Below are 50,312 nucleotides of genomic sequence, written 5' to 3'. Positions count from 1 at the left end.
CAAGAGCATTTAGGGTACACGTTTTGACCGAGTGCGCAGTTGATGCGATTCAACTGTAGAGACAAATTATCGAACGCTGGTCAGGCTTTATGACCTCAATTTGGGTACAAGTTTTGGCCTATAACCCGCACCTGTGGGGCACGATCATGTCAAAAAGCATCAACTTATTTCTCATTTCGTGCGTTATTCCATGTTCGATACCGCCCCGCTATAATCGCGCCTATCGAACACCGAACGTGACGGACGGCGATGAGAAAGCTCGGTGAAAGACTATGGGTAAGAGAGCCTTGTGCACAGCCCTAGCCCTCGCCTTAACGGCGAGCATAGGATACCCCGCTTTTGGCGCAAACGCCCTTCCCGCTTCCGCAGAGGCAACCGAGGCGGTGGCCGAGGCTCCGGTGCCGCAAGAGGCGATTGCCGACCAAGATCTGGAAGGCGCCTCTCCATACAGGGAAGAAGCCGGTCTCGTCGTTTCACCGGCTATCCAGGCGTGCTCCAGCCAAAGCGCCCTGTTGGACCCTCCCGTCTCGGAGGGTTCGAAAACGCCCGATGCCGTTACTCCGGAGGTGACCGCTGCCGAAAACGCGGGGACGCGTTCGTCGATGGATTTTACCATCGTAGGTTACGAGGGCGTGTACGATGCGACAGGGCACGGCGTCACCATCATCGGCGTCGAGCATTTGGAAGTATACGACCAAATCAGATTTGAAGCCGCGAACGTCTATCCGGCAATCAGCCGTAGAGGAACCGTTGCAGCAATCGATGGCGGCGCCGTTACCGTCCAAGACGACGTTGACGGCGTCAAGCAGCCGTTGCAATCCTTCCTGGGCGCATTCGAGGACGTGCTCATGGATAATGGGCAGGTTTCTGCCTACAACATCAATGGAACCATCAGCAGGGCAGGCTCGACGTTTTCATTCATCGACATAAAGGTCAAGATCAACCCTGTCGAGGTTGCGATAACAACCGACAGCGCCAGCAAGGTCTACGATGCCGCTCCGCTTACCGCGGGCGGGACCGTCGAGGTGCTGAACGGCACCAAGGCCGGTACCAAGACGCCGATCGACCACTGGTCGAGCTCTTCGGGTACGAAGACTTCCGTCACCCTGGTGAACGGCGGTCAGGGAACCGGCTCCGTCGAAGTCGGCGATTTCTGGACAACCGGCACGGTGACCGATGTCGAGAACCCGGCAACCGTGAACGGCTGCCAATACGACCTCGCCACCAACCCGGTAGATCCGATCAAGCCGACGAACTACCATATCACCGAGGGGGCGTTGGGCAGCTTGCAGGTGACGCCGGCCAGGCTGGCCATCACCACGCAAGGGGCTATGAAAATCCGCGATGGCATCCCCCTTACTATGCCGGGAACGGTCGAAGTGGGCAGGGGAACCTCTACCGACATCATCGGTTTTTCCTATTCCGACAGCACTACGCCAACCGACTGGACGAGAGTGACGCTGGCAGGAGGCGACGCCGCCTATCTCCGCACGATCGGTGCGCAGACTTTGGCGGGATCGTCGACGAACGGATACCAGATCGAATGGGCCCCCGGCGTCGCTCAAAGCAACTACGCGTTCGACACCACGTCCTACGGCACCCTCCGGGTGGTGAAGGCCATATTGGCCATCAGCACGAACGGCGCCAACAAGGCGTACGACGCCACGCAGCTGAACGCGGGCGGATCGGTCAACGTGGACAAGGGAGCCGTGCCCGCAAGCGACATCCCGTTCTCCTTCACGGACGATTCCGATCCTTCAAGCTGGACGCCCGTCGCGCTTGCGGACGGCGAGACGGCCTATGTGCGCGCGACCGGCAGCCAGATCAACGCGGGCGCTTCGGAGAACGCCTACGAGATCGACTGGAACGACATCAATGCCCAGGACTATTGGATAGCTGAAGAAAGCCTTGGCGAGCTCGAGGTGACTCCGGCCCAGCTCTACGTCGTGACCGACTCGGCAACGAAGCGCTATGAAGGCACCCCGTTGACCGCGGGCGGCACCGTGTACCTCGGCCGGGCTGCTTTCGACGCGCGGGTTGGCGGCGTGCCCTTCGCCCACGATGGCGCCACCAGGCAGATCGCGCTTCCGAACGGCGAGACCATGGACATATGGACCGATGGCACCCTTACCGATCTCGGCAGCGCGACGAACACGTGGAGCTACGACTTCAACGGCAGCGCAGACGCGGGCAACTACGCGATCCCCGCGGCGGAGGAGCTGGGCACCTTGGTCGTGCATGCCGATTCGGCAAACGCCGCCGACCCCGTCGATCCTGCCGGCTCTGCCGGTTCTGCCGATCCTTCCGGTTCTGTCGAAAGGCTTGCCCGAACCGGAGACGGCCCCGTTCTTCCGCTCGCCGCGTCTTTGCTGGCTATCGGTATCTCGGGACTTGGGGCGAGTCTGATTCTGAGGCGGCGCAAGCGCGACAGCATGCGCTAGACCGCTTCGCCTCGCAGGGCCGCTTCGCGGCCGCGCCGCATGCGAGGAAGGCGCAGCTTGCTTCCGCATTCGGCGTAGGCGGCTCCGCCGATCACGAGGACGACGCCGGCGGCCTGCGCGCCGGAGAAGGGCTCGCCCAGCAGAAGCGCGGACAGCACCACGGCCGAAAGCGGCTCCAGATAGCCGCACACCGACACGGTCTGCGCGGGAAGGCCGCCCATGGCGGAGAAGTACAGGAAGCAGCCGAGGCCGGTGTTCACCAAGCCCAGCACGAGGACGGGGGCCCAGTCGGTCGGCGAGAGCTGCACCGACAGGCCGCCGGTCGCGCCCATGAACAGGGCCGTCACCACGAAGCTGAACACGAGCTGCAACGCCGAGCTCTCCAAGCCCTCCACCTGTCGGACCTTCTTGGTGAAAACGACCATGACCGCGTACATAACGGCCGACATGCCTCCGCAGAACAGGCCCCATCCCGACGCCCCCGCGCCGAGCGCCTGGCCGTTCACCAGCAGCACGCCGACGAGCACCAGGCCGAAGCCGACGAGCTTCGTCGCGGTGAGGCGCTCGCGGAACAGCCACGGAGACAGCGCCGCCACGATGATGGGCCCGCAGTAGTACACGAGCGAAGCGGCCCCCACGCCCACGTGGCGGTAGGCCTCGAACAGGAAGAGCCAGCTGGCTCCCAGGGCCGCACCGGACACGGCGAGGCAGGCGAAGTCGCGCAGATGGCGGTGGAACGTGATCCCGCGCCGCGAGGCGGCCAGCAGCGCAACCAAAAGCAGGCTGCCCAAAAGCGTGCGCAGAAGCACGATCTCGCAGCTGGCGAGCGCTATGCCGCTCGCCACGATGCCGTTGCTGCCGAACAGCAGCAAAGCCCCCACGTACTTCCCGTAATCCTTCGCCACCGTCGTCTCGCCCTTTCGCCTCGCTTGTTGCCGCGCGATAGTTTCTCATAGAAACAATCAGCACAAAAGCGAATGTTTATCATGCTTAGCATGATAAAATTGCATGGAACAAAACCAGTCGGCAAGCAGCCGGAAGATGCGCGGAAATTGCACCGCGGGCAGGGGGTTCGCGGTGTGATTGCATGCGCTGCAAGCGTGCGGACCGGGAGGAAAGGAAGGGGATCATGGACGCGGGCATCCAGAAATACCAGGCGTTCGTCGCCACGGTTGAGCTGGGGAGCTTCACCAAGGCGGCGGAGGCGCTGTCGTACTCCCAGTCGGGCGTGAGCCGCATGGTTGCCGACCTGGAGCGGGAGTGGAGGGTGGCGCTGCTGGAGCGCGGACGCGCCGGCGTGCGCCTCACGTCGGAGGGCACGAGGCTTCTGCCCCTCGTCCGCCGCGTGTGCGACGAGCATGCCCGGCTGCAGGCGCAGGTGGACGACCTGAACGGCCTGCAATCGGGCCTTATCCGCATAGGCACGTTCTCCAGCGTGGCCACGCATTGGCTGCCGAACGTCATCAGCGCGTTCCAGAAAGACTATCCGAACATCGACTACGAGCTTTTGCTGGGAGACTACGGCGAGATTGAGGAATGGGTGCGCGAGGGCCGCGTGGACTGCGGGTTCCTGCGCCTGCCGGCCCGCGCCGATTTGGAGGTGCTGCCGCTCGACCGCGACGAGCTGCTGGCGGTGCTCCCCGAGGGCCATCCCCTCGCCTCGCGCGCGAGCGTGTCGGCCGCCGAGCTGTGCGAGGAGCCGTTCATGTTGCTGGAAAAGGGGGACAGCACGGCGGTGTCCGAGGTGTTCGAGCGCGACGGGCTGGTTCCGCGCGCCCATTTCACCACGTGGGACGACTACGCCATCATGGCCATGGTGGAGAGCGGCTTGGGCGTGAGCGTCCTGCCCGAGCTCATCTTGCGGCGCGCGCCGTACCGTATTGTGGCCAGGCCGCTGGACGAGCCGGTCTTCCGTACCATCGGGCTGGTCCTGCGCACCCGCGAGGCGGCCTCGCTCGCCACCCAGCGCTTCCTGGAGTATCTGGACTGCCGATGAATCCGGCCGGCCTTCGTTTTGTGCGACTGCATCACGAAGGTGCAACGCCCAGGATACGGTTCCCACCTGCGGCCTTCGGGTGCGCCGCGCTTCCCTATGCTGGGCAGGTACCGTTTCCTCGGAAAGGAGCACTATTATGAGCATCATCGTGTGGATCGTCATCGGCGGGCTCGCCGGATGGGTGGCGGGCATGATCATGAAGTCGGAAGGCGGCTTGGTCAAGAACATCGTCACCGGCATCGTGGGAGCGCTTATTGGAGGCTTCATCATGAGCTTCTTCGGCGCGGAGGGATTCACCGGGTTCAACCTGTGGTCGTTCGTGGTGGCGTTGATAGGGTCGGTGGTGCTCATCGCCCTCATCAACCTCGTCACGAGGAGAACCGCCTCTTAAGGCGCTTGAAGCCGATCGACCCGCCGCAGGGACGGGTCGAGCCGAAAGCGGGCCGGACCCATCGGGGTCCGGCCCGCTTCGCGTAGGTCGACGCCCTGCTCCTGAAACACTTGGCGAAGAGTGCGCTTCGTCCGCCTCGAGCTGCCCTTCGCGCTATGCCAGAGGCAGCTCCGTGCCGCCGATCGTTATCGAGACAACGTCGTTCAGGTTCAGGAACTCGTCGAACATGATGCTCTTGTTACAGGAGGTGGAGTTGGTATTCTCGCGCGTCCCTCCGGCGCCCCGCAGCGCGTCGATCTCCACCGTCGTACCGTCCTTCATGTTCAGCGTGACGGAGGGGTCGAGGAAGCGGTCCATCTCGTCTTGGTTGTGATCCGACATGCGACCGGACTCCTGGTCCTCCCAGTTCAAAACCTCATGCACCGTATACTCCAGCGTAAGGGCGATGGGGGACACGGTTGCGGAGTCGAGCGTCGCGTCCATGCCGCTCACCTCGATGGCCCCTCCGGCGGGCAGGTCGACGGAGGTGTCCTCGTAATCGACGGCGAATTTCATGTTCCACTCGCCCTCGGCGACGACATGCGAAGTGCTGCCGTCGCCGCCGTACATCTTCAGGTCGCTCAAGTTAACGCGTGCCGTATGCCCGATGATGCTGCTGCCGATCGCGGTGACGGACATCCGCTCCACGTATTGGATGGCGTTGTCGGACGGGTCGGCGTCGTAGAAGCGCCCGTCGCCTCCGCCCGACATCGTGCCGTCTATGTGGACGCTGCTGCCGCTTTCGAACCCGAGGGGCAAAACGCCGTTCTCCAAGGGTTCGATACCCTCGAACGCGGTCCCGTCGTCCTTGGCGATGCTGAACACGACGGCGTAGTTCGTCCTATCGCCGATGATGGCCTCGGCCGTCACGGTCACGCCGTTCGACGTGGCGCTCGCTCCGATGGGCCGGCCGATCTTGTCGACCACCTCGGTCTGGGCCGGCGGGCCGTTGAAGAGGTCGTCGAAGACGTTGCCCATGCCCATAAGGTTCCCGGTGGCAGATGCAACGCCGCCCACGCCCGCTACCAGCACCACCGCTGCGGCGACCGCCGCCGCGTAGCGCCAGCGGCGCTTGCCGCCGCGCACCGCGTAGGCGTCCGGCTTCGGCCGCGCCGCCTGTTCCCGTTCCTGCGCTGCCGCCAGATTGGCCGTCATGCGCTTCTTCGCCTCGGGCGAGAACCGCAGGCCGTCCATCGCCTTGTTATATTCCCTGTTCACCATAAGCTCCTTCCAACATCGTGCGAAGCTTCCCGCGCCCGCGGCTCAAGTGCGCGCTCACGGCCGCCTCGCTCCGTCCGGTGAGGCTCGCGATCTCCCGAACGGAGTATCCTTCGTAATAGTGCAGGTAGATGGCCTCGCGGTACTTCTGCGGCAGCGCCATCACGGTGTCCATCACGTCGGAGTCGGGTTCGCCGGGCGCCTCCGTTTCGGGGGCTTCGTCCAGCGCGACCGTGCGCTTCCTGAAGCCGCTGCGCAGCGCGTCTTTGCAGGCGTTCGCCGTCGTGCGGACGATCCAGGCCTTCTCGTGCTCCGGCCCAACGAACCGCTGCTTGCCGTTCATAAGCTTGAGCAGCACCGTCTGGCAGATGTCCTCCGCGTCGTGCGTGGACTTCAGGTAGGTGTAGCTCAGCCGCAGTATGAGGTCCGCGTAGGTCTCGACCAGCCGCTCGGCCTCCGCCTCGCTTGGTTTTCTCGCTTCCATTCGCTTCCGATCCTTCTCTTGCCCGGCTGCCGCCGGAGGGGTTTCGAGCAACGTCGCTTCACCTGCAATACGATTCGGGAAGGGGTTTCCTGACAGCATAGCGCGTTTTTTTCCGAAACAACGTGCGTCGACCGCCGTTGAAAGCCCGCTCGAGGGTTGTCCCGGCCGCGGCGCTCCCGTATACTTGCCTCTGCTCGGGATGACCCGAGCCGGTGCGGCGTCGAGCCCTTCGGGGAAGCTCCGCCGCCACCTGTCTGGTCTGCCGGGACAACCCGGGAAATCCAAACGATCGCGCGCCCTTCCAGGGCGCTGCCAGGATCGTGCGCATCAAGTGGGGACACGCAGCGATGGAGGAGAAGAGGAACCAGCCGCAGCAAGCCGCTGCGGAAAACGGAGAGCTGCACCGGGAGCAGCAGATCGCGGCCGAGGTGCCCTTCGAGCACCGTCCGGCGCTCGACACGGGCGACTTGGAGGTTGCCGTGCCCGTGAAGCGCACGGACCAGCAACGCGCCGGCGACGCCAAGATCGACCGCATGGGCACGGCCAGCACGCTCAAACTGCTGCTGGAGTTCTCCATACCGGCCGTGTTCGGCGTGCTCGTGCAGACGCTCTACAACGTCATCGACGCCGTGTACGTGGGCGCCGCGGTGGGGGAGAACGGGCTGGCGGCCACGACGGTGGCGAACCCCGCCATGACGTTCATGGTGGCCGTGGCCATGCTCGTGGGCGTGGGCGGCAACGCGCTCGCGGCCATCAAGCTGGGCGAGCGCAAGAAGCGCGTGGCCGAGCGCGTGCTGGGCAACAGCCTGGTGCTGCTTCTGGGCGCGGGCGTCGTCGCCTGGATCGTCGGCTTCTTGGCGCTCGATCCCATCCTGCGCGCCTCCGGCGCCGACGACGCGGTGCTGCCGCACGCGCGCGCCTTCATGACGGTCATCGTGGCGGGCTGCCCGCTGCAGTTCGTGGCGTTCGGCATGAACAACTTCATCCGCACGGCGGGGCATCCCAACCGCGCGCTCGGCTCCATGCTCGTGGGCACGGGCGCGAACATCGTGCTGGGATACCTCTTCATCATCGTGTTGGACGGCGGCATGATGGGCGCGGGGCTGGCCACCGTGTGCTCGTGGGCGCTCTCGGCCGCCTTCGTCATGCAGTTCTTCCTGAAGAAGGGCTCGCCCATGCCGCTGCGGCGCGAGGCGCTGGGCATCAAGTGGCGCGTGGCGCTGCGCATCTGCGCGCTCGGCGTGGCCCCCTCGGTCATGGAGCTGGGCTTCGCCGTGTCGAACATGATCATGAACAACCTGCTGCTCTCCTACGGCGCCGCCGACCCGCTCGGCTCCGACGGGGCGCTGGCGGTCATGAGGGTGCTCTCGGCCGTGGGCATGTTCACCATCATGCCGTCCATGGGCATCGCCATGGGCGCGCAGCCCATCATCGGCTACAACTACGGCGCGCGGAAATTCGGCCGCATGAAGCGCACGCTGGGGCAGGGCATCTTGTTGGGGATCGCCATCACGGTGCCGCTCTGGTTCACCGTGCTGTTCCTGCCCGATATGTACGCGCACCTGTTCAGCCTGCCGGAGGCCTATCTGGACGCCACGGCGTGGGCGCTCATAGCCTATCTGGTATTCATACCCATCCTGCCGGTGGCGCTCATCGGTGCGAACTACTTCGACGCCACGGGCCAGGCGCTCAAGGCCACGCTGCTCACGCTCACGCGTCAGATACTGTTCTTCATCCCGCTTCTGCTGGCGAGCCCGCACGTGCTGCCGCTCGTCTTGCCCATGACGCCCCTGCAGAGCCTGTTCTTCGCGCCCTCGCTCTCCGACATCACGTCCACGCTGCTGGTGGTTTCGTTTCTGGCGGTGGAGTGGCGCCGGCTGCGCAAGCTGGAGGCGCGGGAGGGGCTCGCGGCCGCAGAACCTGCCTCGTAGCGTCTACCCGCTCGCCGCGCCCTTCTTGCCGCCCGCCGCGCGCCCCGCGGCGCTCCACGCCCGCACAGGCGGGGGTTGCCGCCGGTCGACGGCGCGACGGTGCGCGCGGCTCGCAAGAGCCTAGCATGGTACGCGTATCTTCGAATGGCCCGTATCCGCGCGATCGAGAAGGAGCATGCCGTGAAAATCGAAGCTGCCGTCACCCATGACAAAGGCGAGGCGTTCAAGATCGAGGAAGTGGAGCTGGCGAAGCCGCGCGACAGCGAGGTGCTGGTGAGGATAGCGGCGACGGGCGTCTGCCATACGGATGCCGTCGCACGGGACAACGGCATCGTTCCCTATCCGATCGTCCTCGGGCACGAGGGGGCCGGCGTTGTCGAGCAGGTGGGCGACGGCGTGAAGACCGTCGAGCCGGGAGACCACGTGGTGCTCTCGTACTCGTCGTGCGGCCATTGCGAGAACTGCCGATCCGCCCATCCCTCCACGTGCGAGGAGATGAACGCCTTGAACTTTGGCTCCGAGGGCATAGAGCGCCTGGAGCAGAACGGAACGAAGGTGGCCACGTTCTTCGGCCAGTCCTCGTTCGGCACCTACGCCGTCGCCGACGAGCGCAACGTGGTGAAGGTGAGGAAGGACGTGGAGCTGGAGCTGCTCGGCCCCTTGGGCTGCGGGATCCAGACGGGAAGCGGGACGGTGCTCGTCCGCCTCAAACCCGAGTTCGGCTCCACGATCGCCGTGTACGGCTGTGGGGCGGTGGGGCTCAGCGCCGTTATGGCGGCGAAGATCGCGGGATGCAAGACCATCATCGCGGTCGACGTCCACGAGAACCGCCTTGAACTGGCCAAAGAGCTGGGTGCCACCTATGCGTTCAACGGCGGCGAAGTCGACGTGGTGGAGGAGATCGGGAAGGTTACGGGGTCCGGCACCCATTATGCGGTCGAGACGACCGGCGTCCCCTCCGTCGTCCATCAGAGCCTGGCCGCGCTGCGCCCGCTGGGCACCGTGGCCATCGTGGGCATCACGCCCGAGATGACCATCGACATGTTCGGCGAGATCATGGCCGAGGGGAAGACGATGACGGGCGTCATAGAGGGCGACACCGTGCCGCAGCTGTTCATTCCCGAGTTGGTCGACTACTACTGCCAGGGGCTTTTCCCCTTCGACAAGCTGGTGAGGTACTACGATTTCGACGACATCAACCAGGCGTTCGAGGATTCCCGCACGGGTGCGGCCATCAAGCCGGTCGTCAAGATGAAGTAGGCTCGATCAGGCGGAACATCGTTTTGGCGCCCCGCGTTTTCGCGGGGCGTTTCTGCGTGGGCCCGGGCGGCCGGGCGGCTTCGAAGGGCGGCGGCTTTCCGCGTCCCTCGCCGCGGTCCGAGGGACGACGGGGCGTTCGAGCGGAGCGTCCCGTTCGTACCAAAATTGTGCATATGCATAATTTTACATGCACCCATTACGGCGGGCACTTGCCGTCCGCCGGGCCTTTGCCGCCGTCCCCGGCCTTATTTCGGGCGGTTCCAACCCTTTTACCGAGCAAAATCCCCCGAAGCGAGCCCGCGCCGAGCCCGGTTGCTTTTCTCTGATAAAGTGCTCTGCGAAGCGACATGGGTCGCTTTTTATGTTCGCATCTATGTTCGCAAACAATCGGTAAAGGTAAAGGGGGAAGCTACGTGGCTATGCTCGGGTTCTTAATCCTTTTCCCGCTGGTTGTTGCCGCCGTCCTGTTGGTCGTGCGCAACAATCGGGCGAGAAACGTGATTGTGGGCGCCTCGGCGCTCGTCATCGGCTTGGCGTCCATCTGGCTGGTGGTCACCTACCTGGGGGCTCCCTGGGTGTCGTTCGAGTTCGAATCGCCTGTCATCGACTACGTCAGCACCATCGTGAGCGTGCTCGTGGCGGCGGCCATCCTGTACTACGGCATCCGTTACAAGAACGTGTGGGCCTGCGTGCTCGCCGTGATCCAGGTGGTCGGCTCGCTCGTGTTCGAGTTCGGTTTCGCCCACGCCATCGACGTCACCGAGGGCCTGTACCTCGACTCGCTGTCGCTGCTCATGGCGTTCATCATCGGCGTCATCGGCTCGGGTATCTGCGTCTACGCCCTCGGCTACATGGAGGACTTCCAGGCTCACGAGCCCGAAGGCGCCAAGGATCGCCGTCCGGTGTTCTTCGCGCTCATGTTCGTGTTCTTGGCCGCCATGTTCCTCATCGTGTTCTCGAACAACATGGTGTGGCTGTTCACGGGTTGGGAAGTCACCACGGTGTGCTCGTTCCTCCTCATCGCCTACACGCGCACCGACGAGGCCATCAAGAACGCCTTCCGCCAGATCATCATGAACATGCTGGGCGGCCTGGCCTTCCTGGCGGCGCTGTACGTGAGCGCCATCCAGCTGGGCACGCTGTCGCTGCTGGAGTTCCTGCGGATAGGCGTGGACAACCCCGCCCTCGTCGTGCTGCCGGTGTGCGCGCTCGCGTTCGCGGGCCTCACGAAGGCCGCGCAGATGCCGTTCCACACGTGGCTCTTGGGCGCCATGGTGGCCCCCACGCCCACCTCGGCGCTGCTGCACTCGTCCACCATGGTCAAGGCCGGCGTGTTCCTGCTCGTCAAGCTGGCGCCCGTGTTCTACGCCGGCACGGCTTCGGCGCAAGGCGGCCTCCTGGCCGCGGCGCCTTCGATCATGGTCATCCTCGTGGGCGGCATCACGTTCGCGCTGTGCTCGTTCATGGCCATATCCCAGACGAACGCCAAGCGGGTGCTCGCGTACTCCACGATAGCCAACCTTGGCCTCATCACGGCCTGCGCCGGCGTCGGCACGCCCGAGGCCGTCTGGGCCGCCGCGTTCCTCATCCTGTTCCACGCCATCGCGAAGTCGCTGCTGTTCCTGTGCGTCGGCACGGCCGAGCACCACATCGGCAGCCGCGACATCGAGGACATGGACCTGCTGTTCGAGCGCATGCCCCGCTTGGCGCGCTTCATGATGCTGGGCATCATGTGCATGTTCATCGCCCCGTTCGGCATGCTCATCGCGAAATGGGCCACGCTCGTGTCGTTCGTGGACACGGGCCAGATCGCGCTCGTGCTGCTGCTGGCCTTCGGCTCGGCCGCCACGTTCATGTTCTGGGCCAAGTGGCTCGGCAAGCTCTCCGGCATCGCCGGACGGCCCGACAACGTGGAGGTGACGGTGCACAAGAGCGAGTGGACGTCTATCATGCTCATGGCCGTGCTCATCATCATCGGCTGCGTGTGCCTGCCCGTCATCTCGTGGCTCATCGTGGAGCCCTACGTGTACAGCGTGTTCGGCACCCTCGGCCAGGACATCGCCTCGGCGAACCTGTGGATAGCCTCCATCGCGGCGGCCATCATCGCCATCGTGCTGTTCGCCGGGCTCGGGCGCAACAAGGCCAAGAAGGTGGACATCTACCTGTCCGGCGTGAGCGCCGACAACGAGGCGCGCGTGTTCAGGAACTCCCTTTCGGGCGAGTCCGCCGCCACGTCGCGCAACATGTATCTGGAGAACGTGTTCGGGGAGAAGCGCATCAACCCCGTGGGCACCGTCGCCTGCGTCATCGTCATCGTCGTGGCATTCGCCGTCTCGGCTATCTCGCTGCCGGGCCTGTTCTAGGAAAGGGTGTGATCTGACATGTCTTTGCTCTTCGTTCTCATCGGCACCCTCGTCTTCGCCATCGCGGCTCCCGTGCTGGGATGCCTTTTGGCCGGCCTCGACCGCAAGATCACGGCGCGCATGCAGGGCCGCGTGGGCCCGCCGCTTTTGCAGCCGTACTACGACGTGCGCAAGCTCATCGAGAAGGACCGCGTTTCCGTCAACTCCACCGAGGGAACCTACATCACCTGCGCGCTCGTGTTCACGTTGCTCGCCGGCGGCATCTTCTACTCGGGGGGCAACCTGCTCATGAGCGTGTTCGTGATCACGCTCTCGGGCCTGTTCTTCATCGTTGCCGCGTACTCCACGCGCTCGCCTTACGCCGAGATCGGCGCGAACCGCGAAACGCTGCAGGTCATGGCCTACGAGCCCATGGTGCTGTTCATGGCCGTGGCCTTCTACATGGCGGCCGGCACGTTCGACTCCGCGGGCGTGTTCGCGCTCGACGCGCCCGTCGTCTCGAGCATCTGGCTCGTGTTCCTGGGCTTTTTGTTCATCCTCACCATCAAGCTGCGCAAGTCGCCGTTCGACCTCTCGTACTCCCACCACGCCCACCAGGAGCTGGTCAAGGGCATCACCACCGAGATGAGCGGCAAGACGCTCGCCAAGGTGGAGATCATGCACTGGTGCGAGAACGTGCTGTTCCTGGGTTGGGTGGGCATGTTCTTCGTGTGGGCCAACCCGGTGTCCATCGTGTTGGCGATCGCGGTGATCGCGCTCGTGTACTTCCTGGAAATATGGATCGACAACAACTTCGCCCGCGTGAAGTGGCAGGCGATGCTCTCGTCGGCCTGGATCGTGGCGTTCGTGGCCGGCTTCGTCAACATCGCCGTCCTGGCGTACCTGTAAGGAGGCGGGAACCATGACATTTGCAACCAAATCTCCGTGGGTCATCCACTACGACGCGTCGAGCTGCAACGGCTGCGACATCGAGGTGCTGGCGGCGCTCTGCCCCGGCTACGACGTTGAGCGCTTCGGCATCATCAACACGGGCAACCCCAAGCATGCCGACATCTTCCTGGTCACCGGCTCGGTGAACGAGCGCAACATCGAGGTGGTCAAGGAGATATACAACCAGATGGTGGAGCCGAAGGTGGTCGTCGCATGCGGCATCTGCGCGTGCTCGGGCGGCATCTTCCATGACTGCTACAACGTGATAGGCGGCGTCGACCAGGCCATCCCCGTCGACGTGTACGCACCGGGTTGCGCCGTGCGCCCCGAGGCCATCATCGACGCGGTCGTGCAGGGGCTGGGCGTTCTGGAAGAGAAGTCCAAGGCCCTGCAGGCGCAGAAGAAGGGAGCGTGACATGACGCTTGAAACCACGTTCGTCCCGCTGACCGTCGAGGAGCTGCCCGCGCTCGCGGCGGCCAAGAAGGCCGACGGCTGGCGGTTCGTGCAGATACTCGCCGTGAACACCGAGGAGGGCATCGACCTCATCTACTCGTTCATGAAGGACAACCTGCTGGAGAACCGCGAGATCAAGGCCATCCAGAAGGGCGCGGTCGTGCCCAGCATCACCGATCAGTTCCTCGAGGCTTTCGTGTTCGAGAACGAGACGCACGACCTGTTCGGCGTGAACATCCAGGGCATCGCCATCGATTTCGGCGGCAACTTCTACGCGCTGGCGCAGAAGGAGCCCATGACCATCATCTCGCCCGAGCAAAAGGCCGCGCGCGAGAAGGCCAAGAAGGTTGCCGCCGCCAAGGCCGCCAAGGAGAAGGCCGCCGCAGCCGCCAACGCCGCCTACAAGGCCGAGCATCCGACGCCCAAGGAGCCCGGCGAGCCCATCGTGCCCACGGGCGACGACGACGCGGAGCTGAAGCTGGCCGGGGCCGACCCGGAGAAGGTGGCGCGCGCCCGCGCGGCCATCGCCGCGAAGGCGAAGAAGGCGGCCGAGGGGGCCGCGCAGGAGCAGAAGGACGCCGCGCTCGAGGAAAAGCTCGCCGGTATGGATCCCGACAAGGCCGCCAAAGTGCGCGCCGCCATGGAGGCGAAGGCCGCCCGCGAGGCCGCCGCAGCCGAGAAGGAAGGTGAGTAGCATGGGAAAGGCGACCGTCATCCCGTTCGGCCCGCAGCACCCGGTGCTGCCGGAGCCTTTGCACCTCGACCTCGTGGTGGAGGACGAGACCGTCATCGAGGCCGTGCCCCAGATCGGCTTCATCCACCGCGGCTTGGAGAAGCTCGTCGAGACGCGCGACTACAACCAGTTCATCTACGTGGCCGAGCGCATCTGCGGCATCTGCGCCTTCGGGCACTCCATGGGCTACGCCGAGACGGTGGAGAAGCTCATGGGGGTGGAGATCCCCGAGCGCGCCGAGTACCTGCGCGTCATCTGGCACGAGCTGTCCCGCGTGCACTCCCACGTGCTGTGGATGGGCCTGGCCGCCGACGCGTTCGGCTACGAGAGCCTGTTCATGCACTGCTGGCGTTTGCGCGAGCGCGTGCTGGACATTTTCGAGAAGACCACCGGCGGCCGCGTCATCTTCTCGGTCGTGAAGGTGGGCGGCGTGGTGCGCGACATCGACGACGCCATGTTCGCCGAGATCAAGCGCGTTTTGGAAGGCATCAAGGACGACTACCGCCAGCTCTGCAACGCGTTCCTCAAGGACTCGTCGGTGAAGAACCGCACCGTGGGCGTGGGCGTCATCAGCCATGAGGACGCGCTGGCCATGAGCATGGTGGGCCCGTTCGCCCGCGCTTCGAACGTGAACAACGACGCCCGGTGCCTGGGCAACGGCGGCTACGGCAAGCTGGCCGACTTCCAGCCCGTTTTGGACGGGCAGGGAGACTGCTATGCCCGCGTGAAGGTGCGCGCGCTGGAGGTGCTGCAGTCCATCGACATCATCGAGGAGATGATCGCGAAGATCCCCGCCGGCGACATCGTCGTGGACGTGAAGGGCTCGCCGGCGGCGGGCGCCGAGGCGGCCAACGTGGTGGAGCAGCCCCGCGGCGAATGCTACTACTACGCGCGCGGCAACGGGTCGAAGTACCTGGAGCGCATGCGCATGCGCACGCCCACGTCGCAGAACCTGGCCGGCATGGCCACGGCGCTGGCCGGATGCGACCTGGCCGACGTCAACATGATCGTGCTGACCATCGACCCCTGCATCAGCTGCACGGAAAGGTAGGCGGGAATGGGATCGTTCAAACTGGGAAAGATGACGTTCAAGTCGCTGTTCGGCAAGCCGGAGACCATCCAGTACCCGGCCGAGCAGAAAACGCCGCCGCCGGGCCTCAAAGGGCATGTGGTGAACGACGTGGAAAGCTGCATCCTGTGCGGCATCTGCATGAAGCGCTGCCCGTGCGCGGCCATCGAGGTGGACAAGCCCGCGCGCACGTGGTCCATCAACCGCTTTCGTTGCGTGCAGTGCGGCACGTGCGTGCGCGAATGCCCCAAGCAATGCCTGACCATGGAGCCCACGTACACGCCGCCGGCCACCGAGAAGCGCCTGGATTCGTACGAGGTGCCCGAGCGCGAGAAGAAGGCCGCGGCGCAGGAAGCTTAAAAAACTGCGAAGGATGCGTGGGCTTCGCGGCGGGCGAGCGCAAAACTGCTAAAATAAACGCCGATATGCAACGAACCGGGCTTCACGCCCGGTTTTTGCGTGGGGAGGCTTGCCCGAACATCGCTGGCTCGGGCGCCGGGCCCATGCGGAGCGGCCGGGACGGCCGGTCGGGCAGCGAGAGAAGAGGACGATGGCGAGCAAAAAGGGACGCGGCACCGAGCAGGAGCGCGGCAAGGAGAACGTGAGCAACCGCATACTCACGGTGCCGAACGTCATCTCGATCGTGCGCCTGTGCCTCGTGCCCGTCTTCCTCGTGCTGCTTTTCAATGGCTACGATCTCATGGCCACCTTCCTGTTCGCGCTGGCGGCGGGCACGGACTGGGTGGACGGCCAGATAGCGCGGCGCACCAACGCCGTGTCGCGGCTCGGCCAGCTGCTCGACCCGGCCGTCGACCGCATCCTCATGATCGCGGGCGTGGCGGGCCTTTTCTTGGTGGGCCGGCTACCGCTGTGGATCATCGTCGTCGTGCTCGCGCGCGACCTGGCGCTGCTGGTGGGCGGTGCGGCCATCCTCAAGCGCTTCCATGTGCGCGTGGCCGTCATCTACCTGGGCAAGGTGGCCACGACCTTTCTGTTCGTGGGCTTCGCGGCCCTGCTTTTGAACTGGCCGGTGCTGAACGGCTTGGGAGTGGTGGACGCCTCGTGGCTGCCCGGCCTGTCGGCGGAGCCGTACTCGTGGGGCATCTGGTTCGTGTACGCCGGGCTCGTGCTCGCGCTGATCACCACCGCGTACTACGTCGCAGCGGCGCTCGTCAAGGTGCGCGCGGCAAAGCGCGAGGCGGCTGCGCAACCGGAGCGGCGGTAGTTCATGGCCGGTCGGACGCCTGGAAAGGACGATGCGGCGCGGCGTGCGCGCCCGTCCGCCCGTCCGCACGCCCGACAGCCCCAGAAAGGGGGCGCGCGTCCCGCGAAGCGCGCGGCTTCCTCGCCCTCGGCGGCGACCGGCCGCGTGCCGAAGGCGGCGCCGGCGTCCCGCAAGGCCCCGTCCGTATCCTCTGCTCGCAAGCGGCCGTCGGGCTCCTCGTACAACGCCCCCTCGCTCTGGACGAAGGACGCGCCGAAGGCCCCGTCTTCGGGCGGTGCCGCGCGCCGCGCGCTCTCCTTCGTCGGGCGCGCGTTGCTGGCCGTGCTCGCGCTCGCGGGCCTAGGGATCGGATGGGCGTTCCGTTCCCTAGGCTCTTTGATGTCGCGCAGCCGCGCGGCGCTCGTCGTGGTCGTCGTGGCGGTCGTGCTGCTGGTAGGCGGCCTTGCCGACCTGGGGCTCAACTGGGGCCGCGCCTACGCGGGCGTGAGCATAGGCGAGATAGACGTGTCCGGCAAGACCGCCGACGAGATGCGCGAGCTCGTCGGGCAGACCTACGCGGGACGGCTCGAAGCGGGCAGCGTCGCCGTCTACGCGAGCGACGAGGCCGCGGCGCGGGTGTCCGATGCCTTGGCGCAGACCGAGGACGAGGCGCTCGCCGAGCAGCGTTCCCTGGAAGAGGCCCGCGCGAACAAGCAGCTGTGGACCGTCGACGCGAACGCGCTGTCCGCAACGCTGCCCGTGGACGACTTCGTGGCCGAGGCGTTGGCGGTGGGCCGCGAGGAAGGAGGCCTGGGCGCCCGCGTCGCGGCTCTTTTCGGCGGCTGGCGCGTCGAGGTGCGGGCGGACTACGGCGAATCCGCGCTGGAGGGCCTCGCGTCCGACATCGACGCGACGATCGGCGATCCGCGCGTGGATTTCGGTATCGCGGTGTCCGACGGGCAGGCGAGCGTGACGGAGGGGCATGACGGGCACATGGTGGACAGGACGGCGTTCGCGCGCGAGCTCGACCGGGCTTTCCTGGGGAACGTGAACGGCACGGGCTCGTTCGTCGCGCGTGCCGAGTACGCGCCTTTGCGCATCGACCGCGACGGAGCGCAGGCAGCCTGCGACGCCGTGAACGCGGCGATAGCCGCCGGCGCCCGCTTCAGCTACGCGGGCACCTCGTGGGAGGCGTCCGCAACCGACCTGGGCGACTGGGTGACCGCCGCGCCCGAGGAGCGCGAGGGTTCGTGGGCGCTCGTGCCCGCCATAGACGAGGCCCGCGCGAAACCGGCCATCTTGACTCACGTGCAGGAGACGCGCACCGGCGATCCCGTGCACGTGACGTTCGAGCGCGACGGCGACGACGTGCTCGTGCGCACGGACGGATCGGGCGAGGTGCCGCTCGCCGGCGCGACGGCGAGCGCGCTCAACGCCGCCCTTTTCGGCGAAGGGGCCCTCGGCGAGGCGGACGTCGAAGTCGACAGGGGCGGTGCGAGCGCGCATAGGCCCGCGTCGGGCGAGCCCGTGGAGGTCGTCGTGGGCAGCGGGTTGGCGCCTGCCGCCTCGACGTTCGACGAGGCCCTCGAGCTGGGGCTCGTCGCAAAGGTGTCGGAGTACACCACCGAGTACACGAGCGGTGCGGGCACCGAGAACCGCAACCACAACATCCACCTCGTGTCCGACCTGCTGAACAACTCCATAGCGCAGGCGGACGGCGGCACGTGGTCGTTCAACGGCACGGCTGGCGAATGCAATGCCGAGCGCGGCTTCTTGGGCGCGGGCGCCATCATCGACGGCGAATACGACGACGCCGTGGGCGGCGGCATCTGCCAGGTGGCCACCACCGTGTTCAACGCCGTGTACGAAGCGGGGTACCCCGTGCCCACGCGCCACAACCACTCGCTCTACATCGCCAGCTATCCGGCCGGCCGCGACGCCGCGGTCAGCTGGCCAGACCTCGACCTCGTGTGGAAGAACGACACCGCTTCCGATGTTTTGATGCGCACGAGCTACACCGACGGGTCCGTAACCGTTACACTGTACGGAGTCGATCCGGGCTACCGCGTGAGCACCGACGTGGGGGAGTGGACCGAGGGAGAGAAGCACAAGACCAAGACCGAGCGCGACGACACCCTGTCGCCGGGCACGAGCTACGTCAAAACCGCGGGCACCGACGGCAAGAGCATCACCGTTATCCGCACCGTCGCTTCCTCGAACGGCTCCCTTTTGCGCGAGGACCCGTTCTACTCGACGTACGACCCCATCACCGAGGTCGTGATCGCGGGCCCCGAAACCCAGGAGAAGGCGGACGGCGCGGCCACCGACGGCGACGCCGCGAAGAACTAGACCGAAGAAAGGTGATCGATCCGTGTACTACCAGCCAGACATCGAAACCATGCCCGCAGAGCAGCTGCGCGGGCTCCAGCTCGAGCGCATGAAGCAGAGCGTCCGCCACGCATTCGACAACGTGGCGTTCTACCAGCAGTCGTTCAAGGACGCCGGCGTGACCCCCGACGATCTGAACAGCCTCGACGATCTGACCAAGTTCCCGTTCGTCATCAAGCAGAACATGCGCGACGCCTACCCGTTCGGGCTGTTCGCCGTGCCGCAGAAGGACGTGGCGCGCATCCACGCGTCCTCCGGCACGACGGGCCAGGCCACCGTGGTGGGCCATACGAAGAGCGACCTGGCGAACTGGGGAGACTGCTTCGCCCGCGGCATCGCCATGGTGGGCGGCGACGAGAACTCCACCATCCAGGTGTCCTACGGCTACGGCCTGTTCACGGGCGGCTTGGGCGCGCACGCCGGCGGCGAGGCCATGGGCTGCTCCGTCATCCCCACCTCGTCGGGCAACACGAAGCGCCAGGTGCAGATGATGAAGGACTGCGGCACCGACATCCTGGCCTGCACGCCCTCCTACGCGCTGCTCATCGCCGACACGGCCATCGAGATGGGCTACGACCCGGCCACCGAGTTCAAGATCTCGGGCGGCATCTTCGGCGCCGAGCCCGCCTCCGACAACATGCGCGACGAGATAGCCGCGAAGCTGGGCATCCAGTACTGCGACGTGTACGGCCTCTCCGAGATCATGGGGCCGGGCGTGGCCATGGAGTGCGCGGAGAGGAACGGCCTGCACGTGGCCGAGGACCATTTCTACTGCGAGATCCTGAACCCCGAGACGCTCCAGCCCGTGCCCGACGGCGAATGGGGCGAGCTCGTCATCACCACGCTCACCCGCGAGTGCTGCCCGCTCGTGCGCTACCGCACGCGCGACGTCACGCGCATCATCTCCGAGCCGTGCGCGTGCGGGCGCACGCACCGCAAGATCGACAAGCTGCGTGGCCGCACCGACGACATGCTCATCATCCGCGGCGTGAACGTGTTCCCGTCCCAGATAGAGCAGGTCATCACCGGGTTCCCGGAGATCGCCACGCACTACCAGATCATCCTCACCACGCGCGGGCCGCTCGACCACGTGGAGCTGCAGGTGGAGACGGTGCCCGACTTCCCCATCGACGAGGTGCGCAAGATCGAGGACCTGAAGAAGCGCCTGGGCGTGGAGTTGAAGAGCAACCTGCAGGTTTCGGTGGAGGTCAAGATCGTCGAGCCGAAGACCATCGCCCGGAGCGAGGGCAAGGCGAAGCGCGTGATAGACCTGAGAGAAGGGAAGTAGCCGATGATTTCTCAGCTGACCGTGTTCCTGGAGAACGAGAAGGGCCGTCTCGCGGCCGCCTGCCAGACCGTGGCGGACGCGGGCATCAACATGCACGCGCTGAACCTGGCCGACACGGCCGACTTCGGCGTCGTGCGCATGCTCACCGACACGCCGGAGGCGGCGGCCGAGGCGCTGCGCGCCGCCGGCTACCGCGCCGCCGTCACGCCCGTGCTGGCCGTGCGCGTGCCCAACGTGCCGGGCGGGTTGGCGAAGCTGCTCGCGTTCATGGACGAGCAGGAGGCCAACATCGAGTACGGCTATTGTTTTTCCGTGAACGCCGACGTCGCCATTGACGTGCTCAAGGTTGACGGGGATAGTGGGATCGAGCAGGAGCTGACCGCAGCCGGCTTCGAGCCGGTACGACCCGAAGACATCTATGACCTGGATTAACGATATCAAACATACCTTGAACAGGAAGTGCGCGGGCCTTGCGGCTTGCGCACTCGTCTTGGCGCTGGCGGGCGGCACCGCCTTCGCGCCCGCCCAGGCCCTGGCCGACGTGCGCAAGGCCGACGTCGTCTACGGCCAGACCGTGGACGCGCGCGGCCTGTCGGTGGCGCAGTGCCCGAGCATCGACGCGGAGTACGCGTTCGTCATGGACAAGGACGGCACCGTGTACTTCGAGCGCAATTCGACGAGCCCCACGCAGATCGCCTCCATCACGAAGATCATGACGGCCGTCGTGGCGCTGGACGCGGTGGCCTCCGGAGCGGCCACGCTCGACACGAACGTGGCCGTGTCGGCCGCTGCTGCGGCGGTGGGCGAGTCGTCGGCAGGCCTGCAGGAAGGCGACGCCATGCCGCTCGAGGTGGCGCTCAAGGCGCTGCTCGTGCCCTCGGGCAACGACGCCGCCGTGGCCATAGCCGAGACGATCGGCGGCAGCGAGGACACGTTCGTGGCCGCCATGAACGCGAAGGCGGCTGAGCTCGGCTGCACGGACACCGTGTTCGAGAACCCGCACGGCCTGGACGACGGCGAGTTCGCGGGCGACCAGCACAGCTGCGCGGCCGACGTGGCGAAGATGGCCCAGTACGCCATGCGTAACGAGACGTTCCGCGCCATCGTGGGCGGCGGCGACACGGCCATCGTGGTGAACCGAGCCGACGGCACGAAGGCCACCATCGAGCTGGAGTCCACTGACGAGCTCATCGATTACTACTCCAACGCCATCGGCATCAAGACCGGCTTCACGGCGCTCGCCGGCCCCTCGTTCGCCGGCGCCGCGAACAACGGCGACAAGGAGCTCTACGCCATCGTCATCCACTCCACGTCCGAGGCGCAGCGCTTCGAGGACGCGCGGGAGCTGTTCGACTGGGTGTACGAGCACGAGCTGAGCTACCGGCTGGCCAACAGCGCGCAGACCGCCACCATGACCGTGAACGGCAAGAGCGCCGAGGTGCCGGTGGTGGCCGAGGTGCCCCACGTCGAGTGGATCGACAAGACGGTGAAGGCAACGCTCGACGACCCCGAGGCGTCCGTGCGCATATTCGACCTCAATGGCAACGTAAGCCAGTCGCTCGAGTTCGACGAGGTGACCGGCGACGTGAAGGCGGGCGACAAGGTGGGCACCATCACGTTCAAGCAGCGCAACGCCACCATCGCCACCATGAACCTCGTGGCCTGCGAGGACGTGGCCGCGCCCGACTTCCTGCAGGGCATCGGCATTTGGTGGGATCGTCTGTTCAGGGGTTTGTCCGGACAGCCGCAGGTCGCATCTGCCGTCACGTTGAACGAAACGCCGCTCGTCAACGACAAAACCGCCGTCGCCGCCTAGGCGACACCCTATAAGAAGGAGCCGCACATGACCGAGAGATGCCCCGTATGCAGCAACGAGCTACCGCCCGACGCTCCGGCGTGCCCGCATTGCGGGTTCAAGCTGCTCGGCTCCACGCAGCGCTTCGAGCCGGTGACGCTTCCCGACGAGTCGTTCGCGCCCGAGGCGAAGCCGGCCGCCGCGGCGGCCCTGCGCGTCGTGCGCGGCCCGCAGACCGGCGTGACGATACAGCTGGGAGACGCGCCGCAGACCATCGGGCGCAGCCCGCAGCGCGACGTGTTCCTGAACGACATGACCGTGTCGCGCGAGCACGCGCTCATCGAGCCGTGCGACGGTGGCTACGCCATCCACGACACGAACTCGTTCAACGGCGTGTGGGTGAACAACGACAGCGTGGACGCGCCGCGCAAGCTGGTCGACGGCGACGTCATCCAGATCGGCGCGTTCTGCTTGCTCTACCAGGAGGAATAACCCTTCAACCTGCGGGACGGCCGCGCCTGGCGGCGGCACGCCCCGTGCTCGGGCAGTCCTGGGCTCGCACGAAACGCCCGCAGCCGGAGATAAGCTTCGCCTATCTCCGGCGCGCCCGCTCGGGCGCAAAGAAGGTGTGTGAACAGTCCACCGGACTGTTCACCATGCGGAATCTGCGCGCGGATCGTGCCGCCGCTAGGCGCGGCCTCGCCGAAGTCGAGGCAATCTCCATAGGGGCGCTCTCCAGAGCGCCCGCTCGCGCGAAGCGCGAGAATCGACCGGGGAGGATGCGCGGCGCGGCTAGGTAAGAAGTGAGGTGCGAGTCAAAGGATCTTCTGGCACGGGAACCTCCCTTGATCGAAGATCCTTCGACTCGCTTCGCTCGCTCAGGATGACACAGACTCGAAAAGCGCGCCGCTCGGAACGGTCTTGGCTCTTTGACCGGATCGGATGGCGCGCTTTGCCGTATAATTCCAAGGGATATTTCAAAGCGGGGGAAGGTCGTCTATGGAACTGATGTCAGGAAACGAAGCCATCGCCCAGGGGGCGTGGGAGGCGGGCGCGCATATCGGCGTGGCCTATCCCGGCACGCCCTCCACCGAGACGCTCGAGGCGTTCGCGAAGAAGGACGGGGTGTACGCCGAGTGGTGCGTGAACGAGAAGGTGGCCGTGGAGGTGGGCATCGGCGCCTCGGCTGCGGGCGCGCGCGTGCTGTCCACCATGAAGCACGTGGGCGTGAACGTGGCTGCCGATCCGCTGTTCACCGCCGCCTACACGGGCGTGGGCGGCGGCATGGTGGTGTTGGCCGCCGACGATCCCGGCATGTACTCGTCGCAGAACGAGCAGGACTCCCACTACTACGCCCGCGCGGCGCACATTCCCATGCTCGACCCCGCCGACTCGGCCGAAGCGCTGCGCTTCACGCGCGAGGCTTATCAACTGTCCGAGCGCTTCGACGTTCCCGTGTTCATCCGTTCCTCGGTGCGCGTGTCTCACACGAAAACGCCGGTGGAGCCGGGCCCGCGTGCGAGCGTGGAGCTCAAGCCCTACGAGAAGGACGCGGGCAAGTGGGTCATGATGCCCGCGTTCGCCAAGCCGCGCCGCAAGGTGCAGCTCGAGCGCATAGAGGCGCTGAACGCGTGGGCCGAGGATTGCCCGTACAACCGCGTCGAGCGCCGAGGCACCGCCGCGGGCGTCGTGTGCGCTGGCGCGGCGTACCAGCATGTGGTAGAGGCGCTGCCCGAGGCGTCGGTGTTCAAGCTGGGCTGCACGTGGCCCCTGCCCGCCGAGGCGCTGCGCTCCTTCGCCGACAGCGTGGACGAGCTCTACGTGGTGGAAGAGGCCTCCGAGTACCTGACCGAGGGCGTGCGCTCGCTGGGCATCGAGGTGTCCGGCTTCGCGAATCTGCTCCCGCGCGACGGCGAGCTTTCGCCGGGCCTCGTCCGCGCGGCGTTCGGGCTGAAGGAGCCTGAGCACGAGGACACGCCCGCGGGGCTTCCCGGGCGACCGCCGGCGCTTTGCCCAGGCTGTCCGCACCGCCTGGTGTTCAAAGAGCTCACGCGCATCAAAGCCATCGTCACGGGCGACATCGGCTGCTACACGCTGGGCGCGCTGCCGCCGCTGTCCGCCATGGACACATGCGTGGACATGGGCGCGTCGGTGTCGATGGCGCACGGTTTCGAACTGGCGCTGGCGAACACGGAGCACCGTCCCGTGGTGGCCGTCATCGGCGACTCCACGTTCGCGCACTCGGGCCTGTCCTCGCTCATCTCCACCGTTTACAACCGCGGCGGGGGCACGGTGTGCGTGCTGGACAACCGCACCACGGCCATGACGGGTCGCCAGGGCAACCCCTTCAACGGCGAGACGCTGCAGAAGCGCCCGAGCCGCGAGCTCGACCTTGAGGGCGTGGTGCGCTCGTTGGGCGTGGAGGACGTGCGCACGATCGACCCGCACGACGCCAAGGCCGTGCGCGGCGCGCTCAAGAGCGCCACGTCTTCCAGCGAGTTGTCGGTGCTCGTGTTCCGCGCGCCGTGCGTGCTGCTGGAGCGCACGAGGAAGCCGGCCTACACGGTGACGGGCGCCTGCACGGCGTGCGGCGTGTGCCCGACGCTGGGTTGCCCGGCCATCGCGAAGGACGCGGAAACGGGTCGCGCGGACATCGATCCCGGCCTGTGCATAGGCTGCGGACAATGCGCACAGTACTGCGCCTTCAACGCCATCGAGCAAACGGAGGGGAGCTCCCATGAGTAACTCCAGCAACGCCACGACCGTGCTCTTGTGCGGAGTGGGCGGCCAGGGCACCATCTTGGCGGCCGACCTTCTCGCCCATGCGGCGCTCGAGGCGGGCGCGTCGGTGAAGGTGTCGGAGATCCACGGCATGGCCCAGCGCGGCGGCGCCGTGACCACGGTGGTGCGCTTCGGCGACGAGGTTTCCTCCATGGTGTGCGATCCCGGCACGGCCGACTGCGTCGTGTCGTTCGAAACCACCGAGGCGCTGCGCAACCTGTCCTTTCTGGCGGAGGGCGGCTACCTGCTGGTGGCCGACGAGGCCATCAAGCCGCTGCCCGTGGCCACCGGGAAGGCGTCCATGCCCGCTCACGCGCGCGAGACGCTGGCCGACAGGGGCGCCACGCTCATCCCGGCGGGCGATCTGGCCCGGGAGGCCGGAAGCGCGAAGTCCACGAACGTGGTTCTGCTGGGCGCGCTCTCCACGCGCCTGCCGTTTCCCGTCGAAGCGTGGGAGCGCGTGGTGGCCGACCGCGTGCCGCCGAAGACCGTCGACGCCAACCTGGCGGCGTTTCGCGCAGGACGCGCCTTCGCGGACGGGGAAGGGGCCTAGGGCATGAGCGTGCAGCAGATCAGCGTTTTTTTGGAAAGCCAGCCCGGGCATTTGCGCCGCGTGCTCGACGCGTTCGAGGACGCACACGTGAGCGTGCGCGGGTACAGCGCGTCGGACACGGGCGACTACGGCATCGTGCGCTTCATCGTCGACGACCCCGAGCGCGCCTTGGCCGTGCTCGTGGACATGGGCGCGGCCGCCGCGACGACCGACGTGCTGTGCGCGCGGCTGGACGACACTCCGGGCGAACTCGCGCGCGTCATGGGCATCATGGCCGACTGCGGGATCAACGTCACGTACAGCTACTCGCTCATCTCCACCTACATCGCGCTGTCCGTGAAGGACTTGGCCCGCGCCGAAGAGCTGTTGGCAGGCGAGCCGGTGGAGCTTATCGGGCAAGACGACCTGGCCCGGCCTCTCGCCTCGGGCGAGGGACGGTGAGCAACATGGCCGATATGACCGTCAAGGGCGCGGCGCTCGCCGCAGCCGCCGCCGGGGACTTCTCCGACCTGCCCATCCACAATCCGGCCGTCGAGTGCGCTTCGCGCGAGCGCATCCGCGCTATCCAGCTTGAGAAGCTTGTCGCGCAAGTGGCCTGGACCTACGAGCGCGTGCCCTGGTACCGCGCGCGCATGGACGAGCTGGGCGTGGCGCCGGCGGACATCAAGACCCTCGCGGACGTGAGGAAGCTCCCGTTCACGGACAAGTCCGTGCTGCGCGATACCTTCCCCTACGGCCTGTTCGCCGTGCCGCTCGACGAGGTGGTGGAGCTGCACGCGTCGTCGGGCACCACCGGCAAGCCCATCGTTGTGGGCTACAACCAAAACGACATGGACATGTGGTCCGACTGCATCATGCGCCTCGTGCAGATGGCGGGCGTCGTGCCCGGCGACCGGGCGCAGATGGCCTTCGGCTACGGTATGTTCACCGGCGGCTTCGGCCTGCACTACGGGTTGCAGAAGCTGGGGTGCATGATGATCCCGGCGGGTTCCGGCAACACCGAGCGGCACATCGCCATGATCGAGGACTACGGCACCACCGTGCTCATCGCCACGCCCTCCTACGCGCTGCACATGTGCGAGGTGGGGGAGAGGCTGGGCTTCGACTGGGAATCGTCCACGCTGCGCGTGGGGCTGTTCGGCGGCGAGCCGTGCCCGCCGGGCCTCAAGGCCGAGATCGAGAGCCGCATGCACATCGTGTGCACCGACAACTACGGTCTGACCGAGGTCATGGGACCGGGCGTGTCGGGCGAGTGCCTTGCCTCGCGCGACATGCAACATATCGCCGAGGACCACTTCCTATGGGAGGTCGTCGACCCCGACACGGGCGAGCCCGTGCCCGATGGGGAGATGGGAGAGCTCGTGCTCACGCCGTTGGGGAAGCAGGCCATCCCCGTGCTGCGCTACCGCACGCACGATCTGACGCGCGTTACGTGCGAGCCCTGCGCCTGCGGGCGCACCACGGCGCGCATGCAGAAGGTTCGCGCACGCTGCGACGACATGCTCATCATCCGCGGCACGAACGTGTTCCCAAGTCAGGTGGAGGACGTGCTCTCCGGCATCCAAGGCGTTACGCCGCACTACCGCATCGTCGTGGACAACGAGGGCGGGCTCGACCGCATGGTCGTGCACGTGGAGCTGAAGCCCGAGGCGTTCTCCGACTCGTTCGAGGACATGGAGCGTTTGCGGCGCGCTATCGAGGAGAAGCTCAAGGGCGTGCTTTTGGTGGGCGTCCGCGTGAGGCTCGTGGAGCCGGGCGGCATCGAGCGCACCACGGGCAAGGCCAAGCACGTCGAAGACTTGCGGAAGTAGCTTGTTCCTCTGTCATCCTGAGCGGAGCGCCGTCAGGCGCGGAGTCGAAGGATCCCGTGCGGCGCTAGCGCTTGTCATCCTGAGCGAGCGCAGCGAGTCGAAGGATCCCGTGCGGCGCTAGCTGGAAGTCTTTCGGTTGCCACCGCTCGGGATCCTTCGACTCCGGCGCTACGCGCCTCCGCTCAGGATGACGATACGTCGGATTGCCGTCTTACGATCATGCAAGCCGGCGCATAAAACTACACTCAGAATGACAGAGGCATGCGACGTCGGGAAGGGGATGCCCGTGGCCGAGGCGAACGTTTACAGCGTGTACATCATGAGCAACGCCCGTCGCACCGTCTTGTATATCGGAGTGACGAACGATCTTGCTCGACGTGTTGTCGAACATAAGTCGCATGCGTTTAAGGGCTTCACCGATCGCTACAACGCCACCGAATTAGTGTATTGCGAAAGCTGTGGACGCATCGAAGACGCCATCACTCGTGAAAAGCAACTCAAAGGCTGGAGTCGAAAGAAAAAGGAAGCGCTTGTAGAGCGCCTGAACCCCCAATGGCGCGACCTGTCTGTCGAAGCACCCGTCCAAGACCCCGTCGTTGGGCGGTTCGCCCCTTCGCCGACGGGGCGGATGCATGCGGGGAACGTGTTCGCGGCGCTCGTCGCGTGGCTTGTGGCCAAATCGCAGGACGGGCGCGTCGTGCTGCGGATCGAGGACTTGGACGCGGAGCGTTCGAAGCCGGCTTTCGTAGACGCGGCGCAGCGGGACTTCGAGCGGTTGGGGCTCACGTGGGACGAGGGGCCGTACTTCCAGCACGACCGCACGGAGGCATATCGTGCCGCCTTCGACGAGCTGCAGAAGCGCGGCCTCGCGTACCCGTGCTTCTGCACGCGGGCCGACCTTCACGCTGCTTCGGCTCCGCATCGGGGCGAGAAGCCGGTGTACCCGGGCACCTGCCGGCGCTTGAGCGACGACGAGCGCGCCGCCCGCGCACGGGACCGCGCCCCGGCGCAGCGGCTCGTCGTGCCCGACCGGGAGGTCGCCTTCGTCGACCAGGTGCAGGGCGCGTACGCGCAGAACCTCGCGCGCGACTGCGGCGACTTCCTCGTGCGACGCTCGGACGGCGCCTTCGCCTACCAGCTGGCGGTGGTGGTGGACGACGCCGAGCAGGGCGTGAGCTCGGTCGTGCGCGGCGTCGACCTCTTGTGCTCGACGCCGCAGCAAATCTACCTGCAAGAGCTCCTCGGCCTGCCGCATCCGCGGTACGCGCACGTTCCGCTCATCGTCGCCGAACGCGACCGGCGCCTCTCGAAGCGCGACCGCGACGCCGCCCTCGACGCGCTTCTCGCGCGCTTCAAAACGCCCGAGGGCGTCATCGGCCACATCGCCGGCATCACCGGCCTCGCGCCCACGTGCGACCCCGCCACCCCCGAGGAGCTGCTCGAAACCTTCGACCTAGCCGCGTTGCCGACGATTTTCGACGACCTCGTGCAGGTGCGGTGGAGGTAGGCGCGGGGTCGAAGAACCCCATGCAGTTTAGCTAGGAAACTTGCGGTTGCCGCCACGCGGGATCCTTCGACTTCAACGCTGCGCGTCTGCGTTCAGGACGACAAAGAGGAGCGTCTGCAATATGCACTTCGTGGTCGAGGGCTTTCAAAGCGCGATCTAGCCGTTTCGCCCACGACGTTTGCAGTCTTGGGCTACAGGCCTGCGAACAACACGCCCACGAGGGCGATGACGGCGATGAAGGCGATGGTGAACACGAGGGTGGCCATCGGCAGGTGGTCGAGGCGCGCGGAGCGGGCGCGGGCGGCCATGCGGGATTCCTCTTTCGCGGCGTCGTCCTTGCTTCGGTCGGGCCGCTGCACGACGAAGAACCACACCATGCCGACCAGAAGAGCCACGAACGCCACGTTGTTCGCCATCGTGGCGGCCCATGCGAGCGAGGCGTTGCCGGCGAGCTTGAAGCCTTCGAACAGAATGAGCGTGGCCACCAGCGCGCAGCCTATCAGCAGCACCACGGCCATGCGCCGCGCCAAGAGCCGACGGCCTTCAGCGGCGTCCTCCGCCTCGTCCTCGGCCGCGCGTCCCGCCACCAGGAACAGCCAGGACCCTCTCCAAAACATCAGGGCAATCAGCGCGAGCGCGACAAGCGCCAGCGCGGCCGTGACCAAGGCCATGATCGTGATCCCATCCATGAACAACCCGCCGTTCTCGAAACGTCCCTGTTAACCTGCTTGTTCTTCAAGCCCGATTATACCGTAAGGCACCAGTATCATTGGCTCGTCAACGGATGGGACGCAAAAGCCACGTCGCGCTTACGGACCGATCGCAGCGTGGTAGAATTCGAGTATCGAACGAGAGCGCCCGGCGCGGCCGAGATCTGCCGCGCCGGCAAGAGGGAAGGCGGATCTGCCATGGGTTACGGAACGATTCTGGTCGCGTACGACGGATCCTCGCCCTCGAACCGGGCGTTGTCGAACGCGCTCGATCTGGTGAGCCACGGGCTCGGTCAGCGCGTGGCCATCCTCAGCGTCACCGACCCCGCCAAAATGGGAGACCCCGCGTTCGCTGCGGCCGCGCGCGCCGCGGGCGTGCTGCTGTCGACGGAGGAGAACGAACAGGCGGCCCTCGAAACGTTGAGAAAGCAGGTCGCGAGCCGTATCGAAGGATACGAGGACGTGGTCGACCTGCGCGTGGCCTTCGGGAAGCCGCAGGAAGCCATCGCCAACGCCGCCGCCAAGGAGCCGTGCGGTCTCATCGTCATGGGCAGCCGCGGGCTGGGCGCCATCAAGGGCATGCTCGGCAGCGTGAGCACGGCGGTGCTGCATGCCTCGTACGTGCCGGTGCTCATCACGAAGTAGCTTGTCAGCGGATCGCAAGGGGAACGACGACGAGCACGATGAACAGGTAGATTCCCAGGATAACGCCGAGCACCACAGCCGCCTTGCGGTCGAGCTTGGCGTCCTCGGCTTTGGGGGGATCGGCGTCCAGCGCCTCGTTCCGCTGTCGGCGTGCCTGCACGTTCGACCATACGACGACCCAGATGCACGGCACGACGATCAGCAGGACGGCTGCGCCGACGAGGGCGGGGGAGATGACGGCCCCCAAGTCGCCGTCGAAAGCGGTCGCAGCGGTGGACGCCAACAGAAGGACCATCGAAACGCAGCAGCAGGCCATGACGACGCCCATACGCCGGCCGAGCGCTCGCTGGAAGGGGCTGTCGTACTCCTCGTCGCTCACGAGGTTGTTGCCGGCGATGGCGCGCAGCCATCGGCCGTGCCAGAACTTCCACGCCATGAGGGCGAAGAACGCGAACAGGACTATCGAAACGATGGTTGCGCCGATCAGCTTCTCCATACCGTCCATTCGCACCCCTTTTCCCTCGTTGTCCTCGTATTAGTATAGCAAAGGCCCTGCGAGGCGAAGAAGGGGTCCGCTCTAAAACCCGTAGAGCAGCTTTGCGAGGCCGAGCTCGTTGTACAGGAGGAAATGCCCGGCGAGCAAGGCGAGCGCGTAGAAAGCCGGCTCGCCAAGGGCGCGCCAGGCACACGGCGCGTTTGCAAATGCGGGTGCGTCCTTCGTTTGGGGCATCGTAATTCCAGATAGGGCGGGTTGCCCGAAGACACCGTGCTTGCCTCGCACGGCGCGGGGACGGTCCACGGCGTCGCGCCAAAGCGCGTAGACGGCGAACCCTACAAGCGTGCCGAGCGTGTTCGCCACGAGGTCGTCCACGTCGGTCGTGCGGTTGTTGAAAAGCTGGCTCAGCTCGATGAGAAGTGAAAGGCCCAGCCCGAACGTCACCACGGGGAGCATGCGGCCGACGCGTGGCCATACGAACGGCAACAGCAATCCCAACGGCACGAACAGGGCGATGTTCAGTCCGAATCCAAGGAGCGCGTCGCCAACGTCGACGGCTTGCGCGAGAGTGAAGAACGGCACAGGGTTCAGTTGGCGGGGATTCACTTCGAAACCATGGCGGGTAAGATCGTACACGGTAAGCGGCCCGGTAACGAAAACGACACCGAACAGGTAAAGCGCGAGCAGCAGCACGGGTGCGAGGCGCGCAGCGGATTTACCCGTGCGTCGCGCGTGCATCCGCACGAGCACGAACGCGACCAGCGTCGAAGCTGAAGCCACAGCCAGCTCGTAGACGGCCAACGCCATCTCCTCCATTGCAGCCTCCCTTGGTCGTCTGATCACATGATCCTGCATACTAGCAGGTCACGGACATATTCAAGACGATGCGCAACGGTATTAAGAAGGGCTTAAGCATTCTGTTGACGAAAGCTCCGAAACGCGCAGGGCGGCACGACGGGGGATGCCGGTCAGGCGAACAAGAGCGACAGGACGGTGAGCACGGCGCAGCTCGCCAGCAGGGTGACGGCCAGGTGGACGAAGCCGTCGCCGAAATAGGGACGGCCGTGCGCCTTGCAATGCGCGAGCACGGTCCACAGCACGCATCCGCAGTACGCCGCGAGCGCCAAGGTGTTGAGCACGAAGGCGGCCTGCGCGAATAGGGCGCTGCCGACCATCCCGGACATCTCGGAGGCCATGAGCGTGGCGACGACGGCAAAGCAGGCCACCATGACCCAGGCCACCCGCTGGCCCGCCCTTCTGGTGCCTTCGGGGAAGAACGTCCCCTTCTTCGTCCGCTGCGGCCGGGCGATCAAAGACTGCCAGCGACCGTTCCAAAGCTGCACGGCTAGGGCCGCCGTCGCTATCAGCAGCGCTACTCCCAGAACAAGACGGGCGATTTCCATAGCGTTCTCCTCTTTTTTCGTGTCGGTTTGCGCCGAGGGGCCGGGCCGGCGCAGCGGGCGGATCCTACAGGGCCAGCGTCGCGCTGCTCGCGAAGATCGCGGCGGCGTAGAACGCGCCGAGGGCGATGTTCACGCCGCACACCTGGGCCATGGCGCCCACGCGCGCGGGAGGGGCGAGCGGGTTCTTAAGAAGGGCGTTCACCAGCGGGTACGCGGCCAGCAGCATGAAGGGCATCACCACGAGGCCGTTCGTGAAGAACACGGCCACCAGCGCCACGATGGCAGCCATCCACGCGTACACGACGCCGTGGTACAGCTTCCGCGCGCGCTCGCGGCCGAGCAGCACCGACAGCGTGCGGCGGCCGGCCTCCACGTCCTTCTCGACGTCGCAGGTGTTGTTCGTGAACATGATGAGCCCGACGCCCAAGATGGTGGGGACGGCCCATAGGAGCGCGCGGAGGTCGAACTCGCCCGTGAGCGCCTGGTAGCACGCGAGCGGGATGAGGCCGCCCATGACGAACCCGCTCACGACCTCGCCGATGGGCAGATAGGAGATGGGCGTCTTTCCGGCCGAGTACAGCACCACGATGACGGCGCCCACCACGCCGATGGCGAGCGGTATCCAGCCCGCCGTCCAGATGACGTAGACGCCGAGTGCGAACGCGGCCGCCAGAAAGCCCACGGCCAGCGCGAGCGCCGCGCGCGGGTTCACGTTGTTGTACACGAGCACGGCGTCGGTGGGGTCGACGTTGTCGTCGGCGGAATCCGCGCCCTTCACGTAGTCGTAGTAGTCGTTGAACGTGTTCACGGCGGACTGCATGAGCACGCAGATGACCAGCAGCGTGCACGCCATCGTCACCGACACGGCCCCGCCTGCGGCGGACGCGGCCGCAACGGCCACGAGCACGGGCAGGATGGCCGCCGGCCACGTGTGCGGCGCGGCCAGCTGCCACGCCATGCGCGCGGTGAACCGGCCGTACGCCGCCTTCGGCTCGACGCCCGCTGCGGATACCTCGCTCATTGCTTCCGTCCCTTCCGGTCGTAGGCCTCGCGCCGGCGCGGCAACCACGTGGGCGGCGCGGGCTTGAAGCGCTTGACGGTCTCGTTCTTCAGGATGCCGCCCAAGCTGCCGAGCGTCTGCCAGATGAAGCTCCTCGTCTCGGCGTCGAGCTTCGTGCCCGATCCCAGCATCCGCCGCGTGTTCGCGAACAGGTTCTCTTGGAACTCGGCCCAAGTGCTGGCCTCCGTCGAGGCGAACAGCTCGTATATGGTGTCGATGAAGCGTTCGCGCTCCCGGGGCGTCTTCCCGCGCAGCCACGCGTCGAGCGCCTCGTCGAAGAACACGGCCGAGGGGTTGAGCGCCTCCTGGTACACGAAGTCGCGGTCCTCCACTTGCCAGGAGAACGGCTCGTGCTGGAACACCGACAGCGCCGAGGACTGCACGACGCGGTAGTCGGCGCGCCGCTCCAATATCATGCCGAACGCGGAGGACTCGGGCACCGTCTTGTGCAGCAGCGACGCGAAGCGCGCGTCGCGCATGCGGGGCGAGGGGTCGTCCAGGAACGACGGGCCGTCGTGGTTGTAGACGCCCTCGAGGCGCGCATAGGCGCCCTCGTCGGCCGCGAGCGCGGCGAATTCGGCGAGGTTGCCGCCCTTCGAGTGGCCCGTGATCGCAAGCGGGCCCGCAACGGCAGACGCCACGCCCGAAAGATAGGCGGCGGCCGCGCGCTGAGACGGTATGACGCTCTTGAAGCACAGGTTGAAGTCCTCTTTCCAGCCGGCGAAGCTGCCGTCGGTGCCGCGGAACGCCAGGCAGGCCAGAGGGTCGCCCGCGCCGCCAGCGCCCGGCACGACGAACGTGGTGGCCGAGAACTGCTTCTCCACCGCGCTCGAGCGCTCGTTTGCGTAAAAGGCCAGGGCCACGTCGCGCAGGCGACGGCTCGCCATGACCGCGTGAAGGAACGCGCGCGTGTCCTTGGCGTCTTCGAGCCAGCTCGCGCACGTGAGCTGGCGCCAATCGGACAGCGCCGCCACGTCGTGCAGAAGCACGCGCTCGGGCGACGAGGGGTCCACGAGCCCGCTCGCTTCGAAATTGAAGTAGCAGAGCGTGGAGAACACGAGGCTGTCGACGGGATTGAACGGTGATTCCGCGAACGTCCGCTGATTTTCCTGGATATACGATACGATATTGCCCATAGGACCATAGTATCAAAAAGGGAAGGGGCGTGAGAGCGGCCATGCGGGTTTGCACGCCAATAACCATACGCTACGGCGAGACGGACATGATGGGCGTGGTCTACCACGCCAATTACCTGCTGTACTTCGAGGACGCGCGCACCGCGTTCCTCGAGGCCGTGGGATATCCTTACGAACGCATCGAGCAGGCGGGCTTCATGTCGCCGGTCACCCATATGGAATGCGACTACGGCGAGCCCCTGCGCTACGGCGACACGGCCGTCGTGCGAACGCGCGTCGTGCAGGCTCGCCCCACCAGGACCGTGTACGCCTACGAGGTGTTCCGCGAAGGCCAGGACCTCGACCGCGACAAGCCGCTTGCCACGGGCCGCAGCACTCATTGCCTGGTGGACGCGGCCACGTTCAAGCCGGTGAGCATGAAGAAGACGGTCCCCGAGCTGTACGAGCGCTACCTGGAGGTCGTCGAGCCGGACGAAGAGGGGGGTGCGCGATGAGCGATCCTGTGCGCATCCTGTTCGTGTGCCACGGCAACATATGCCGCTCCCCCATGGCCGAGTTTGTCATGAAGGACCTGGTGGAGCGGCGGGGGATGGTCGACCGGTTCCGCATCGCCTCGGCGGCCACGCACGACGACGTCATCGGCAGCCCCGTGCACCCGGGAACGCGCGAGGTGCTGGAATCCCAGGGCATATCGTGCGACGGCAAGACGGCGCGCCGCCTGCGCGACGAGGACGTCGAGGACTGGGACTTGGTGGTCGTCATGGACGAGGCCAACGTGCGCGACGCGAAACGCCAGCTAGGCAAGGCGGCGAAAGGCAAGATACACAAGCTGCTGGAGTACGCCGGCACGGACCGCGACGTGGCCGATCCTTGGTGGACGGGCGACTTCGCCACGACCTACGACGACGTGCTCGCCGGATGCACGGGGCTTCTGGCCGCCCTTACGGGGAGCATGGGGGCACGCGGCGCGCACCGCGCGGCGCGCGACTAAGGCGGGCTTCGCATGGACTTCGCCATCCTCGACGCCATCCAGGGTTCATGGCGCAACCCCTTTCTCGACGCGGTCATGCCCTTCGTCACGCACTTGGGCGACCTGGCCCTTGTCTGGTTGCTGGCCGCGGCCGTCCTGCTGGCCCAACCGAAGCGGCGCACGTACGGTTTGGCCGTGCTCCTCGCCGTGGTGCTGGCCGCCGCCGTGGGCGCGCTCGTGCTCAAGCCTCTGTTCGGGCGCACGCGGCCGTTCGAGGCGGCGGGCTTCATGGGCCTGCTCATACCCGCACCCACCGGTTCGTCGTTCCCCTCGAACCACTCGATGGTGTCGTTCGCGGCCGCGACGGCGCTGTGCTGCCTGCCTGAAAAGGGGCGCGCGGTCACCGCGACGAAGGCGGGGGCCGTGGTCGTGGCCTGCCTCATCGCGTTCTCGCGCATCTACCTGTACGTCCACTTTCCCAGCGACATCGCCGTGGGGGCCGTGCTGGGTATCGCCTTGGGCTTCGCGTCCGTGGCCCTGGCGAAGAAACTGCGCCCTGGCGAGGGCAGGCCAGTCGAATAAAGCCTGCTTTTTGCGCAATGCAAGGCGAATCACCTTTTTTACGAGGCGGCTTTCTTGCGGGCGGGGGAGCGTTTTGACGGGGGCTTGCTGCTTGCGGTTTTCTCCTTGGGGACGTCTTCTCCGGTGCGCTCCTTCAAACTCGCGGCCAAAGCGTCCATGAGGTTGATGACGTTGGAGGGCCGGGCGGCGGGTTTTTCGGCCGTCACCTGTTTGCCGGCGACCTTGTCCTGGATGAGGCCCATGAGTTTCTCCTGGTACGCGTTTTTGAAGCGGGCGGGATCGAACGGCGCGTCCATGCTTTCCACGAGGCGTTTCGCCATGTCGAGCTCGGCGTCGTCGATGCTGGGATGCTGCTGGGCCTTCGGGATGTCCTTGACCTCGTTTTGGTAGTGCAGCGTCATCATGACGAGGTCCTCTTCGTAAGGAATGAGCGCGATGGGCGTTTCCGAGTTGCCCAGCACCGTGGTGCCGATGGCTATCTTGCCTTCGTCGACCATGGCCAGACGCAGGAGTTCGAGCGGCTTCTCGCCGCCTGGTTGGGCCACCACCTGGTAGGGCTTCTCGAAGTAGATGGGCGACACGTCGGCCAGGTCGGTGAACTGCACGATCTTCATAGCGCGATCGGCCTCCGATTTGATGGCGTCCAGTTCCTCGTCGCTCACCACCACGTACTTTCCCTTCTCGTACTGGTATCCCTTCACGATGTCCTCGGGCCCGAGCTCGCGCTTGCAGTCGGGGCACGTCTTCACGTAGCGCACGCGCTGCATGCTGTCCTTGGCCAGCTGGTTGAACCGCACGGCGTCGTCTTGCGTGGCGGCGAACAACTCAACCGGGATGTACACGAGGCCGAATGCGATGGCTCCTTTTCTGCCGGCCATGGCAGCTCCTTTCCAGCGGATTGCTTGGACGATCCCTTGGGTGCTCGCCGGACGTCCAAGCGGTATGAGACGCGCAGCAGCCATCGTAGCGCGGTCCTGGCGCGCGTTTCCCGAAGCGGGCGAGATGGCGACGAACTGCAACGAAGGCGTTTTCACCGGGACTTTCGAGTTCCATCTACGGAAAAAGACCCCCTCTGTTTATAATGTCATGCAACTTTACATTGAGCCAGGGGAGGGGCGGGGGCATGCACAAGCGCACGGCGGTTTTCGCCGCCATTGCCGTAGCGGTCAACGTCGTCGCGTTCGCGGCGATAGGTGCGAACGAGCGCGAGGTGATCCATGCGGAATTGGAAGCGCAGGCCGATGCGGTCGGACGGCGCTTCGACTCCGTTATGGACGGTTACGAGCATTCGTTTCTCCTGCTTTCCCAAATGGTGGCGAACCAGATCGCCTCGGACCCCGATCCTGCCAATATGGAGGCGTTACTCAAGCGCCTGGACGCGTCCCTGCTGGCTATCGAGGGCGAGACGTTCGACGGACTTTACCTGTACTATCAGGGCCGCTATTTGTACAGCTGGGACACGCCGTACTCGGTGTACGAGGAATCGGGCTACGTTGCCACCGAACGACCTTGGTACCGAGCCGCCGTGGCCGCGCAGGGTGAACCCGCGTTCACGCCGCCGTACCTGAGCTACGCCAACGACTACGTGCTGTCCACCATCGCGCAGTTGCAGCCCGACGGAGAAACGGTCGTCGCCAACGATTTGAAGATGGGCGGCATCCAAGAGGTGGCCGCCGAACCCGGGCGCTTCGCCGACGGGCAAGTCATGATCTTCGATGCCGACGGTACCATCATAGGCAGCACCGACGCCGCCTATCTGGGCGGAAACCTTTGCGCTTCGATCGAGGACGCCGAGCGGGCGGCCGAAGAGGCGCGTGCTGCGGCCAAGGGCGTCCTTTCCGACGACGAACGCGCCAAGGCAGAGGGGAAGGCGGCTGCCGCCGAGTCGTTCGACGCGTTCAGAAGCGATTTCGACCAAGGCCTTTCCGAGCTTTTGGGCAATCCCAACAGGGCGACGGCGGTTGAGCTGGAAGGGGAAAGACGCTACGGCTATTTTCGCCAGGAAGGGGGCTACGGCTTCATCGTGACGGCTCCCGCGTTGTCGGCTTGGGGCGCGACGGCGGCCGCATGGCTCGTGCCCCTGCTGGTGGTGGAGCTGCTGCTGGCGTACATCCTCATGCAGGCGGGCCGCTGGATGAAGAACCGCGAGCTCAAGGCCGCCTACGTCGAGTTGGGCCAGATGCAGCGACGCTTGGAGATAGCGCTGGCCGCAGCGCAGAAAGACGCCGCCATCGACGATCTCACCGGCATGATGAACGTGCGGTCGTTTCGCAAGGCGGTGTCCGACGAGCTCGAACGCATGGAGGACGGCGAGCGGGGCGTTTTCATCATGCTTGACGGCGATCGCTTCAAAACGATCAACGACACGTACGGCCACGACGCGGGCGACGAGGCCATCAAGCTTTCGGCCCAGATGATCGTGGGCCGCATCAGAACCGTCGACCTCGCTTCGCGTTTGCATGGCGACGAGTTCGCCATCTTCCTGTCGGGAACCGACGATTACGAGGTGGCTCGCCATCTCGTGCGCGACATCAACGACACCGTCGCGCGCGAAGCCGCCCGTCGCAGCATTCCGGCTATCAGTTTGTCGGCGGGCGCAGCGGCCGCGGGACCTGGCGACACGTATTTGGAGCTATCTCGGAAAGCGGATGCGGCGCTTTATCGCGCCAAAGCGGGCCACGCCGGTGGATTCGCCCATCACGAAGGGTAGTGCCCGCGCGTGGGAGAGGGTATCTCGTGCGATGCCGCAGCCGCCGCCGTGCGAAAAGAAAGGACCGGTTCACGAGAACCGGTCCTTTTGCGCGCTGTGCTTTAGGCAAGACGCCGTATGAGCGAGATGCAGAACGCGGCGCCGATAAAGCACAGCAAAGAGATCGAATATCCCATTGGCGTGCCTCCTTGTATCCAGAACCCTCCTTGTTAGGTTCTGCTAGCTGCACTATAGCACCGAGCGAGGCCGCGCGTAAGCCCTCAACGGATCCTGTAATCGTGCGGTTTTCCGTTTGCCGCCAAGCGGACGCAGGGAGAGGGCAAATGGAGAAGCTTCGGCGAGCGATTCTATGCGAGAGCATCCTTGGTTAGAGTAACTCTAACCAAGGATGCTCTGTCGAGACCGACGATGGGGGCTATTCGAAAAAGAGAGGTTCGATCTTCAGTCCTCGATATCCCAAAGCTTCTTCAATTCGCGGTTTATTTCGTTCGCGTTCGGGGGGATGCCGACGTCGCGGGGAAGGGGAGCGCCCTTGCGTTTCTTAGTTGCGTCCTTCGCCTGCGCGAACAGCCGATCCGAGGGCAGGACGTCCACTCCATGAAGGGCGACCGCGCGGCAGCGTTCGGCGAGCTCGCGGTCCGACGTCACCACGCCGACGCGCTCTTTCGCCCTGCGAACGCGCTCGACGATGGCGTCGTCGGCAGTTGGCTTGCGCGTGAAAGCGATATGCGGATCGGGTTCCCGGACGATTCCCTCGCCGCCCGCGCCATCCCATACGATCGTGTAGGAGGCTCTGCCCAGCACGCGCCCCGCCTCGATGCGCAAACGGCGCTCGAGCGCATCGCGCTGCTCCTCGATAGAGAGGCTTCGCGTGGAAGGATCCCGCTTCGTCACGTTGTAACCGTCGATGTAATAGCGCATGCTCAGCCGCCTCGTTGTCGTGCTTTTATCGTATTTCGCCCAAGATAAGTTTACCCGAAAGGTTGCGTTGCTTTTGAAGACACGCGTCAAAAGGCATTTCGACAAGACGATTCTACGGTCAGATAGGAGACGTATGAAAGAAATTTGTTGGAGTGGCAACGATCATGACGTTCTTCCTGTTCCCAGTGTTTCCAATTTGTCGTATTGCTGTCGTGCTCTTACAGTAGTCGGAGATAAGGAGGCGCAAGAGCTTCTCCTTTGGCATTGGACGTCCCATTCCTCAAGGACTAGGATGTCGTTCAGATCATCCCGAAGCCTCTTGAGCTTCGGAAGAGAGATATCTCGGATGTTTTCGTATGCGTTACGCAAAAAGCAAGCGAATACAGCTACCGCCGTAAAGGCAAGAATGAAAAATACAGCTGCGGTCAAAGCCACATCAACATCAAATCCATTTTCAATAAGGTTTACAATAAAATTGAGCAATAGAAACAACATTCCGCCGATTACCGTTTGAATGATTCTATTGGCAAACATCTCCTTGCGATGTTCTTTTTCATCTATGACACGAGTGACTTCGTCTTTAAGCAAGGCAATTCTATCTCTTCCTGCAAAGCCATTTTGTTTTAGGAGACGATAAAAAGTCAGCGTTTCGTTTTTCTTAGATGGGCTGACGAGTATCGTCTGTTGTATGGACACTTTATTCGATACGGCTAAAACCACATGGCCGAGGATGAACTCGATAGCGAGCAACACAAACGCCCAAGGAACAAGCGCCGGAATTAAGGAAGTCGCTGCACCTAAAACTATGGCGAGCAGGGCAGTGGCAAGCCATGCGTAAACGAGCGCTCTTTCTTTCGGGCGCATGCTTTTCCACGCGTTGTGAAAAGACTTGGCATCGTCACGCCAAGTCTTTTCATCTCTCGGAGTATTTAGCCATATTGCGTAACATCTAGCGAGCATCATTTATCCTGCCGAGTGATATAAAATCTAACTTATCAAATCATAATATATTTATGGAAAAAGGCAGGAGTATGAATTAATAGCAGGCATTGCATGGTTTATGCAGCTGTCGACACAACAGGATCACGGTATATCGTGCCGGAAATGCTCATTTCATTAAGTAGCGGATCGCAACGAGGAAAGGACGGTGCTTTCAGCACCGTCCTTTCCAAAAGACTGTATGTGCACGCATATGTAAATATAATATTAACTTTACATAAGACATGTTATCAATAAATTACTAATAATTGCGGGGTAGTGCGTTATCCCCAAGTTGAGCTTCCCTTGGATGCATCGGGGGTTGCTCCCGGGTTGGAGCCGAGGCTTCCGTAATCGCCGGATTCGATGGCTTCGAGAACCATCGGGTACATCAGGTATGCGGAAATCGCGTTCAGCACCAGCGCTATGCCGCATATGACGATGGCCGTTATGCAGACGCGCTTCAACCGTTTCGCTGCCAAAGCGAAGTCGTCGTTCTTTTTCGCCAGTCCGTTGAGTTTGTTGAGGCCGACGATGGCGCAAACCAATCCAACGGTGCTTAGGAACACGCCGCCTATGAATATCGAAACCGGTCCGGCCAAGCTGGCCACCAACGCAAGGTTCTGAGCGACTTTCAGGCTGCGGACGTCTTGCATGTTTGGCTGAGGCTTCGGCGTCTGGTTCGGGGGCTCGGGCAATTTCGAGGGCTGCGGAGGCCTATTTTGCTCGTCCATGGCGAATCATATCCAATCTGTTGAAAAACTACGCATCTGACCTGCTGTTATATAAATGAGGCTCTGAGAGCCGTTCTAAGGCCCTATCTTTGCCTCGGATGACTCCTAGGTCGCGGAAAATGAGCCCTTTCTCGCTTCGCTCACGCACTATAGCACTTCGGGCCTCTTCGAACGGCACTCTGCCTCCAAATCCACCGTAGCGGCATGGAGCCGTTTCAAGCTCTCGTCCAACTCCTCGCGTTGGTATTCGAGCACGGTTTCTTGGGCGCGCAATATCGACAGTCGCTCGGCTCGAGTGGTTGCCCCGCGTTTGCATAGGCGGACGAAGTACTGGATCCCTTCGATCGAAAGCCCGCTTTTCCGAAGGGCCTCCACGAGATGCAGCTGCGCCACGTCAGCTTCGGAAAACGAACGAACGCCGCGCTTGTCTCGATGAAGGTTCGGAAAGAATCCGCATTTGTCGTAATAGCGAATGGTGAAGGCCGATATGCCCGTCATGGCGACGACGTCGGCAATACCGTATGCGGGATCTCGATTGCAACCGAACGATTCCTCGAAATCGCTCGGCTTGGTTTGCTCGACAGCGCTCATTGGTTCTCCTTCGGCTTTCAAGCGTCGGTTTGCACGTAGGTTTCGAGTTACCCTAATGGGTTAGAGTAACTCTAACCCATTGGTAAAAACTATAGTTAGAGTAACTCTAACTATAGGAAATAGTAACTTAGAGTAACTCTAACCGCAAGAGTGATTTCGGAATACTTCGTGGTAGGACGACTTTGCAATCGACTGAGATGCGTGGTGCCTATCGAAGGACGATGTTAGTTTCCCACGCCGCTGCTGCCGAATCCTCCCTCGCCCCGGTCGGTGGAAGGCAGGTCGTCGCATGGTTCGAAGGATGCATCGGCCACGCGCATGATGGCCAACTGCGCCACGCGGTCGCCGCGTTCGATGGCGAAAGCCTCATGCGGGTCGAGGTTGACGAGCACGGCTTTGATCTCGCCGCGGTAGTTGCTGTCGATGAGCCCCGGCGAGTTCACCAAGGAGATGCCGTGCTTCGCGGCCAACCCGCTACGCGGTAGCACGAAGCCCGCGTAGCCTGTGGGAATGGCCACGGCGATACCGCAGGGAACGAGCCTGCGTTCGAACGGCTGCAGCGTCACGCTCTCGGTCGAGCGCAGATCCACGGCGGCGTCGCCCGCATAGGCGCACGAAGGTACGGGAAGGTCGAGATCGAGCGGTTTGATGGGTACGGACAGCTTCTCCATCAGCGTAGCCCCTCGAGCGCAGCAGCGAATTCGCCCACGTTCTGAAAATCCTTGTACACGCTCGCGAATCGAACGTACGCGACGTCGTCGAGCTTGGCCAAGCGAACGAGGGCCATGTCGCCCAGTTCTTTGGACCTGATCTCGTTGCACGAGGCGTTACGCAGCTCGGTTTCGATGCTGTCGATGAGCGACCCTATCTGCTCGGGCGAGATTGGCCGTTTCGCGCAGGCGATGAGCAGCCCGCGCATGAGCTTCTGGCGATCGTACGCCTCGGAGGAGCCGTCCGACTTGACGACGATGAGCGGATTGTCGCCAAGGCGCTCATAGGTTGTGAAGCGCCTCCCGCAATCGAGGCACTCGCGGCGACGGCGGATGGCCGTGCCGTCTTCGGAAGGACGCGAGTCGACAACCTTCGATTCGGGATTTCCGCAGGAGGGACAGCGCATGGAAGCTCCTTTTGCTCGATTTTGGTTCAGACTAACATACCAGATATTGTGGTTCAATCTGCATTGACGATCCGTGCAAAAAAACCCGTCTTGGCGCTAGGGATAAGACCCGCCCTCTCTTGTCCGGGAAGCGGGCCTTTCGACCCCCTTCCCCACTCGTTAACCCTCGACCCTCACACGGGTGTCCCCCAACCCATTCTGGGCAGTCCGTTCCACGTCGAACACCCATCTCGTCGTCGTGAGCTCCTCGAGGAACCGCTCGTCGTGCGAGACGAGCACGAGCGCGCAGGGACAGTCGGTTAACACGGCTTGCAACGCCTCGATGGAGCTGATGTCCAGATGGTTCGTGGGCTCGTCCATGACGATAAGGCGAGGACGTCCCATGAGACCCTGAGCCAGCATAAGTTTGCGCATTTCCCCGGGGCTGAGCTCGTCGCCGCCCAAGATGCGTTCCGGAGGCGAATCCAAACGGGCGACGATGGAAAGCAGGCGCCCTTGATCCGTCGAGTTCATGGCCTTTACGGACGCGAGCAGCCTACGTCCCTGTTCTCGCGCTATTTCTTGCGGGATGTTCACCACGCCTTCCTCGAGCGTAACCCGTTCGAGCATTGCGACAAGCAGGGTGGATTTCCCGGCTCCGTTTCTACCTGCAAAACCTATGCGATCCGTGTTGCCGATATGCAACTTCGGGTGATGCAAAACGCGGTCTTCGCTCAATTCCATGCAACCGGCATCCATCGAAGCCAGCACCTTGCGTCCAGCCGGTTCTGCATTCAGGTGAAGCGACCCTTCGTACACCTTTGCGACATGCGCATCGGCTATGCGCTTCTCCGCTCGTTCGACCTTCTTTCCCATCTGGGAAGAAAGCTTGCCGACTTTGCCGTCCTGCCCGGAGACGACGGCCAGGTTGATTCTCGCTCGGCCGTCGTGGTCGCGGGGGTCGAGGCGGCGCGCGGAACGTCGGGACGATGAGCGAGCTGCGACTCCGTCCCTTCGCGCTCTTTCGGTCTTGAGGCGAACGAGCTCGCGGCGCGCGTTTGCCCGCTCGGCGCAAGCGGTTCTGCGGCGCAAGTCCATTTGCTCCCTCGCCTGCGAATACGTGCCGGAAACCATTGCGGCGCGGCCGTTTTCCACGAACACGCATGAATCGACCAGCTCGTCGAGGAGCAGGCGGTCGTGGGAGACGAGCAGGCCTACGCCGCCGTACTGGGCGAGCGTTCGCGCGACTTGATCGCGGGTGTCGGCGTCCAGGTGGTTTGTGGGCTCGTCGAGCGCGAGCAGCGGCGGATCGGCGGCAAGGGCGCACGCTATCTGGATGCGTTTGCGTTCGCCGTGCGAAAGCGTGTCGTAGCGCCAAAGCCATGAGTCGTCGATGCCGAGCAGGTGCCTAAGCTTTACGGCTTCCGGGCCGTAGTCGCAGGCAAACTCTTCCAACCCCGAGGGCGGCATGTCGGTCGATTGGGCGCAGATCGATCCTTTGATCTGAGGCGTCACGCTTCCCGCTTGGATATCGAGGTTCCCGCAAACCAGCTCGAGCAACGTGCTCTTGCCCGCGCCGTTAGGACCGACAATACCGGTCCAGCCGGGAGCGAACGCGATGGAGACGTCGTCGATAGCTGCGGTATCGGCGCCTTCGTACGTATAGGTGAGATGATGGGCGGTAACAAACATGTGGGCCTCTTTTCAAGAGGCACCGGATGCGATAGGAGTAACCGAGATCGTTCGGCGGATGGACGCGAGAGCTTTATGGCGAAAGTGAGCGCGAGGAACGATAACGAAAGCGCACCCGATGCGTATCTGACGTGATATGCGGGTGCCCGAAGGCTTTCGTTAAAACTTCATGTCCCTTATCTCCTTTGCACGCGCCTTCATGCGGATGCCATGCCGCAGCGCGGATGTCGCCGATAGCGTCAAACGGCCCTGCGGCCCTTGCCTGACGTCCACCGCAGTCTACCACATATTTCTCTCGTATCGAAGGCATTTGAACAAAACGGCGCTCCCGGGGTGGCGGGAGCGCCCTGCAGCCACAGAAACGCAGCATCTGTGGGCATTCGAAACGGCCGTTAAAGGCCGACGAACATGCTTGCGAGCGTCAGGGCGGAGAACACGCAGCCGACAACGGCCGCCTGCCACGGCCTTACACGACCGTACGCGCAGCCGTCTATGCGGCCTAATCGAAAGCCACGCGCCGTCTCGGCGCTTTGCCGCGGTGCGCATCTCCCATGAACAGGAGTATTAAGAGGCGCGATATGTCCCGGTATCGCGAGCGTGCGTCGGGGAAATTCGATGATGGTCCCGACGCTTGCGGACGCACGATCGAATTCCGGCTGCAGAGCCGATGTGCCGTCGGTAGGGCACTGCACCTCGAAATTCTTCATCTTTCTGCCTCCTAGCCCTTGCGTAGAACCTTTGTTCGCATATATAATAGAGCGAACAAAGGTTCATGTCAATACAAAATTAAAACATTTGTTCGCCAAGGGAAAGGACGAGGCATGTCCGACAAAGTGACGAAGCGCCAGAAAGCAGTGCTCGATTGCATCGAGGAGTGCATCCGCGAGAAGGGCTACGGGCCCACGGTGCGCGAGGTCTGCCAGAGCCTGGGCCTCTCCTCCCCCTCGACGGTCCATGTGCACCTCAAGGCCCTCGAGGACAAGGGGCTCATCAAGCGCGACCCTCTCAAGTCGCGCTCCATCGCCCTCACGTATCCGCTCGGGGATGCGGAGACCCCCTCCAACGTCATCCAGCCCAGTTTCAGCAAGGTGGTGAACGTCCCGCTCGTGGGCAACGTGGCCGCCGGCTCCCCCATCCTCGCCGAGGAGAACATCACGGACACCATCTCGCTTCCCACCGACATCGTGGGCGACGCGCCGTCGTTTTTGCTGTCGGTGCGCGGTGAGTCCATGATCGAAGCCGGTATCAACGACGGCGATTACGTCGTGGTGAAGGAGCAGCCTGTCGCGAACAACGGCGACATCGTCGTAGCCATCATCGACGATGGCGCGACGGTCAAGCGCTTCTACAAGGAATCGGACCATATCCGCCTTCAGCCGGAGAACTCCACGATGGATCCCATCATCACCACCGACTGCTCCATCGCGGGCAAGGTTGTCGCGGTGTTCCGTCGTCTGTAGGGTTGCCGGATGCGGCAGCGCGGCTCGGCTTCTCCCTCCTTGCGCATGCAAAGCGTTGAGCGTGTCGGTTACTGTGGGGGCAGGCTGCTGCTGGCCGCTCGGCGGACCAGTGCATTGAATTGATTAATCATGCGGCGAGCGCACGGAGCGCTCGCCGCATGATCGTTTTTGGTACCCCGGTCTCGCGCCGGGCAGCAGCCCGCCCCTGCGAAACGATGTTAGAGTTACTCTAAGGCTGGTCGATGGCGAACGGGCGGAACAGTCCGGCGTAAGACGGCGCGGCGAGCATGACGATGCGCGTGCCGCCTTCCTCGTGCGTCTCGGACAGGATATGGCATCGCTCGTGCGCCACGGACACGAGGTCGCCGCGGCTATACGGCACGAGCACGTCCAGGCGCTCGTCGTGCGCCGAAGCCAAGCGCGCGATATGGTCCACCAGCTCGCCGACGCCCTCCCCCGTCGCCGCCGACACGAACTGGGCTTGCGATTGGCGCGCTTGAAGCGCGGCAAGGTGCTCCTCGTCCAGCAGGTCGCACTTGTTGAACACGAGCACGCGCCGCAGATCCTGCGCGCCAATCTGGCCGAGCACGTCTTCGACGGCGCGTATCTGCGCCTCGTACTCGTCGGAAGACGCGTCGACGACATGCAATACGAGGTCGGCGCCCGTTATCTCGTCGAGTGTCGATTTGAACGCCTCGACCAAGGTGGTGGGGAGCTTCTGGATGAAACCGACCGTGTCGGTGATGGTTATCTCGCGGCCCTCGGGCAGTTCGAACTTGCGCGTGGTCGAGTCCAAGGTGGCGAAAAGCTTGTCGTAGGCGAGCACGTCGGCGTTCGTCAGGCGGTTGAGCAGGCTGGACTTCCCGGCGTTCGTGTAACCGGCCAACGCCACCTTGAACATGCCGCTCTCGTAGCGGCTCTCGCGCTGAACGGCCCGCACATCGGCCAGGTGCTTGAGCTCTCGCTTGATGGACGTGATGCGCTTGCGCACCATGCGGCGGTCGACCTCCAGCTGGCTCTCGCCTTCGCCGAAGCGCGACCCCACGCCGCCGCCCATGCGGTTCGAGGCCAAGTGCGCCCACATGCCGCGCAAACGCGGCAGCAGGTACTCGTTCTGGGCGAGGCGCACCTGCAGGCGGCCCTCCTTGCTGGTGGCGTGCAGCGCGAAGATGTCCAAAATGAGCGCCGTGCGGTCGATGACCTTCACGTCGCGGCCCACCGCCTTCTCGAGGTTCGACTGCTGAGAGGGCGTCAGCTCGTCGTCGAACACGACGAGGTCGGCGGCATGGGCGCGCGCCAGCTCCGCCACCTCCTCCGCCTTGCCCGAACCGACGAAAGTGCGCGGGTTCGGGGCGTCGAGCTTTTGGGTCGTGGTCGCCACGACGTCGGCCCCGGCCGTGTCGACGAGCCGCTCGAGCTCTGCGAGCGACGATGCGAGCGGCCAGGAGACGCCGGGGCGGTCGACGCCCACGAGGACGGCGCGCTCGCGGCGTTCTTCGGAAACGGGGGTCATCCCCCGCGTGATAACGGATTCGAATTCGGACATAGAGCCAACCTTTCAACGCATCGAAAGACATGCCGACGCGGAATACGGCATGCGGAAACAGTCAGTGGACGCTCTCGCCTCGATGGCGAACGAGCGCCGCTAAATCACGAAACGCGCTGGCTGCATGCTGGTTGCTCCGTCCTCGAACAGCGATAGGGACCGCAGGCGACTGCCTTCGGTCCCTATCATAGCATACCGGCGCCGTCGCCGAAAACCGCCGGATACGGCGCTACATCGTTTCCTTGATGCGCCGCACGGCCTCGAGCAGCCGGTCGTCGGGCGTGGTGAGCGAGATGCGGACGAAGCCCTCGCCGTCCGGACCGTAGCCGGAGCCCGGCGTGACGATGACGTGGGCCTGTTCCAGCAGCTTCGTGGCGAACGACGCGGACGTCTCGCCCTGGGGCACCTTCGCCCACACGTAGATGGTGGCTTTCGGCGCGGTGCACTCCATGCCGATGGCGCGCAGGGCGTCCACCACGAGGTCTCGACGGCGCTGATAGAGGGCGCTCATGTCGGCCACGCACTGCTGGTCTCCCGTCAAAGCGGCGATGCCCGCATCCTGCACGGCTGTGAACTGCCCCGAATCCAGGTTGTTCTTCACCGTGCCGAGCGCCCCCACCGCCGTCGCGTTGCCGCAGGCGAAGGCGATGCGCCAGCCGGTCATGTTGTAGGACTTCGACAGGCTGAAGAACTCGATGCAGCACTCCATGGCGCGCGGCCGCTCCAGGATGGACGGCGCGGAGTAGCCGTCGAAGCAGATGTCGCAGTAGGCGTTGTCGTGCGCGAGCAGAAGGTCGTGCGCTATGCAGAAGTCGATAGCGCGGTCGAAGTACTCGTCGGTCGCGCAGGCGCCCGTGGGGTTGTTGGGGTAGCCCAGGAACATGATCTTCGCCTTGGCCAGCACGTCGGCGGGAACGTCGTCGAAGTCGGCGAGGAAGCCGTTCTCCTCTTTCATGGGCATGAAGTACGTGTTGGCGCTCATGAGCGTGGCACCGCCGGAATACACCGGGTAGCCGATGGACGGGGCCAGCACGTAGTCGCCGGGATCGACGAAGGCGGTGTGCAGGTGGGCGATGCCCTCCTTGCTTCCGATGAGCGCGAGCACCTCGGTGCCCGGATCGAGCTTCACGCCGAAGCGTCGTTCCATGTACGCCGCGCACGCCTCGCGATACGCGGGCGATCCCGCGTAGTCGGGGTACTGGTGGTTCTCCGGCTTGCGGATGGCCGCGGCCATAGCGTCCACGATATGCGCCGGCGTGGGCAGGTCGGGGTCCCCGATGCCGAGCGAGATGACGTCGACCCCCTGGGCTTTGAGCGCGTCGCGCTTCGCGTCGATCTGGGCGAACAGGTACGGGGCCATATGGTTCAGGCAGGCGGCGGTTTTCACGTGCGTAAGTCCTTTCAGATGGTGGTTGCTTTGCGGACGGCTCTCGTCCCCGGTTGGCCGGAGCGTCGGAGGACGGGAGGGAGGGCTGCGTCGACGGGCCGCCCGGAAGGTCGCGGCGGTTACAGCTCGACGGTTCCCTGGTAGACCTCGGTGGCGGGACCCGTCATGAGCACGTGGTCGTCGTCGTTCCAAACGATATGGAGCGTGCCGCCGCGCAGGTGCAGGTCGTTCTCGCGGCCGGCCCTTCCGGTGAGCGACGCCGCCACGTTCACGGCGCAGGCGCCCGTTCCGCAGGCGAGCGTCTCCCCGCAGCCGCGCTCGAACACGCGCATGCCGATGCCCTCCTCCCCCACGGCGGCGAACTCGATGTTCGCCCGTTCCGGGAACAGGGGGCTGCGCTCGTAGAAGGCCCCGACCTTGTCCAGGTCGAGCGTGGCGAGGCGCTTGTCCGCGGCGTCGGGGAACAGCGCGTCGGGAAGCGCCTCCCAGTCGTCGACGAAGCAGACGGCGTGCGGGTTGCCCATGGACGCGCAGGTGAAAGAGAACGTTCCCCAGGGCGAGTCGACCGGCACGTCGCGCACGTACGCGACGCCCTGCGCGCTCTTCGCGTTCGCCCGGGAGGCCACGGGAACGAGGGCGGGATCGAGTACCGGGTGCCCCATGTCCACGGTTGCCCGCACCAGCTTCTCGTTCTCGTCGACCTCGAAGCTGATGGGTTTTGGCCCCGCGAGCGTTCCGGCCGTGAGGTGCTTGGCGCCTGAGGGCACGTAGCCGCGATCGACCAGGTACTTCGCGAAGCAGCGCACGCCGTTTCCGCACATCTGAGACAGGCTGCCGTCGGCGTTGATGTAGTGCATGTGCGCGATGCAGTCGGCATCGTCCGAGGGGCGCACGAGCACGACACCGTCGGCGCCGATGCCGAAATGCCGATCGCACAGGAACCTGACCTGCGCGGCGGTCAGTTCGATATCGCGCGAGAAGTCGTCCACGAACACGAAGTCGTTTCCAGTGCCGTGCAGCTTGGCGAAATGCAGTTCCATAGGGCTTGCGCGCCTCTCCTTCATAACGTTTCGTCGTCCGAGGAGGCTGCCACCCCTATCGCCTCTATCGCCAGCGCCTCGACCTCTCGATCGTCGGCGTCGATCCAGCGGATGCGCTTGTCTTTGCGGAACCACGTGCGCTGGCGCTTGGCGTAGCGATGCGTGGCCGTTTTGATGCGGTTCACGGCCTCCTCCATCGTCGTCTCGCCGTCCAAGGCGGCGACGATCTCCTTGTATCCTATCGCCTGCGGCGCCGTGACGCCACGCCGGAACCCGCTCTGTAACAAACGTTTAACCTCGTCCACGAGCCCCGCTTCCAGCATGGCGTCCACCCGGGCGTCGATGCGCTCGTTCAGAACGGCGGGATCGACGGCCAGGCCGACGAACCGGGCGGGCGCGAGCTGCGGGATGCTTGCCAGACGGGCCCTCTGCTCGGCCAGGCTCGTGCCTTCCTCCAAAAGCTCGAAGGCGCGCACGACGCGCTTGACGTCGGCGGCCGGCACGATGGCGGCGCTCTTC

The 50,312-nt window shown here is 64.6% G+C and carries 50 protein-coding genes (1 of these 50 only partly in view); 28 read left to right on the top strand and 22 right to left on the bottom strand.

What is annotated here, in order from left to right; genetic code table 11:
* Nucleotides 1-383 precede the first annotated feature (383 nt).
* Nucleotides 384-2,441 (top strand): hypothetical protein, encoded by a 2,058-nt coding sequence (locus C1878_RS08865; protein ID WP_147272925.1) that lies wholly within the window; start codon nucleotides 384-386, stop codon nucleotides 2,439-2,441.
* Here C1878_RS08865 and C1878_RS08860 read toward each other — a convergent pair.
* On the bottom strand, nucleotides 2,438-3,346 hold the full coding sequence (locus C1878_RS08860; RefSeq protein ID WP_114601238.1) for a DMT family transporter: 909 nt from the start codon (nucleotides 3,344-3,346) through the stop codon (nucleotides 2,438-2,440). The genes C1878_RS08865 and C1878_RS08860 overlap by 4 nt on opposite strands.
* Nucleotides 3,347-3,570: 224 nt before the next feature.
* Here C1878_RS08860 and C1878_RS08855 point away from each other — a divergent pair, with 224 nt between their 5' ends.
* Together C1878_RS08855 and C1878_RS08850 are read left to right on the top strand one after the other, a co-directional pair.
* Entirely contained in the window at nucleotides 3,571-4,437 is an 867-nt protein-coding gene (locus tag C1878_RS08855) for a LysR family transcriptional regulator (protein ID WP_114601237.1), read from the top strand.
* Nucleotides 4,438-4,573: 136 nt separating this feature from the next.
* Nucleotides 4,574-4,828 (top strand): GlsB/YeaQ/YmgE family stress response membrane protein, encoded by a 255-nt coding sequence (locus tag C1878_RS08850; protein ID WP_080143013.1) that lies wholly within the window; start codon nucleotides 4,574-4,576, stop codon nucleotides 4,826-4,828.
* A gap of 153 nt (nucleotides 4,829-4,981) precedes the next feature.
* Here the strand turns inward: C1878_RS08850 and C1878_RS08845 are convergent, their stop codons facing one another.
* Both C1878_RS08845 and C1878_RS08840 read right to left on the bottom strand, forming a co-directional pair.
* Nucleotides 4,982-6,088, bottom strand: a complete 1,107-nt coding sequence (locus C1878_RS08845) for a DUF4179 domain-containing protein (RefSeq protein ID WP_114601236.1) — start codon at nucleotides 6,086-6,088, stop codon at nucleotides 4,982-4,984.
* Nucleotides 6,069-6,569: an RNA polymerase sigma factor gene (locus C1878_RS08840; RefSeq protein ID WP_114601235.1), complete on the bottom strand. Its 501-nt coding sequence runs from the start codon at nucleotides 6,567-6,569 to the stop codon at nucleotides 6,069-6,071. The genes C1878_RS08845 and C1878_RS08840 overlap by 20 nt, the downstream gene beginning before the upstream one ends.
* 347 nt (nucleotides 6,570-6,916) lie before the next feature.
* Here C1878_RS08840 and C1878_RS08835 point away from each other — a divergent pair, with 347 nt between their 5' ends.
* The 19 genes from C1878_RS08835 (at nucleotide 6,917) to gluQRS (ending at nucleotide 28,636) form a co-directional block, all read left to right on the top strand.
* Nucleotides 6,917-8,500 carry an MATE family efflux transporter gene (locus C1878_RS08835; RefSeq protein ID WP_199519317.1) on the top strand — a complete coding sequence of 528 codons (1,584 nt, stop codon included), beginning with the start codon at nucleotides 6,917-6,919 and terminating at the stop codon, nucleotides 8,498-8,500.
* A gap of 180 nt (nucleotides 8,501-8,680) precedes the next feature.
* Nucleotides 8,681-9,760 carry an NAD(P)-dependent alcohol dehydrogenase gene (locus tag C1878_RS08830; RefSeq protein ID WP_114601267.1) on the top strand — a complete coding sequence of 360 codons (1,080 nt, stop codon included), beginning with the start codon at nucleotides 8,681-8,683 and terminating at the stop codon, nucleotides 9,758-9,760.
* Between the two features lie 419 nt (nucleotides 9,761-10,179).
* On the top strand, nucleotides 10,180-12,123 hold the full coding sequence (locus C1878_RS08825) for an NADH-quinone oxidoreductase subunit L (protein WP_241963674.1): 1,944 nt from the start codon (nucleotides 10,180-10,182) through the stop codon (nucleotides 12,121-12,123).
* A gap of 18 nt (nucleotides 12,124-12,141) precedes the next feature.
* A complete protein-coding gene (locus C1878_RS16885; protein WP_241963672.1) occupies nucleotides 12,142-13,011 on the top strand; it encodes a complex I subunit 1 family protein in 870 nt (289 codons plus the stop codon).
* Nucleotides 13,012-13,024: 13 nt separating this feature from the next.
* Nucleotides 13,025-13,468: an NADH-quinone oxidoreductase subunit B family protein gene (locus C1878_RS08820; protein ID WP_114601234.1), complete on the top strand. Its 444-nt coding sequence runs from the start codon at nucleotides 13,025-13,027 to the stop codon at nucleotides 13,466-13,468.
* A 1-nt stretch (nucleotide 13,469) separates the two neighbouring features.
* Nucleotides 13,470-14,201: an NADH-quinone oxidoreductase subunit C gene (locus tag C1878_RS08815; protein ID WP_114601233.1), complete on the top strand. Its 732-nt coding sequence runs from the start codon at nucleotides 13,470-13,472 to the stop codon at nucleotides 14,199-14,201.
* A 1-nt stretch (nucleotide 14,202) separates the two neighbouring features.
* A complete protein-coding gene (locus C1878_RS08810; protein ID WP_114601232.1) occupies nucleotides 14,203-15,291 on the top strand; it encodes a nickel-dependent hydrogenase large subunit in 1,089 nt (362 codons plus the stop codon).
* A 6-nt stretch (nucleotides 15,292-15,297) separates the two neighbouring features.
* A complete protein-coding gene (locus C1878_RS08805) occupies nucleotides 15,298-15,669 on the top strand; it encodes a 4Fe-4S dicluster domain-containing protein (protein ID WP_114601231.1) in 372 nt (123 codons plus the stop codon).
* 190 nt (nucleotides 15,670-15,859) lie between these two features.
* Nucleotides 15,860-16,534: a CDP-alcohol phosphatidyltransferase family protein gene (locus C1878_RS08800; protein WP_114601230.1), complete on the top strand. Its 675-nt coding sequence runs from the start codon at nucleotides 15,860-15,862 to the stop codon at nucleotides 16,532-16,534.
* Nucleotides 16,535-16,537: 3 nt separating this feature from the next.
* Nucleotides 16,538-18,862 (top strand): VanW family protein, encoded by a 2,325-nt coding sequence (locus C1878_RS08795; protein ID WP_114601229.1) that lies wholly within the window; start codon nucleotides 16,538-16,540, stop codon nucleotides 18,860-18,862.
* Between the two features lie 22 nt (nucleotides 18,863-18,884).
* Nucleotides 18,885-20,189 (top strand): phenylacetate--CoA ligase family protein, encoded by a 1,305-nt coding sequence (locus C1878_RS08790; protein WP_114601228.1) that lies wholly within the window; start codon nucleotides 18,885-18,887, stop codon nucleotides 20,187-20,189.
* 3 nt (nucleotides 20,190-20,192) lie between these two features.
* A complete protein-coding gene (locus C1878_RS08785; protein ID WP_114601227.1) occupies nucleotides 20,193-20,621 on the top strand; it encodes an amino acid-binding protein in 429 nt (142 codons plus the stop codon).
* Between the two features lie 16 nt (nucleotides 20,622-20,637).
* A complete protein-coding gene (locus C1878_RS08780; protein ID WP_241963671.1) occupies nucleotides 20,638-22,005 on the top strand; it encodes a D-alanyl-D-alanine carboxypeptidase family protein in 1,368 nt (455 codons plus the stop codon).
* Between the two features lie 27 nt (nucleotides 22,006-22,032).
* Nucleotides 22,033-22,476, top strand: a complete 444-nt coding sequence (locus tag C1878_RS08775) for an FHA domain-containing protein (protein ID WP_114601225.1) — start codon at nucleotides 22,033-22,035, stop codon at nucleotides 22,474-22,476.
* A gap of 507 nt (nucleotides 22,477-22,983) precedes the next feature.
* A complete protein-coding gene (locus C1878_RS08770) occupies nucleotides 22,984-24,729 on the top strand; it encodes a thiamine pyrophosphate-dependent enzyme (RefSeq protein WP_114601224.1) in 1,746 nt (581 codons plus the stop codon).
* Nucleotides 24,722-25,318, top strand: coding sequence for an indolepyruvate oxidoreductase subunit beta (locus C1878_RS08765; protein WP_114601223.1), 597 nt, complete (start codon nucleotides 24,722-24,724; stop codon nucleotides 25,316-25,318). Before C1878_RS08770 ends, C1878_RS08765 begins: the two co-directional genes overlap by 8 nt.
* 3 nt (nucleotides 25,319-25,321) lie before the next feature.
* The gene (locus tag C1878_RS08760) at nucleotides 25,322-25,759 is read left to right on the top strand and encodes an amino acid-binding protein (RefSeq protein WP_114601222.1); all 438 of its coding nucleotides are present in this window, start codon (nucleotides 25,322-25,324) and stop codon (nucleotides 25,757-25,759) included.
* A 5-nt stretch (nucleotides 25,760-25,764) separates the two neighbouring features.
* On the top strand, nucleotides 25,765-27,129 hold the full coding sequence (locus C1878_RS08755) for a phenylacetate--CoA ligase family protein (protein ID WP_241963670.1): 1,365 nt from the start codon (nucleotides 25,765-25,767) through the stop codon (nucleotides 27,127-27,129).
* 286 nt (nucleotides 27,130-27,415) lie between these two features.
* The gene (gene gluQRS, locus C1878_RS08750; RefSeq protein ID WP_158539771.1) at nucleotides 27,416-28,636 is read left to right on the top strand and encodes a tRNA glutamyl-Q(34) synthetase GluQRS; all 1,221 of its coding nucleotides are present in this window, start codon (nucleotides 27,416-27,418) and stop codon (nucleotides 28,634-28,636) included.
* Nucleotides 28,637-28,827: 191 nt separating this feature from the next.
* Here the strand turns inward: gluQRS and C1878_RS08745 are convergent, their stop codons facing one another.
* The gene (locus C1878_RS08745) at nucleotides 28,828-29,325 is read right to left on the bottom strand and encodes a hypothetical protein (protein WP_114601219.1); all 498 of its coding nucleotides are present in this window, start codon (nucleotides 29,323-29,325) and stop codon (nucleotides 28,828-28,830) included.
* Between the two features lie 219 nt (nucleotides 29,326-29,544).
* On the opposite strand from C1878_RS08745, the gene C1878_RS08740 reads away from it, so the two are divergent.
* Nucleotides 29,545-29,991, top strand: coding sequence for a universal stress protein (locus C1878_RS08740; RefSeq protein WP_114601218.1), 447 nt, complete (start codon nucleotides 29,545-29,547; stop codon nucleotides 29,989-29,991).
* A 4-nt stretch (nucleotides 29,992-29,995) separates the two neighbouring features.
* Here the strand turns inward: C1878_RS08740 and C1878_RS08735 are convergent, their stop codons facing one another.
* The 5 genes from C1878_RS08735 to C1878_RS08715 all read right to left on the bottom strand — a co-directional run bounded on the left by C1878_RS08735 (nucleotide 29,996) and on the right by C1878_RS08715 (nucleotide 34,086).
* Nucleotides 29,996-30,496 carry a DUF3784 domain-containing protein gene (locus C1878_RS08735; protein WP_114601217.1) on the bottom strand — a complete coding sequence of 167 codons (501 nt, stop codon included), beginning with the start codon at nucleotides 30,494-30,496 and terminating at the stop codon, nucleotides 29,996-29,998.
* Nucleotides 30,497-30,568: 72 nt separating this feature from the next.
* Nucleotides 30,569-31,303 (bottom strand): VanZ family protein, encoded by a 735-nt coding sequence (locus tag C1878_RS08730; protein WP_158539770.1) that lies wholly within the window; start codon nucleotides 31,301-31,303, stop codon nucleotides 30,569-30,571.
* Between the two features lie 152 nt (nucleotides 31,304-31,455).
* Nucleotides 31,456-31,890, bottom strand: a complete 435-nt coding sequence (locus tag C1878_RS08725; RefSeq protein ID WP_114601215.1) for a lipocalin — start codon at nucleotides 31,888-31,890, stop codon at nucleotides 31,456-31,458.
* Between the two features lie 64 nt (nucleotides 31,891-31,954).
* Nucleotides 31,955-32,911, bottom strand: a complete 957-nt coding sequence (locus tag C1878_RS08720) for a prenyltransferase (RefSeq protein ID WP_114601214.1) — start codon at nucleotides 32,909-32,911, stop codon at nucleotides 31,955-31,957.
* Nucleotides 32,908-34,086, bottom strand: a complete 1,179-nt coding sequence (locus C1878_RS08715; RefSeq protein ID WP_114601213.1) for an Mbeg1-like protein — start codon at nucleotides 34,084-34,086, stop codon at nucleotides 32,908-32,910. Before C1878_RS08715 ends, C1878_RS08720 begins: the two co-directional genes overlap by 4 nt.
* A 29-nt stretch (nucleotides 34,087-34,115) precedes the next feature.
* On the opposite strand from C1878_RS08715, the gene C1878_RS08710 reads away from it, so the two are divergent.
* The 3 genes from C1878_RS08710 to C1878_RS08700 are packed head-to-tail and all read left to right on the top strand — an operon-like array spanning nucleotide 34,116 to nucleotide 35,638.
* Nucleotides 34,116-34,580 (top strand): thioesterase family protein, encoded by a 465-nt coding sequence (locus C1878_RS08710; protein WP_241963669.1) that lies wholly within the window; start codon nucleotides 34,116-34,118, stop codon nucleotides 34,578-34,580.
* The gene (locus C1878_RS08705) at nucleotides 34,577-35,077 is read left to right on the top strand and encodes a low molecular weight protein-tyrosine-phosphatase (RefSeq protein ID WP_114601211.1); all 501 of its coding nucleotides are present in this window, start codon (nucleotides 34,577-34,579) and stop codon (nucleotides 35,075-35,077) included. The genes C1878_RS08710 and C1878_RS08705 overlap by 4 nt, the downstream gene beginning before the upstream one ends.
* Nucleotides 35,078-35,089: 12 nt before the next feature.
* Nucleotides 35,090-35,638, top strand: coding sequence for a phosphatase PAP2 family protein (locus C1878_RS08700; RefSeq protein WP_114601210.1), 549 nt, complete (start codon nucleotides 35,090-35,092; stop codon nucleotides 35,636-35,638).
* A 38-nt stretch (nucleotides 35,639-35,676) separates the two neighbouring features.
* On the opposite strand, the gene C1878_RS08695 is transcribed toward C1878_RS08700, so the two are convergent.
* Entirely contained in the window at nucleotides 35,677-36,516 is an 840-nt protein-coding gene (locus C1878_RS08695; protein WP_114601209.1) for a Ku protein, read from the bottom strand.
* A 245-nt stretch (nucleotides 36,517-36,761) separates the two neighbouring features.
* Here C1878_RS08695 and C1878_RS08690 point away from each other — a divergent pair, with 245 nt between their 5' ends.
* Nucleotides 36,762-38,348 (top strand): sensor domain-containing diguanylate cyclase, encoded by a 1,587-nt coding sequence (locus tag C1878_RS08690; RefSeq protein ID WP_114601208.1) that lies wholly within the window; start codon nucleotides 36,762-36,764, stop codon nucleotides 38,346-38,348.
* A 441-nt stretch (nucleotides 38,349-38,789) separates the two neighbouring features.
* On the opposite strand, the gene C1878_RS08685 is transcribed toward C1878_RS08690, so the two are convergent.
* The 8 genes from C1878_RS08685 to C1878_RS08655 form a co-directional block, all read right to left on the bottom strand.
* A complete protein-coding gene (locus C1878_RS08685) occupies nucleotides 38,790-39,374 on the bottom strand; it encodes an NYN domain-containing protein (protein WP_147272924.1) in 585 nt (194 codons plus the stop codon).
* Nucleotides 39,375-39,431: 57 nt separating this feature from the next.
* Nucleotides 39,432-40,133: a hypothetical protein gene (locus C1878_RS16455; protein WP_147272923.1), complete on the bottom strand. Its 702-nt coding sequence runs from the start codon at nucleotides 40,131-40,133 to the stop codon at nucleotides 39,432-39,434.
* A gap of 398 nt (nucleotides 40,134-40,531) precedes the next feature.
* Nucleotides 40,532-40,981: a hypothetical protein gene (locus C1878_RS08680; RefSeq protein ID WP_114601206.1), complete on the bottom strand. Its 450-nt coding sequence runs from the start codon at nucleotides 40,979-40,981 to the stop codon at nucleotides 40,532-40,534.
* Between the two features lie 147 nt (nucleotides 40,982-41,128).
* Complete coding sequence (locus tag C1878_RS08675; RefSeq protein WP_114601205.1) at nucleotides 41,129-41,572, bottom strand: MerR family transcriptional regulator; 444 nt, start codon at nucleotides 41,570-41,572, stop codon at nucleotides 41,129-41,131.
* A gap of 224 nt (nucleotides 41,573-41,796) precedes the next feature.
* On the bottom strand, nucleotides 41,797-42,243 hold the full coding sequence (dut, locus tag C1878_RS08670; RefSeq protein ID WP_167510323.1) for a dUTP diphosphatase: 447 nt from the start codon (nucleotides 42,241-42,243) through the stop codon (nucleotides 41,797-41,799).
* On the bottom strand, nucleotides 42,243-42,689 hold the full coding sequence (gene nrdR, locus C1878_RS08665; RefSeq protein WP_114601204.1) for a transcriptional regulator NrdR: 447 nt from the start codon (nucleotides 42,687-42,689) through the stop codon (nucleotides 42,243-42,245). The genes dut and nrdR overlap by 1 nt, the downstream gene beginning before the upstream one ends.
* Nucleotides 42,690-42,848: 159 nt before the next feature.
* Nucleotides 42,849-44,360, bottom strand: coding sequence for an ATP-binding cassette domain-containing protein (locus tag C1878_RS08660; protein WP_114601203.1), 1,512 nt, complete (start codon nucleotides 44,358-44,360; stop codon nucleotides 42,849-42,851).
* Nucleotides 44,361-44,752: 392 nt separating this feature from the next.
* Nucleotides 44,753-45,067 (bottom strand): hypothetical protein, encoded by a 315-nt coding sequence (locus tag C1878_RS08655; protein WP_114601202.1) that lies wholly within the window; start codon nucleotides 45,065-45,067, stop codon nucleotides 44,753-44,755.
* Nucleotides 45,068-45,181: 114 nt separating this feature from the next.
* Between C1878_RS08655 and lexA the strand changes: the two genes are divergently transcribed.
* Entirely contained in the window at nucleotides 45,182-45,820 is a 639-nt protein-coding gene (gene lexA / locus C1878_RS08650; protein ID WP_114601201.1) for a transcriptional repressor LexA, read from the top strand.
* A gap of 229 nt (nucleotides 45,821-46,049) precedes the next feature.
* Here the strand turns inward: lexA and hflX are convergent, their stop codons facing one another.
* The 4 genes from hflX to miaA form a co-directional block, all read right to left on the bottom strand.
* Nucleotides 46,050-47,366 carry a GTPase HflX gene (gene hflX, locus C1878_RS08645; protein ID WP_199519315.1) on the bottom strand — a complete coding sequence of 439 codons (1,317 nt, stop codon included), beginning with the start codon at nucleotides 47,364-47,366 and terminating at the stop codon, nucleotides 46,050-46,052.
* 229 nt (nucleotides 47,367-47,595) lie between these two features.
* Nucleotides 47,596-48,753 (bottom strand): LL-diaminopimelate aminotransferase, encoded by a 1,158-nt coding sequence (locus C1878_RS08640; RefSeq protein ID WP_114601200.1) that lies wholly within the window; start codon nucleotides 48,751-48,753, stop codon nucleotides 47,596-47,598.
* 119 nt (nucleotides 48,754-48,872) lie between these two features.
* Nucleotides 48,873-49,793, bottom strand: a complete 921-nt coding sequence (dapF, locus tag C1878_RS08635) for a diaminopimelate epimerase (RefSeq protein WP_158539769.1) — start codon at nucleotides 49,791-49,793, stop codon at nucleotides 48,873-48,875.
* Nucleotides 49,794-49,813: 20 nt separating this feature from the next.
* Nucleotides 49,814-50,312: the 3' portion of a tRNA (adenosine(37)-N6)-dimethylallyltransferase MiaA gene (gene miaA / locus C1878_RS08630; protein ID WP_114601198.1), read on the bottom strand. The gene runs 485 nt beyond the window's last position; 499 of the gene's 984 nt are visible here — the last part of the coding sequence; the start codon falls outside the window, past its right edge; its stop codon occupies nucleotides 49,814-49,816.

The sequence above is a fragment of the Gordonibacter sp. 28C genome, assembly GCF_003339845.1.
Taxonomy (GTDB): Bacteria; Actinomycetota; Coriobacteriia; order Coriobacteriales; family Eggerthellaceae; genus Gordonibacter.
This window is presented reverse-complemented; position numbering and strand designations above follow the sequence as displayed.

Excerpts from the sequence above, each read along its gene's own strand:
- C1878_RS08740 (WP_114601218.1), top strand. The coding sequence starts at position 29,545 with ATGGGTTACGGAACGATTCTGGTCGCGTACGACGGATCCTCGCCCTCG.
- C1878_RS08800 (WP_114601230.1), top strand. The coding sequence starts at position 15,860 with ATGGCGAGCAAAAAGGGACGCGGCACCGAGCAGGAGCGCGGCAAGGAG.
- C1878_RS08835 (WP_199519317.1), top strand. The coding sequence starts at position 6,917 with ATGGAGGAGAAGAGGAACCAGCCGCAGCAAGCCGCTGCGGAAAACGGA.
- C1878_RS08725 (WP_114601215.1), bottom strand. The coding sequence starts at position 31,890 with ATGGAAATCGCCCGTCTTGTTCTGGGAGTAGCGCTGCTGATAGCGACG.
- C1878_RS08760 (WP_114601222.1), top strand. The coding sequence starts at position 25,322 with ATGAGCGTGCAGCAGATCAGCGTTTTTTTGGAAAGCCAGCCCGGGCAT.
- C1878_RS08795 (WP_114601229.1), top strand. The coding sequence starts at position 16,538 with ATGGCCGGTCGGACGCCTGGAAAGGACGATGCGGCGCGGCGTGCGCGC.
- C1878_RS08705 (WP_114601211.1), top strand. The coding sequence starts at position 34,577 with ATGAGCGATCCTGTGCGCATCCTGTTCGTGTGCCACGGCAACATATGC.
- C1878_RS16455 (WP_147272923.1), bottom strand. The coding sequence starts at position 40,133 with ATGCGCCCGAAAGAAAGAGCGCTCGTTTACGCATGGCTTGCCACTGCC.
- C1878_RS08845 (WP_114601236.1), bottom strand. The coding sequence starts at position 6,088 with ATGGTGAACAGGGAATATAACAAGGCGATGGACGGCCTGCGGTTCTCG.
- C1878_RS08775 (WP_114601225.1), top strand. The coding sequence starts at position 22,033 with ATGACCGAGAGATGCCCCGTATGCAGCAACGAGCTACCGCCCGACGCT.
- nrdR (WP_114601204.1), bottom strand. The coding sequence starts at position 42,689 with ATGCGCTGTCCCTCCTGCGGAAATCCCGAATCGAAGGTTGTCGACTCG.
- dapF (WP_158539769.1), bottom strand. The coding sequence starts at position 49,793 with ATGGAACTGCATTTCGCCAAGCTGCACGGCACTGGAAACGACTTCGTG.
- C1878_RS08720 (WP_114601214.1), bottom strand. The coding sequence starts at position 32,911 with ATGAGCGAGGTATCCGCAGCGGGCGTCGAGCCGAAGGCGGCGTACGGC.
- C1878_RS08820 (WP_114601234.1), top strand. The coding sequence starts at position 13,025 with ATGACATTTGCAACCAAATCTCCGTGGGTCATCCACTACGACGCGTCG.
- C1878_RS08675 (WP_114601205.1), bottom strand. The coding sequence starts at position 41,572 with ATGAGCGCTGTCGAGCAAACCAAGCCGAGCGATTTCGAGGAATCGTTC.
- C1878_RS08755 (WP_241963670.1), top strand. The coding sequence starts at position 25,765 with ATGGCCGATATGACCGTCAAGGGCGCGGCGCTCGCCGCAGCCGCCGCC.
- C1878_RS08785 (WP_114601227.1), top strand. The coding sequence starts at position 20,193 with ATGATTTCTCAGCTGACCGTGTTCCTGGAGAACGAGAAGGGCCGTCTC.
- C1878_RS08745 (WP_114601219.1), bottom strand. The coding sequence starts at position 29,325 with ATGGATGGGATCACGATCATGGCCTTGGTCACGGCCGCGCTGGCGCTT.
- C1878_RS08805 (WP_114601231.1), top strand. The coding sequence starts at position 15,298 with ATGGGATCGTTCAAACTGGGAAAGATGACGTTCAAGTCGCTGTTCGGC.
- C1878_RS08815 (WP_114601233.1), top strand. The coding sequence starts at position 13,470 with ATGACGCTTGAAACCACGTTCGTCCCGCTGACCGTCGAGGAGCTGCCC.
- C1878_RS08770 (WP_114601224.1), top strand. The coding sequence starts at position 22,984 with ATGGAACTGATGTCAGGAAACGAAGCCATCGCCCAGGGGGCGTGGGAG.
- C1878_RS08735 (WP_114601217.1), bottom strand. The coding sequence starts at position 30,496 with ATGGACGGTATGGAGAAGCTGATCGGCGCAACCATCGTTTCGATAGTC.
- dut (WP_167510323.1), bottom strand. The coding sequence starts at position 42,243 with ATGGAGAAGCTGTCCGTACCCATCAAACCGCTCGATCTCGACCTTCCC.
- C1878_RS08840 (WP_114601235.1), bottom strand. The coding sequence starts at position 6,569 with ATGGAAGCGAGAAAACCAAGCGAGGCGGAGGCCGAGCGGCTGGTCGAG.
- C1878_RS08765 (WP_114601223.1), top strand. The coding sequence starts at position 24,722 with ATGAGTAACTCCAGCAACGCCACGACCGTGCTCTTGTGCGGAGTGGGC.
- C1878_RS08695 (WP_114601209.1), bottom strand. The coding sequence starts at position 36,516 with ATGGCCGGCAGAAAAGGAGCCATCGCATTCGGCCTCGTGTACATCCCG.
- C1878_RS08715 (WP_114601213.1), bottom strand. The coding sequence starts at position 34,086 with ATGGGCAATATCGTATCGTATATCCAGGAAAATCAGCGGACGTTCGCG.
- hflX (WP_199519315.1), bottom strand. The coding sequence starts at position 47,366 with ATGTCCGAATTCGAATCCGTTATCACGCGGGGGATGACCCCCGTTTCC.
- C1878_RS08700 (WP_114601210.1), top strand. The coding sequence starts at position 35,090 with ATGGACTTCGCCATCCTCGACGCCATCCAGGGTTCATGGCGCAACCCC.
- C1878_RS08825 (WP_241963674.1), top strand. The coding sequence starts at position 10,180 with ATGCTCGGGTTCTTAATCCTTTTCCCGCTGGTTGTTGCCGCCGTCCTG.
- C1878_RS16885 (WP_241963672.1), top strand. The coding sequence starts at position 12,142 with ATGTCTTTGCTCTTCGTTCTCATCGGCACCCTCGTCTTCGCCATCGCG.
- C1878_RS08855 (WP_114601237.1), top strand. The coding sequence starts at position 3,571 with ATGGACGCGGGCATCCAGAAATACCAGGCGTTCGTCGCCACGGTTGAG.
- C1878_RS08810 (WP_114601232.1), top strand. The coding sequence starts at position 14,203 with ATGGGAAAGGCGACCGTCATCCCGTTCGGCCCGCAGCACCCGGTGCTG.
- C1878_RS08690 (WP_114601208.1), top strand. The coding sequence starts at position 36,762 with ATGCACAAGCGCACGGCGGTTTTCGCCGCCATTGCCGTAGCGGTCAAC.
- C1878_RS08655 (WP_114601202.1), bottom strand. The coding sequence starts at position 45,067 with ATGAAGAATTTCGAGGTGCAGTGCCCTACCGACGGCACATCGGCTCTG.
- lexA (WP_114601201.1), top strand. The coding sequence starts at position 45,182 with ATGTCCGACAAAGTGACGAAGCGCCAGAAAGCAGTGCTCGATTGCATC.
- C1878_RS08850 (WP_080143013.1), top strand. The coding sequence starts at position 4,574 with ATGAGCATCATCGTGTGGATCGTCATCGGCGGGCTCGCCGGATGGGTG.
- C1878_RS08680 (WP_114601206.1), bottom strand. The coding sequence starts at position 40,981 with ATGGACGAGCAAAATAGGCCTCCGCAGCCCTCGAAATTGCCCGAGCCC.
- C1878_RS08730 (WP_158539770.1), bottom strand. The coding sequence starts at position 31,303 with ATGGAGGAGATGGCGTTGGCCGTCTACGAGCTGGCTGTGGCTTCAGCT.
- C1878_RS08660 (WP_114601203.1), bottom strand. The coding sequence starts at position 44,360 with ATGTTTGTTACCGCCCATCATCTCACCTATACGTACGAAGGCGCCGAT.